Genomic DNA, 56,728 nt, shown 5'->3' with positions numbered 1-56,728 from the left:
GCACCGAACTCATGGTGACGCCCAGCGTCGCGAACCAGCCGAGCCGGTCGATGATCTCCGGTGCGGTCATACCCGGCCGGGCGCGCGGATCATCGACCACGGCATGCCCCTCGCCGACCCGGCTGGTGGCAAAGCCGTACATCACGTCGAACGGCCGGCCGTCATAGCCGGGCTGCGACTTGATGAAGTCGATCTTGGCCGGGATATCCTCGGGTTTCGTCAGATAGGGCCACCAGCCGCTGGCATGACGGGCGGCGCGCCTGAGCACGGCGTCGGCCTCCCCGCCCATCCAGATCGGCAGATGCGGTTGCTGCACCGGGCGCGGGGCAAAGGCGACATCGTGGAAAGAGACGAACTCGCCCTCGAATTGCGGATCATCGCTGGTCCACAGCTCGACGATCGCAGCCAGATATTCGTCGCGCATTCGCCCGCGCTGGTGGAAGGGGACGCCGAGCAAGTCGAACTCCTGCTCCAACCAGCCCGCGCCAAAGGTCACCATCGCCCGACCGCCCGACAGCCAATCGATCGTCGACAGCGCCTTGGCGGTGATCGCGGGATGCTGCAGCGGCAGGATCGCGATCGAGCTGTTGATGCGGATGCGGCTGGTCGCGCCAGCATAATAGCCCATCGCCGCATAGGCATGGAAATGATGCGGCCCCGACAGGTCGACATGGGCGCGCGGGATCAGGAAATGTTCCGGCACGCTGATCATGTCATAGCCGAGTTCATCGGCCAGCCTGGCCAGCCGCGTCTGGTCCGCCCCAGTGACCGACAATTCCCAGGGCTGCATCGTCGCCTTCAGCTCGATCAGCCGCGGCATGCCGAAGGCGAATTTCATGACCCCGCCTCCCGCCGGCTCAGAAGCCCAGGTCGAGCACCGGCCCGTCGAAATTGCCGGCCAGCTTCTGCGTCGCGGCGCTCAGCTTGTCCATGGGTTCATGCCGGATATAGCCGTCGATGATCCGCTGATAATTGCTGATCAGCCCCTCGATCACCTTGGACAGGCGCATGAAGTCGAAACCCTCGGCATGCAGCCCCTTCTGCTGCAGCGGGATGTTGGAATAATCCTGACGCGGGATCATCGGGAACTGATCGCTGTCATAGGGCAGCATTACCGGCTCCATCACCACCGGCGGCTCTTGCCCCTCGGCGAAATGGGTCAGCGACCATAGCTCGAACATGCAGCTTTCCGGGCCGAGCGGGCGGATGCGATAGGCCGCCATGCTGGAGAGGAAGGGCAGCAGGAAATAGTTGGGGAAGATGAACTCCACCGACTTGACCGGGGTTTCCACCGCCAGCTTGTTGAGATCGGGCGTGGGTTCGCCGCGTGCCTGCCCGGCCTGGGTCACGCAATGATTGACCATGCCGAACCAGTGCATGATCGCCTGTTGCGGGTCTTCGGGCAGTTCGACGTCGATCAGCGTGCGGGCGACCGCGACATCCTTGGCATGGCACATGCCGGCCATGCCCTCGCTCAGCAGCTGCATATGGTCGACCTGGTCGACGATATTTTCCTTCATCGACCGGTTGGGATTGATCGGCACGCCAATCCCGCCGGTGTCCATGCCGTACATCATGTTGTAGAGGATCGGCACCTTCTGCTGCAGCTGCGGATGGGTGCGCATGACATGATAGCCTTCCATGAAGGCTTCCATCGCGACCTTCCAATTGGCCGGCAGCACCGTGCCGAAACACCATTCGGCGCGCATCTTGTCGGCATTATAGGCGTCGAGCCCCACCGCGAGCGGGCCGAGCTGTTCGCGCAGCGAGGGCGCGTCATCGTCGAAATTGATGAAGACGCAGCCCATCTCGATCTCGGTGCGGCACGGGCGCAGGGCCAGATCCTGCTCGTCCAGCTGATGCTCGGAGAACATGTGCCGGCCATAGACGAAGGTATTCTTGCCCTCGATATTCCAGCGCCAGCCATGGAAGGGGCAGATGAAGCCCTTGCCCTTGCAATTGCCATGGCTGCCCTCGGTCAGCGGCACGCCGCGATGGCGGCAGGCATTATGAAAGGCGCTGATCCCGTCCTTGGTCCGCACGATGATGACGGACTTGCCCAGATTGCTATATTCGATCCAGTCGCCGACCTCGGGCACCTGCTCCACGCGGCAGGCCATCTGCCAGACATGGGGCCACAATTCCTCGCATTCGCGGCGATAGAAATCCGCGTCATAATAGCGTGCCGTGGGAATGCGCTCGGGATCGCTGATTTCCAGCGGGAAGCCCGCGCGCGTCATTTCAGCAGCCTCAACCATGCCATGCCTCACCCAGATTTCTTGCTTGGATAAAGTGGTATAGGGCGGGCCGGGGAGCGCCAAGGCAGCGCCCCAACCCATCGCCCTACCGATGGACGGCTGCGCCCAGTTCGTCCAGCACTTCGCGACTATGCGCGCCCAGTTCCGGCGCGCCGCCCGCGACCCGACCGGGAGTCTGCGAGAACCAGGTCGGCACGCCGGGGAAGCGCACCGGCCCTTGCGGCGTCTCCACCGTCTCGAAAAAGCCGATCGCGTTGAGATGCGCATTGTCGAACAGTTCGTCCGTGGTGCGCAGCGGCGCGGCGGGGATATGCAGCGCCTCCAACAACTCAAGCCATTCCTGCGTCGTCCGCTCGGCGAAGGTTTCGCCGAGCAGGCCATAGACCCGGTCGATCTGCTTTGCGCGCTTGGCCAGCGTGTCGAACTCCTCGGTCGCCCAGGGCGGGTTCACCGCCGCGACGAAGGCGTTCCAATGCTTGTCATTATAGACCAGCGCGGCGACATGGCCGTCCTTGGTCGCATAGGGCTTGCGGTTGCGGGCGACGACGCGGTGATAATGGGCCGGCCCTAGCGGCGGCTCGAACAGCATGCCGCTCGCATGTTCGGTGAGCATGAAGGACGCCATGGTCTCGAACATGGAGACTTCCACCTCCTGCCCCTCGCCGGTGCGTTCACGGTGGAACAGCGCCATCATCGTCGCATAAAGGCCAGTGAGGCCCGCCACCTTGTCGGCGATGATCGTTGCCATGAAATCGGGCTTGCCGGTCATCAGCTGTTGCAGATGCGGGATGCCGCATTCGGCCTGGATCGTGTCGTCATAGGCGGGCTTGTCGCCGTTCGGCCCGCGTCGGCTATAGCCATAGCAATTGGTGTAGACGATGTCGGGCTTGATCGCCTTCACCGCCTGATAGTCGAAGCCCAGCTTGGCGATCGCCTTGCCGCGCATCGAATGGATGAAGACATCGGCGGTGGCGATCAGCGCGCGCAGCGTCGCCTTGTCCGCCTCCTGCCGCAGGTCCAGCACCAGGCTGCGCTTGCCGCGATTGACGTTGGTGAAGACGCCGCCCAGCTCGGGCGTCGGCCCGGCATTGATGTAGCGCGTGGCATCGCCCGCCGGCGGTTCGATCTTGATCACGTCGGCGCCCATGTCGGCCATGATCTGGGTCGCATAGGGGCCGAATACCATCGCCGTCAGGTCCACCACGCGGATCCCGGCCAGCGGCCCTTTCGGCATGTGCGTCGCGTCCATCATCCTCTCCCCATAACTGCCTTGGGGCTAGGCCAAGGGCGCGGCGAAATCCACGCGCAACCCCTTCGCCCCACCGATATGTGGGGCCGCCCGATTGTGCGCGCGGGAGGCCGGATGATACCCGCAGGCGATCATCCAGACGCCAGCAGAAGGCCCCCAGAGACGTGGATTTTGCCCTGACCGAAGACCAGAGGAACATCCGCGACGCGGTGTTCCAGCTCTGTGCCCAGTTCCCCGACGATTATTGGCTGGAACGGGACAGGGATGCCGTCTTCCCGTTCGATTTCCACCGGGCGATGGCCGACGCCGGCTGGCTGGGCATCGCCATGCCCGAAGCCAGCGGCGGCGCGGGCCTGGGCATCACCGAGGCCGCGATCATGGTGCAGGCGGTGGCGGAAGCGGGCGGCGGCATGACGGCGGCGTCCAGCATCCACGGCCCGGTCTTCAGCCTGGAGCCGATCGCCCTGTTCGGCACGGCCGAGCAGCAGCAGCGGATGATCCCGCCGATCATCTCGGGCGCGGAGAAGATGTGCTTTGCCGTGACCGAGCCCAATACCGGGCTCGACACCACCAAGCTCAAGACCAGAGCCGAACGGGTCGAGCGCGGCTATCGCGTCAATGGCGAGAAGATCTGGATCACCAACGCCCATGTCGCCGACCGGATGATGCTGCTCGCCCGCACCACCCCGCTCGATGAAGTGAAGAACAAGACGCAGGGCCTGTCGCTCTTCTTCACCAAACTCGATCGTGACAGGATCGAGCATCAGCTGATCCCCAAGATGGGCCGCCACGCGGTCGGCTCCAACATGCTGTTCATCAACGACCTCTTCATCCCCGAGGAGGATCGGATCGGCGAGGAAGGTCAGGGCTTCAGGATCATCCTCAAGGGGCTGAACCCGGAGCGCATCCTGCTGGGCGCCGAAGCGATCGGCATCGGTCGCAACGCGATCCAGCGCGCCGCCCGCTATGCCCGCGAACGCATCGTCTTCGACCGGCCGATCGGAATGAATCAGGGGATCCAGCATCCGCTCGCCAAATGCTGGATGCAGCTGGAGGCGGCGAACCTGATGGTGATGAAGGCCGCCACCCTGTTCGACAAGGGCGAGGAATGCGGCGTGGAGGCGAACAGCGGCAAATATCTCGCCGCCGAATCCGCGTTCGAGGCCTGCCATACCGCGATGCTGACGCTGGGCGGCATGGGATATGCCCAGGAATATCATGTCGAACGGCTGCTGCGCGAAGTGCTGATCCCGCGCACGGCCCCGGTCAGCCCCCACATGATCCTCAATTTCATCGCCGAAAAGGTGCTGGAATTGCCCAAATCCTATTGAGGCGAAAACGATGACGCTGCCGATCAAGATGCGCTCCTGGCTGTTCGCGCCGGGCGACAGCGAGAAGAAGATGGCCAAGGCAGCGGACAGCGCCGCCGACATCGCGCTGTTCGACCTGGAGGATGCGGTCGCGACCGAGAACAAGCCGCTCGCCCGCCAGATGGTGCATGATTTCCTCGCCGCCAGGCCGGAAGGGCGCGAGCGGCTGTGGGTCCGGGTCAATCCGCTCGACGGCCCCTATACGCTCGACGATCTCGCCGCGATCATGCCGGCGCGGCCGGGCGGCATCATGCTGCCCAAAGTCTATGGCCGGCAGGATGTCGAATTGCTCGACCATTATCTGACCGCGTTCGAGGCGGCGCATGGCATCGAACGGGGATCGACCCCGCTGATCGTGCTGGTCACCGAAACGGCCGAAGCCATGTTCCATACCGGCGATTACAAGGGCGCGCCGCGCGTGGTGGCGCTGACCTGGGGCGCGGAGGATCTGGCCGACTCGATCGGTGCGAGTTCCAACCGCAATGCCGATGGCAGCTATGGCTTCACCTATGAACTGGCGCGCTCCATGTGCCTGCTGGGCGCCGCCACCGCCGGCGTCACCGCGATCGAGACGATCCAGGGCGATTTCCGCGACTTCGACGGGCTGAAGGCACGCGCCGAAAAGGTGCGGCGCGACGGCTATCGCGGCATGCTGGCGATCCACCCGGCGCAGGTCGATGTCATCAACGCGGCCTTCACCCCGACCGAAGAGGAGATCGCCGAAGCCCAGGCGATCGTCGACATCTTCGCCGCCAATCCCGGCGTCGGCGCGATCGGCTACAAGGGCGGGATGCTCGACCGGCCCTATCTCAGCCGCGCCGAGCAGTTGCTGCGCCAGGCGGGGGCGTCGTGATCGACCTCACCCCCTATCTGCGGCGCGGCGACCGCATCGTCTTTGGCCAGGCCTGTGGCGAGCCGGTCAGCCTGGTCAGCGCGCTGATCGAGCAGGGTGCGCGGATCGGCGACCTGTCCGCCTTCATCGCCACCAGCTTCTCGGGGCTCTTCACCCCCGAAAGCGCCGACAGTTTCCGCCTTTCCTCCATGGGCGCGATCGGCGCGCTGCGATCGATGACGAAAGCCGGCAAGCTGCAGGTCATCCCCGTCCATGTCAGCCAGGTCGCGCCGATGATCACGGCCGGCATCATCGGCTGCGACGTGGCGATGATCCAGCTCAGCCCGGCCGACGCCAACGGCCACCATAGCTGCGGCCTGATCGGCGACTATGTCCGCGCCGCCGTGGACAAGGCGCGGGTGGTGATCGCGGAGATCAACGAAGCCGTGCCCTATGTGCCGGGCGAGCTGATCCCGGCCTCGGCGATCGACGTCGCCATCCCCGTGTCGCGCCCGCCGGTCGAGGTGGCGCCCGCGACAATCAGCGAGACCGACGAGGCGATCGCCCGCCACTGCGCCGCCTATATCGGCGACGGATCGGTGATCCAGACCGGGGTCGGCGCGGTGCCCGACGCGATATTGCGACTGCTGGGCGACCGGCGCGACCTGGGCGTCCATTCGGGCATGCTGGGCGACGGGCTGGTGGACCTGGCGGAGGCCGGCGTGCTGACCAACGCCCGCAAGGAAATCGACACCGGCGTCTCGATCAACGGCGCGCTGATCGGCACCCGCCGCCTCTATGACTGGGCGCATAACAACCCGGCCATCCGCATGTGCGCGACCAGCTACACCCATGATGCCGCCGTGCTGGGGCGCTTATCCCGCCTCGTCACCATCAACAGCGCACTGGAGGTGGACCTGACCGGCCAAGTCAATGCCGAACAGTCGGGCGCGGCCTATCTGGGCGGCACCGGCGGCCAGGTCGATTTCGTCCGCGCCGGCGCCCGCTCGCCCGGCGGCTGCTCGATCATCGCTTTGTCCGCCTCGGCCAAGGGCGGCAGTTTGAGCAAGATCGTGCCAGCCTTGTCCGGCCCCGTCACCACCGCACGCAGCGATATCGACATCATCGTCACCGAATATGGCGCGGCGGAACTGAAAGGGCAGACGCTGGCCGAACGCACTCGCCGCCTGATCGCCATCGCCGACCCCATCTTCCGCGAGGAGCTGGAGCGGTCGGCCCATATCATCCAGCAGAGGGGGTATTGATGCCCGACGCTTCAACCGATCCTGTCCTGTTCGAGGCGCGGCCCGACGGCATCGCCATCCTCACCATCAACCGCCCCGACCAGCGCAATGCCCTGAGCCGCGACGTGCGCGAAGGGCTGCGCGCCGCCTGGGACCGGTTCGAACATGATCCGGCGCTGCGCGTCGCCATCCTGACCGGCGCGGGCGACAAGGCCTTCTGCGCGGGCGGCGACCTCAAGGAAATGGTCGACACCGGCATGACCGTGCCGCCGCGCGCCATGTTCCCGCTGCCCTATGACAGTATAGAACTCAGCAAGCCGACGATCGCGGCGGTGAATGGTGTGGCTTTTGCCGGCGGCTGGATGATCGCCCAGGCCTGCGACCTGTGCGTTGCCAGCACGGCCGCGCGCTTCGCCATTACCGAGGTGAAGGTCGGGCGCAGCTCGCCCTGGGCCGCGCCGCTCATCCACATGATCCCGCAGCGGATCATGATGGAGATCATCCTGACCGGCAAACCGATCACCGCGAGCCGAGCCTACGAGATCGGCCTGGTCAATCGCTTGGCCGAGCCGGAAGCGCTGATGCAGGCGGCGCTCGATCTGGCCGCGGAGATTTTGGAGGGTGCGCCCTTGTCGGTGAAGGCCGGGCGCGACACGGTGATGCTGGCGACCGAGATGGGCCGCGCCGCCGCGCTACAGGCTGCCCGCGCCGCCTCCGAATATACTTATCATAGCGAGGACGCGCAGGAAGGACCGCGCGCCTTTGCCGAAAAACGCACGCCGCAATGGACCGGGCGCTGAGTCCGACTGTCTGAAATCGTCAAGTCCGGGTGACGCGGGCATGGCAAAAGGGTGAAATGGAGAAGGAATAGGCCATGAACGAGATCAGCAGCATCGGCACGCCCGGCGAGGATCTGATCGAGCCGGTCGTCGTCCCGGTCGAAGCCTATGTGTCGAAGGACTATGCCCGCGCCGAGCAGGACCGGCTGTGGCGCAAGGTCTGGCTGCAGGCGGCCCGGCTGGAGGATATTCCCGAGGTTGGCGATTTCGTCACCTATGACATTCTCGAAGACTCGGTCATCATCATGCGCACCGGGCCGGATGAGCTGAGCGCCTATCATAATGTCTGCCCGCATCGCGGCCGCCGCCTGATCGACACGCCCGCAGGCCAGCGCAACGCGCGCGGCAACCGCAAGTCGATCATCTGCGGCTTTCATGGCTGGACCTTCGACCGCCAGGGCCAATGCACCTTCGCCAACCATGCCGATGACTGGCAGGGCAAGCTGACGGCGCAGCGCACCGCGCTTGGCAAGGTCAGCGTCGACACATGGGGCGGCTGGGCCTGGATCAATCTCGATCCCGATTGCGGCCCGCTCGCTGAATATCTGGGCGTGGTGCCCGACATGCTCGATCCCTTCGGCCTCCAGAATATGCGCTATCGCTGGCGCAAATGGATCATCTTCGACTGCAACTGGAAGGTCGCGATGGAGGCGTTCAGCGAGACCTATCATGTCCAGACAACCCATCCCGAATTCAACGCCTTCGGCGAATTTCGCGGCTGGGCGCGCAAACATGGGCTGCACACCAATATCGGCTATGAAGCGCCCAAGAATATGGACGAGAACCAGGCCAAGCTGCGCATCGGTTCAGGCGAAGACCCGCGCCTGTCGACCGCGGAAATGCAGCTTTTCACCTGGGAAAATGCCAATACCAACACCACCATGACTTTGGTCGCCGCCGCCCAACGCTTGAAGGACGAACTGCCCGAGGGCACCCCCGCGCCGCAGGTGCTACAGCACTGGCTCGCCACCGCCCGCGCCGACGATGAACGGCGCGGTGTCTTCTGGCCGGTGGTCGAACCCGCCCATACCGCCAAGAGCGGCACCGCCTGGCAGATCTTCCCCAATTTCCAGATCGGCCATGCCGTCAACAACATGCTCTGCTACTCCGCCCGCCCCTATGGCGCGGATCCGGACAAGTGCATTTTCGAGGCGGCGGTTTATGAACTCTTCCCGGACGCGGAAACCCCCGCGACCGAATGGGAATATACCAGCGCGGAGCAATGGCCGCCGGTGCTGCAACAGGATTTCACCAATATGCAGGCGGTGCAGCAGGGCATGAAGAATGTCGGCTTCCGCGGCACCCAGCCCAACCCCTATATGGAGCGGGCGGTAGCCAGCCTGCACTATAACCTGTCCCGCTACATGGGGACTGGCGCACCAAAGCCGCTGGACTGACCGACATTGCCGCGATCATGGCCCTTCGCCGCCGATCATCTGTCTGGCGGCGGAGCGCTTTCGCGTCTCCATTTTCACCAATGACTGTCTTCGACGACCGCCCTCCAATGGAAAGGGGCGCTCCCGGCAGGAGCGCCCCTTTCCGTTTTCATCCTGATTGCGCCCCTCAGAAGGGCAGCTTGTAGAGGTTCACCGCATTGTCCTGCAGCACCTTCTTCTTCACTGCGAAGTCGTAGCCGCCCAGCACATCGGTCAGATGCGCCTGCACGCCCGGATAGAGCGAGGTCGGGTGCGGGAAGTCGGTTTCGAACATGACCTTGTCGACGCCGATCGTTTCCAGCAGCAGCTTGGGCGCGACCTTCTCGAACCAGAAGGTGACCCAGAAATGGTCGCGGAAATATTCCCAAGGCCGCTTGTTGAGCAGGCCGACCTTGCTCGGCAGCATTTCGTCGAACTGATGCTCCAGCGCCTCGATCGCGAAGGGCACCCAGCCTGCGCCGCTCTCGATCAGGCCGATCTTCAGCTTGGGATGACGGTCGAGCCGGCCCGATACCATCCAGTTGCCCAGCGTCGCGGCATTGCCGATCGAGAACATGGTCGCGACCACCGACAGCGTCTGTTCAAAGCCGAAGCCGTCCCAGGTCAGCGTATTGGGGTCGATCGCCGCATTGAGGTGGAAATTGAGCGGCAGGCCTTCGGCCTCGCACATTTCCAGGAAGGGGGTCCAATAATCATGCAGGAAGCTGGGCACGCCGACGCGCTCGGGCGTATCGGGCAGCACGAAGCCGCGCAGGCCCATGTCGACGCAGCGCCGCGCTTCGGCCTCCATCGCCTTCTGGTCCCAGAAGGGCAGATGGGCCATGTTGAAGATGCGTTCGCCCGACACCTGCTGATATTCGGCCGATGCGTCATTATACATCTGGATGATCGCGACCGCGAGATCGGGATCGCCCAGCGACATCAGCGATCCGGCCTGGGTCACGCCCGAATTCTGGAAGCCGATCTGGGCATAGATGCCCATATCGTCCATCGCCTGCAGCCGTTCCTTGATCAGATGGCCACCCGGATGCGCCTGCGCCAGCTTGGGGAAGGCAAGACGGCCGAGCAGCTTGTTGTTGTCGGCGCGGATGACGTTGCCGCCCATCGATCCGAAATTGCGGTCGCCCACATACCAGCGTTCGACGCCGTCGGCGTCCTGCTTCACATAGGGCACCTTGGCCTTGTACTTGGCCGGCGCGCGCGAAGTGAAGAGGTCGGGCGCCTCGGTGATATGGGTGTCGGTATCGACGATCTTGATGCCGGCCAGCGACGGGTCGAGCCCGCCCGACTGGGTGCTATAGTCGACCTCGCGGATGACGCCGCCTTCGGTATAGCCTTCGGCCGACCAATATTTGCGCGCGGCCTGGGCGTCGGCGACGTCCTTGTCCTTCACATCAGCCATGCTTCACCTCCAGCGCGCCCTGCCAGCTGGCGGATTCGAAGATCGGCTGGACGGAGGCGGCCGGCGACTGTTCCTCGACCGAGCGGCGGACCGCTTCGCTGAGCGTGCGCTGCAGGCCGGCGGCGTCGATCTGGTCGGAGGGTTCATAGACGAAGCCGATCGCCAGCGGCTGGCCGTCGGGCATGTGGGGCAGCAGCATGGCGGTGACGTCGGCGATCGAGCCAAAGCCGGCAAAACCGCTGATATGCCCTTCGTCACGGCAGCGCTGCACCTGGCCGGCGACGTCGGCGAAGACAAACTTGCGCTCCTGCGGCGCTTCGGCATTGAGGCGACGGATCAGGCCGTCGCGGCGCGGCTGCTGCACGGTCGACAGCATCAGCAGACCGGCGGCGGAGTCGGTCAGCCGTTCCTGGCGGCCACCGGCCAGCCCGTTATTGGCCGAGGTGCGCAGCGCCTTCTTACCGGCGCGCCAGTGAACGATCTGGATGTTGAGGCCGACCATGCCGAACACGGCAATGCCAAGGCCGGTCTGGGCCGACAGGCGATCGATCAGGCCGTTGAGGACGCCATCGCGCACCATGCGCGGCTGGATCGCGGCACCCAGCATCGCGGCGCGCGGGGTCGGCGAATAGGCGCGCGAACCCGGATCCTTGTGGAGCAGGCCCAGGTCGACCAGGCTAGACAGCAATTCGGACGTGCTCGACTGCGGGCGGTCGAAGCGACGGACAATGTCCATCACCGTCGCCTGCGGATGATCCTCGTCGAAAAATTCCAGTACCTCGACCACGCGCTTGGCGATCTTCGCCTTGTTGGACTCGGTCTTGGCTACCCTCGGCTTATGGGACTCGATCAGAGCCATGGTTCCTCTCCTTCGTTATTGAACATGGTTGTTCACTAACGCCGGGAAGCTGTCAACAAAAAATGAGACGCCCTCGTTTATGTGATATTCTCTGTCTCATTCTGCGTTTCCGGCGACATATTCGCAAACAGCGCCTGCAGCGCGCGGCGATCGGTCTTGAGCGAGGCCGTGCGCGGCAAGTCCCTGACGAACAGCCATTTTACCGGAACATGGGTGGCAGGAAGATGCTGGCGCACATGCGTTTCCAATGCTGCGATCGCAGGTGCAGCAAAATCGGCGTGAAGCCGGATCGCGGCCGCCGGCACTTGCCCCAGCCGGTGATCCGCCATGCCTGTCACCGCCGCTTCGGCGACGGCGGGGTGCAGCATCAGCGTGCGTTCGATCGACTCGGGCAGCAATTTGAAGCCGCCGCGGATGATCGCCCCGTCCGCCCGGCCGCGCAGGAACAGGAAATCATCGGCATCGATCAGCGCGATGTCGGACGTGCGGATCCATTCCGGGCCGATTCGCGGCGCAATGACTTCCAGCAGACCTTCGGTGTCGGGTGGTAGCGGGACGCCACTGTCTGGATCGACGACGCGTAGCTCAACACCCGGCATGGCGCGGCCGACCGACCCGATCTTGCGAGATCTCCATTCGGCATGGAGCGCGGCGGTCATCGACGCTACCGGGCCGGCGAACTCGGTGGCGCCATAGGAGAGCAGGATGGGAATGCCGTAGCGCGCCTCGAACGCCTGCTGCACGCCGGGATCGAGCGGCGCCGCGCCGCAGCCGATCGCGCGCAGGGAAGCGAGGTCTTCGACCGGTAGGTCGGCGTCCAGCACCGCCTGCACGCTGGCCGGCGGCAGGCCGCCATGGCTGGGCCGCCAGCGCCGCACATGGGCATGCCAGGCAGCGAGCGAGAAGCGCTCCAGCAACTCGACCCGCTGTCCGCGCAGCAGCATCGGCAGCGTCGAATAGAGGCCGGTGATGTTGCCGAGCGGAAAATAGAGTAGGAAGGGCGGTGCGGCCTGGGGATCGTCCGTCTGTTGCCGGGTCAGCGGGGTCGAGAGGAAATGCCGTTCCAGCAGCGCATAAGGCACGGCAAAGCTTTTCGGCGGTCCGGTGGTGCCGCTGGTCAATATCTCGATCTGTGGCGCGGCGGGGCCGTGGCGTTGCTGAACTTCTGGCGAGGCATATTCATGACCCGGCAGGGCGGCGGCGGCCATGCCGTCGATCGCGACCGCGACCATGCCTTCGGCGGTCAGCACCGCGCGAATCTCCGGCCCGATATCCTCGGCAAAGGCGACCAGCGCGGCGGGCGCCATGCGCGTCAGGTCGCGGGCGATCGCGGCGTCCGACTGAAAGGCATAGATCATGCGGATCGTCCGCTCCTGCGCGATCAGGCCCAGCAGCGCGGCGAGCGCCGCCGGCCGATTGCGCGCGACGAAGGCGACCGGGGCATCCGCCGCAATGCCGCTGGCATCCATTGCCGCATCGATCTCTTCGGCTACTGCGCGCAGCGCTCCCCAAGCGATCCATTCGTCCTCATAAAGGATCGCTGCCTGATCGGCGGGCCGTTGCAGGGCGGCGGCGGCGAGCGCGCGCAGACTGGGGTGATCCGTCTCCATGGCGCGATATTGCGGCAGGGCGCGGCGCTGGTCAGCCATTGTCCGCAACGCCCTGGCGATCAGTGCTGCGTCCGCCTTTGCCGCGCTTCGGCCCGGTCCTACCCTGCCACCCATGTCCGGCCCTGCCGCCCTGATCGACCCCGATGGCCTGACCCTTCCTTGGACCGGGGATGCGCAGCCCTATGGGCTGGTCGATCTCGACCGCGCGCCGCGCAGCGATGCGCCGTTGCACCTGCCACCCTTTCCGCTGCTGGGGATCGGCGATCCGACGCACCCGCTCGCGCCCCGGCTTGATGCGCTGATCGAACTGCCGGTCTCGCTCGGTGCGATCACGCAGCAGATCATGGCCCAGCCCGAAGCGGCGCGGGTGCTGGTGCAATTGCTGCGGCTGATCGACGGGCTGGATCCGGCCCAGGCGCTGGTCGCGGAATCGCTCGCTTATGGCCTGCTTCAGGGCAGTGCCGGCCATGCCCGCTGGCTGGCCGCGCAAGTCCCCGCGCCGGTGCAGTCGCCCGGCGCAATCAAGGTCGATCGGGACGGCGACCGGCTGGCGATCCTGATCGATCGGCCCGATGCCCATAATGCCATCGACCGCGATCTGCGCGACGGGCTGCGCGCGGCGTTCGACATTGCCGCGTTCGATCCCGATATCAGCCATGTCAGCCTGCGCGGCGCGGGCCGCAGCTTCTGCACCGGCGCGGACCTCGGCGAATTTGGCACCACGCGTGATCCGGCGACCGCGCATGACATAAGGATGCAGACATTGCCGGCCCATGCGCTGCTGGGATGCGCCGATCGGCTGTCGGTCCATGTGCAGGGTGGCTGTGTCGGCTCTGGCCTGGAAATGGCGGCCTTTGCCGGGCACATCACAGCCAGCGCCGACGCCTGGTTCCATCTGCCCGAACTGGCGATGGGGATCATTCCTGGCGCAGGCGGCTGCGTCTCGCTCAGTCGCCGGATCGGGCGTCAGCGCACGGCGCTGATGATCCTGTCGGGCAAGCGGATCAACGCCCGCACGGCGCTAGGCTGGGGTCTGGTCGATGCCATCATGGACGACTGATCCGGCGATCCACGTCATCGCCACATCCTCCGCCCGCAGGCGGTCCCGTGCCTGCGCCCAGGGACGATCCAGCAGGCATAGGTCGGCCGGCGCGCCGACGACCATGCTGCGTTGCCGGCGCAGATCCAGCGGATCGGCGAGATAGAGGGCCAGCGCCGCTTCGGGCGTCAGCGCCTCGTCCTGCCCGATGACCGCGCCACTCTCCGTCCTGCGCGACACCGCCGCGCGCATCGCCGCCCAGGGATCGGCGACGCCATAGGGCGCGTCGCTGCCCGCTGCCAGCACCAGCCCGGCGCGGGCGAAGGCGTCCAACCGATAGAGCAAGGGCCGCTCGCGCGGTTCGACATCGCGCAGATAGTGATCGCCGCGCTCGGCGATGAAATGCGGCTGGCTCACCACCTGCACGCCAAGCTCGACCATCTGCTCCAGCAGCGCATCGGGGGTGATTCCGGCATGTTCGATCCGGTCGCCCGGCCGCGCGCCGGCCTGTGCCAGCGCGGCGAGGGTGAAGACCAGTTCGGTCTCGGTCGTGCAATGGCTGGCGATCGCTCGCCCCTGCTCATGCGCGGCGCGCAGGAAGGCGACGCACTGGTCGAAGTCGGGCAGGGCATTTTCATGCAGGTGCAGCTTGGCCGGGCCGACCGCGATGCCGGCCGGCGGCGGCGCATCCCCCAGCGCCAGCGTGCCGGCGGCAACCAGATGCTGCGGCAGGTGCCCGGTCGCGCGCTCGGCGGCGAACCAGGCAAGGCTCGCGCCGTCATTGCCCGGCGACATGTCGGTAACGCCGGTGACGCCATGGCGGGCCAGTTCGCGCCCCACCGTGTCGAGGGCCGGCGGCGTGCCGCCCAGCACCCGGCGCAGCCAGCCATCCTCGTCGAACAAGCGTCCGGTCCAGCGCCCGTCGATCCGCTCCAGCCCCGGCGGCGGGGCGTCCAGTGCCAGCAGCAGATCCAATGCCCGGCTGTTGAGCAGCCACATCCGCCCCGACCGATGCTGGATGCGCACCGGCCGGTCCGCCTGCCACCGGTCGATCGTCAGTGCATCGGGCAGGCCGGCGACGCTCTCATGATAGCCGATGCCGCGCAGCCAGCCCTCGCCCGGCTGCGCCAGCGCGGCGGCCAGATCGGCTTCGCTGGTCACGGCCGGCGGTCCGCAGGGCAGGGAGGCACGGGCGACGGCATGTGCGGCAAGATGGATATGATGGTCGTGCAGGCCGGGCAGAAGGGCGCCGCCGCACGCATCCATCACCGCTTCGCCGGGCAGAGGGGCCAGCGCGCCGATCGCCGCGATCTGCCCATCGGCGATACGCAGGTCGGCCCGGCCCACGCCCCATAGTTCGGCGTCGCGGATCAGCATAGCCAGGCCTCATTATCCTGCCCCAGCGCCGCAACCGGTCCCGTGGTTCGCGACGCAACGGCAGGAAAGGCAAGGCCCTCGGCGGCGGCCCAGCGTTGCAGCGTCGCGGTGAAGCCCGCGTCGTCGCGCGCCCGTTCCCAGCCGATCGCCTCGGCCACCACGGCGCTCATCGACAGCAGCAGATGCGCGCCCGTGCCTTCATGCCATTGCGCCAACGCCTGCCGCGCCGCATGGAGCCCGGTCAGCGGGTCGGCGCAGGCATCGCCGCCAAAACCGATCCGTCCGCTTGCCTGTCGCAGCGCGGCGCTGAGGCCGCCGGCGACGCTGCAATCATCGCCAAAGCCGATCCATTGGGCGGCGTCGCCCTCCGCGCCATGGCCGGTGATCGTCACCCAGACCAGCCCCGGCACGTCGCGCACCAGCGCATCGGCATCGATCCCCAGTTGCGCCAGCGCGCGGGGCCGGGCGGCGGCGATCACCATGTCGGCCCGGCGGATCAGCGCGATCAGCGCCGCCCGATCCTCCGCGTCGCGCAGGTCGATCGCGACATTGGCCTTATACTGGTTCAGCCGCGCGAACAGCAGCGGATCGCCAGCGCGCATCCGGTCGGGCCGGTTGCGGCTCTCCACCTTGACGACCTGCGCGACGGCCAGCCCCAGCAGATGCCCCGCCAGTGGCCCGGCCCACAGCGCCGACAGGTCGATCACCAGCGGCGGGCGGTCGCGCTTCGGCCGCGCACCCCCTGTCATCGTCAGCCGGCAGGCCGGGCTGGCCGGCACCTCATCGATCGCCGCGATCGCAAGGCCGAGCTGGCGCCCCTGGGCCACGATCTCCGCCATCCGCGCAGTAGCGAAAGCCGTGACAATATCGCTGTCACTTTCGATGCTAGCATCACCGAACAGGGCCGGCATCAGGTCCCGGTCGTCGGCCCGTGCTAGGGTCAGCGCAACCTGTCCGTCGATCGTGTCGTAGAGCCGGCATCCCCCACCGGCCGAACGCCGCCCCGGTATGGAAAAGCCATTCAGCGCCGCCCGTTCGCCCAGCAATTGCGCGCCGCTTAAACCATCCAGCGCCGGCGTTCCCGCCAGCGCCCGGATCGCCTCCAGTTGCATCTCGGCCCAGCCGGCAAGCGGCAGGGCGAGAGCCATGTCAGGCTGCGAACAGCTTCTTGATTTCCCGGCGGAGGAGCTTGCCCATTTCATTATAGGGCAGGCTCTTAGCAAAGAGCACGCGTTCGGGCACTCGCGAAGAACGCAACCGGGCGCGGATGACCTGCTTCAGTTCCTCGTCGGCCGGCGCCGCATGCCCGTCGCGCACGACCACGATCAGGCCGACCGCCTCGCCCCATTCGGCGGACGGGATGGCGACCGCCGCCGCCTCGGCGATGGCGGGCAGGGCCAGCATCACATCCTCGATCTCGCCGGGCGAGATATTCTCACCGCCGCGCACGATCACATCGTCGGCGCGGCCCGACAGGAAGAGATAGCCTTCGGCATCGATATAGCCGGCGTCGCGGGTGGGAAACCAGCCATCGGCGTCGAGCGCGCTGCGCTCGCGATATTCGCCCGACACCTGGTCGCCGCGAACATAGATTTCGCCCGGCTCGCCGGCGGGCAGGCAACGGCCATCCTCGTCGCGAATCTCGATCTCGACCGTCGGCAGCGGCCGGCCGACCGACGCCAGCCGAGCACGGGCGGCGGGATCGGTCGCGACATGGGCGGCGCGATGCTCGTCCGGCCCCAGCAGGGCGACCGTCGAACTGGTCTCGGTCAGGCCATAGGCATTGGTGAAGCCGGTATCGGGAAACAGGTCGAGCGCGCGCTGGATCAGCTCCAGCGGCATCTTGCCGCCGCCATAGGCGACCGCGCGCAGATTGCTGAGGTCGGGGCGGACACCCTTGTCGACCGTCTCGATGATGCGCGACAACATGGTCGGCACTACAAAGGCATTGCTCGCCCGCTCGCCCGCCGCCAGGTCCAGCCAGGCGGCCGGATCGAAGGCGGGGAGCAGCAGGATGCGGCGCAGCGCATAGATAGAGCTGAGCAGGGCGGCGATGCCGGCGATATGATAGGGCGGCACGCTGACCAGCGCGGCATCCTCTTCCGGCGCGGCGCCGAACTCGACCGTGCCCAATATATAGGAAACCAGATTGGCGTGGCGCAGGATCGCCGCCTTGGGCGCGGCGGTCGTGCCGCTGGTGAACAGCTGGATGGCGACGCCATCGCCCTCGTCCGCGTCGATCGGTGCATCGGCCGCAGCGTCCAGCGCAGCGGTCACGAAATCGGCGCGCGCCAGCACCTTGTTGTCGGCCGAGGAGCAGAGCCGCCCGACCCGTGCGACATCGCCGACGATCAGCGCCGGCGTGATCCGTGCCAGCAGCGCGCCCAGGTCCGCGTCGGCCAGCCGATAGTTGAGCGGCACATAGGGCACGCCGGCAATCGCCGCGCCGAACAGCGCCATCGCCGCCGCCTCGCTGCTCTCGTCCAGCAGCGCGACATGGCTGCAGCCACTGTCCCGGATCAGCGCGGCGGCGCCGCGCGCGCCGGCCAGCAGCCGGGCATAGCTCCAGCGCTGGCCGTCACAGACCAGGCCGATGCGGTCGGGCGCGGCATCGGCCGCCATTTCAAGGAACAGGGCGATGTTCATGGGATGGGCGTCAGTCCGAAGCGGGCAGGGGCTTGGCGTCCTTGGGGCTCAGCGCCACGCCGTCGACCGACAGCGAACCCTTGCCCGGCTTGACGCACAGCAATTCGAAATTGCCGGCCGGATCGACATAGCGCTTGCCCATCAGCGTGCCCGCGCTGAAATCGGTGGCGGGGGTGCCGACCGTCTCCGGCTTGGCCTCGCCCATGGCGCTGCCGCCGCATTCGATCGTGCCGGCACCGCTGCGGATCACCATCACTTCGGTGTCGCACACCGCGCTTTTCAGTTTCGTACCCGGTTTCATATCATTCCTGCCTTCCAGCCCCCCGACGTCGCCCCTTCAGGCGATAGCGCCGCTGGCCTTCCATTGTTCAATCTGGTCCCACTCGACGCCCAGTTCCATCAGCACCAGTTCGGTATGTTCCGATGCCTGGGGCGACCGGCTGGTCTGCACCGGCTGGCCGTCAAACTGCACCGGGCCGCGCACCAGCCGCAGCGGTGCGCCGCCATCGGCGCCTTCGACCTCGATGATCATGTCGTTGGCGATCGCCTGCTCGTCGGTCAGCAGATCCTTGAAGCTCTGGATCGGCGCCCATTGGCCCTTCATCGTCTTCAGATGCTCGCGCCAATAGGCGAAGGGCTTCGCCCCGAAAGCCTTGACCAATATGTCGCTTGCCGCGCCGGCATTCTCGATCAGCGCCAGCACATCCTTGAAACGCGGATCGTCCGCTGCCTCGGGCACGCCGACATGGGCGAAGGTGTCGGCGATCAGGCCGGTGGGGCTGACCATGCACAGGTTGATCGTGCCGCCGTCCGAGGTGCGGAAATTGCCCATGAAGGGGTTGCGCAGCGATCCGCCGGAACTCGGCATGCCGTTGCGGGTGAGGATGTCGGTCTCCATTACCTGCGCGATCAGCGCGCCCGACGCCCACCAGGCGCTCGACAGCAGCGAGACGTCCAGCTCGACCGCCTCGCCGGTCCTTTCGCGGTGGAACAGCGCGCCGGAAATGCCGCCGGCAATGAACATGCCGCCGATGGAATCGCCAAAGGCGGGAATGCCCTGGGTCAGCGGGCCGGGCAGTTCCTCGGGCGTCATCGCATGGGCGACGCCGCTGCGCGACCAGAAGCAGGTGCCGTCGAAGCCGCCGACCTCGCGCTCCGGCCCCTTGTTGCCCAGCGCGCTGCCACGGGCATAGATGATGTTCGGATTGACCGCGCGGATATGCTCGACGTCGAACTTGTTCTTCTGCCGCACCTGGGGAAGATAGTTGGTCAGGAATACGTCGGCGCTCTTGGCCAGCTCATAAAGCACGGCCTGGCCTTCCTCCGTCGACAGGTCGATGCCGACACTGCGCTTGCCGCGATTGGGATGCTCGAACAGGGTATGGCGCAGTGGATCGAGCTGCACCCCGCCCATGTTCAGGAACCCGCGCTGCGTGTCACCGCGCACCGGATGTTCAATCTTGATGACGTCCGCGCCCCAGTCGGCCAGGATCGCGCCGGCAGCCGGCACATAGGTGAACTGCGCCACTTCCAGAACGCGCACCCCCTTCATCACCTGCGTCATAAAATCAGCCATCCCCTCATTCGCCGCATGATGCGACCTGTTGGGGAAAGGGTAGAAGCTGCGCCGGTCGCCGCAAGTCCGCCGGGCCTGCTATCGCTATCGCGATGCGCCCCGGCCCCCTAGCGCCGCAGCGATATTGCCGGCGTCGGCCGGGCCATGGCTTGAGCCGCCTTGCCGCTGTGCCATAGCCGGTCCGAAAACAGATGTGGGAGACATGCCATGAAACTCGACTCTTCCCTGTCCGCAGTGGTGACCGGCGGCGCGTCGGGCCTGGGGCTGGCGACGGTGCGGGCGCTGCGCGAAGCCGGCGTGAAGGTCGCGATCTTCGATATCAACGAGGATAGCGGCCAGGCGATCGCGGCGGAGGTCGGCGCGACTTTCTGCAAGGTCGACATCATGTCGGAAGACAGCGTGCTCGCCGGTTTTGAGGCGGCGCGGGCGGCGCAGGGACAGGAACGCATCCTGGTCCATTGCGCGGTCGTGTCGAAGGGCGGCAAGACCGTGTCGAAGGACAAGGAGACCGGCGGCTTCAAGCGCATGTCAACGCAGGATTATGCGATCTCGGCCGAAGGCGTGCTGGTCGCCAGCTATCGCATTGCCTCGATCGCGGCGCTCGGCATGGCGGCGCTCGACCCGCTGGAGGATGGCGAGCGGGGCAGCATCCTGTTAACCTCCAGTGCTGCGGCGCAGGATGGGCAGGTCGGCCAGGTCGCCTATGGCTCGCTCAAGGCCGGGGTGAACGGCATGGTGCTGCCGATGGCGCGCGACCTGATGGAGCTGGGGATTCGCGTCAATGCGATCATGCCGGGTATCTTTGCGACGCCGCCGATGCTGCGCTTCAAGGATATGAACCCGGCCATGTACGAAAGCCTGAACAACAGCGTCCCCTTCCCCAAGCGTCTTGGAAAGCCCGAGGAATTTGCCGGGCTGGCGCTGGAGATCACGCGCAACAGCTACATCAATGCCCAGCTGTTCCGCATCGACGGCGCGATTCGCTTTCCGCCGCGCTGAATCTCCGGCGCTGCGTTCCTTGGGCGAAAAGGCCGCGTTCCATATGGACGCGGCCTTTTGTCTGCCTGTCCAAGCCGCTGTTCGCACATGCAAAAATAAATACTAAGCTAGGTTGACATTATCGCAGACAATAGCTAACCTAGCTTAGTGTTAAGGGGGTATATCTCCCCGACCAGTTTTAGTTGAAGAGGTTGTGCCATGACTCGTTTCGCCAAGATCGCCCTGTCGCTCTCCCTCGCCGCTGCCGCCCTGCCGCAGGTCGCTGCCGCTGGCGAAGCCGTCCAGATCAGCGCGGCCACTGCCGCCGCCGACTACAAGGGCAAGATGCTCTACACCGCCAGCGGCGATCGTCTGGCCGCCATCTATCGCGTCGCTGCGGATGGCAATGCGCAGATCATCCTCAACGGCAAGATGGTGAACGTGCCGGCGTCCAGCCTGACCGCCGCCGACGGCAAGCTGACCACCAGCTTGTCGAAGAAGGATCTGCTGACCGCGCACTAAGAGATCGCCGGGCGCGGCCTCCCCTGCGCCGGCCGATAGCGAATGGGCCGCCCCATCACAGGGCGGCCCTTTTTTATGTCCGGGAAGGGTGGGGCGCCGGGACGGCGGCGGCCTTCAGGGCTTGACGATATTTTCCGAAATCGTGTCGAGCAGGCTGTTGAGGCGCTTCAAATCCTCGGCCGAGAAGCCGGCAAAGGCGACCTCCTCATTCTCCTGCGCGATGCCCGACAGCTGCATGGTGATCGCCTGGCCGCGCTCGGTCAGGAATACGGCATGGGCGCGCCGATCATCATCCTTCTGCCGCCGCTCCAGCAGGCCGTCAGCGCAGAGCCGGTCGATCAGCCGTCCGGCCGATGCCTCGGCCATTTCCAGCAGATTGGCGATATGGCGCTGGGTCGTGCCGGGATAGCGCGCGACCGCCGCGATCACCGTCCATTGCGAGCGGGTGACGCCCAGTCGCACCACGCTCTGGTCGAAATGTGCGCGCAGCTGACGCGCGATGATCGTCAGCTTCATCGTCGCGTTGCGCATCAGCGCCGGCGGGTTGTCGGCGAGTGTCTTGTCCTGCAGGCTTTCCATTGTGCGCGCAGCATAGCGCCATCGCGGCGAAACGAAAGCAGCCTCCTCCTGTTCGGCGCAGCGCGGCGGCCGGACGATCCGATCAGACACGTTCGATGATGATCGCGGGCGCCATGCCCCCAGCCGCGCACATGGTGATCAGGGCATAGCGACCGCCGCTGCGCTCCAGCTCGTCGAGCGCGGTGCCGATCAGCACCGCCCCGGTCGCGCCGATCGGGTGGCCGAGCGCGATCGCGCCGCCATTGGGATTGAGCTTGGCGCGGTCGACGCCCAGATCGCGGATGAATTTCTCCGTCACCACGGCGAAGGCTTCATTGACCTCGAACACGTCGATGTCGGCCACGGTCAGGCCGGCCTTGGCCAGCACCTTGCGCGCGGCCGGGACCGGCGCGTTCAGCATCAGCGTCGGATCGTCACCGACATTGGCGGTCGCGACGATGCGGGCGCGGGGCTTCAGCCCATGGACGTCGGCATAGGCTTTAGAGGCCAGCAGGATCGCGGCCGCGCCATCGACCACGCCGGACGAGGTGCCGGCATGATGCAGCGGCTCGATCGCCAGATCGGGATATTTCTGGTTGATGAGCTGGCGGAAGGTCGGCCCATCCTGGCGCGAGGGCATGTCCATGAACGCGGCGAAGGCGGGTTTCAGCCCGGCAAGCTGCTCGGCGGTGGTGTCGGGGCGGGGATATTCCTCATGGTCCAGCACCACGCTGCCATCCTCGTCATGCACCGGCACGGTCGACCGGGCGAAGCGACCTTCCCTGAGCGCGATGCCGGCGCGGCGCTGGCTTTCGGCGCCAAAGGCATCCAGCTCTTCACGCGTGATCCCTTCCATCGCGGCGATCGCATCGGCGGCGACGCCCTGGTTCGACTGGGGATGCTTGTCCTGCAACCGCATATTGCCGGTGCCAAGGCCGCCAGCGGCCTTCACGCCCGCTTCGCGCAGCGACTGGCCATACCAGGTGACATAGGACATCATCTCGGTCCCGCCGGCGATCACCAGATCCTCCATCCCCGACATGATCTGCGCTGCGGCCAGGTTGGTGGCGGTGAGGCCGCTGCCGCAGAAGCGATCCAGCGTCACCCCCGACGCCTTGACGTCATAGCCCGCATCGAGCGCCGCCATCCGGCCAAGGTCGCCGCCCTGCAGCCCCATCTGCGCGCTGGTGCCCCAGATGATGTCGTCGACATCGGCGGTGTTCAGATTGTTGCGATCCTTCAGCGCCTTCAGCACCGCCACCGCAATATGCTGCGGGTGCATGTGCGACAGCGCGCCCTTGCCCATCTTGCCGATGCTGCGCGGGGTGCGGACGGCATCAATGATATAGGCGTCGGTCAAGCATCTTCTCCCGGTCTCTTTTGCCGCAGGCGCGGCTCTCGCATCCTATCGCATGGAAGCGGGACGGCCCCCAATCGCACAGGCGATTGATCGCGCGCGGATTGGCCTGCGTCGCCCGGCTGGTGCAGGCTGGGCATGCAGATGATGAGGAGAGAGACGAATGGCGCAAGGCGAAGTCGCGCAGGCGACGGGCGGCAGCTTCGCGCCGCTGCGCGAACCGGTGTTCCGCCGCATCTGGACCGCCAGCCTTCTCTCCAATTTCGGCCAACTGATCCTGGGTGTCGGCGCGGCATGGGAAATGACGCGGATGAGCGCATCGCCCAGCATGGTCGCGCTGGTCCAGACTGCGCTGATGCTGCCGCTGATGCTGGTGACATTGCCCGCCGGCGCCTTTGCCGACATGTTCGACCGCCGGCGGATCGCGATGAGCGGTCTGGCCTTTTCCATGGCCTGTGCCGCGCTGCTGACCTTCCTGGCCTGGACCGGGCACAGTTCGCCCTGGATGCTGCTCGCCTTCTGTTCGCTGATCGGGGCAGGCGTCGCGCTCTATTCGCCGGCCTGGCAGGCGTCGATCAGCGAACAGGTCGGGCCGCGCCTGCTGCCGGCCGCCGTCGCGCTCGGCACGATCAGCTATAATGTCGCGCGCAGCTTCGGCCCGGCGCTGGGCGGCATCATCGTGCTGGCGGCCGGCGCCCATGCCGCCTTCGCGATCAACGCCATCTGCTATCTGCCGCTCTTCCTCGCCTTCTTCGTCTGGCAGCGGCGTCATGTTCCTGCGCGCCTGCCGCCCGAGCAATTCCACCGGGCGATGGTGTCGGGCATGCGCTATGCGCTGCACGCTGGGGCGATCCGCACGGTGCTGCTGCGCGCTTTCCTGTTCGGACTGGCCGGCGCGTCGGCGTCCGCGCTCGCGCCATTGGTGGCGAAGGATCTGCTGGGCGGCGATGCCAGCATCTATGGTCTGTTGCTGGGCGCCAGCGGGGTGGGGGCCGTGCTGGGGGCACTGTTGGTCGGGCGATGCCGCGATCGCTTCGGAACGCAGCGGACCACCGCCGTGCTGGCGCTGGTCAGCGGCCTCGCGCTTGCGCTGGTCGGGGTCAGCCGCCATGTGCCGCTCACCTGCCTGGCGTTGCTGGTCGCGGGGGGCGCCAATATCCTGACCATCGCCCTGTTCAATGTTGCGGTGCAGCTGTCGGCGCCGCGCTGGGTGACGGCGCGGGCCTTGTCGCTCTTCTCCTCGGCGCTGACCGGCGGCATCGCGATTGGTGCGCTGCTCTGGGGGCTGGTGGCGCAAAGCTGGTCGGTCGACATCGCCCTCTATGGATCGGGGCTGGCACTGGCCATTCTGCCGCTCGTGGGCTGGCTGCTACCACTGCCCGAAACCAGCGAGGCGGATGTCGAGCCCTTCATCATCGCGGGCGAACCGGAAGTCGGCATGGCGCTCACCCGTCGCTCCGGCCCGGTCATCATCGAGATCGACTATGATGTCGATCCGGACCAGGCGCGCGATTTCTATGCGGCGATGGTGGAGGTGCAGCGCACGCGGATGCGCAATGGCGGCTTCAACTGGTCGATCGCGCGCGACATCGCCAATCCCGCACTGTGGACCGAGCGCTATCAGTGTCCGACCTGGGGCGATTATCTCCATATGCGCGATCGTTTCACCCAGGCCGACAAGCTGGCGCAGCAGGTGGCGCGCGCCTTCGACCGCAAGGCTGGCGAGGTGCGGGTGCGGCGGCGGCTGGAGCGGCCATTCGGATCGGTCCGCTGGCGCGCGGACTCGCCCGATCCGCGACAGGATACGATTGGATATCTTGGCCCCTGAACGCGGCGCGGCAACGCCGAGGCGATGAGTCAGCCGCCAGCCGCTTATCTGCGCGCGAGACCGCGGTTCTCGGCCTTATCATGCCGCCCATAGGGAAGGCCGGACCACCGGCACCGATCATGGGAGGCAAGGGATGATCCATCGGAAGACGCTTATTCGTTCGTCGGGCATTGGCGCGGCCATGCTGCTGGCCACCGTGTCGCACCTGGCCGTCGCGCAGGAGGCGGCGCCGCCGCCGGCCCAGAATGACCAGGATCTGATCATCGTCACCGCCCAGCGCCGTGCCGAATTGTCGCGCGACGTGCCGATCAGCATTACCACCGTCACCCAGGATCAGCTGACCAGCGCCGGCGCCAGCCAACTCACCGACATCGCCACCGTCACCCCGGCGCTGCGCTTCGACAGCGCGGCCGCCTTCGTCCAACCGACCATTCGCGGTGTCGGCACGGCGGTCGCCAGCTCGGGCGGCGGCGCCAATGTCGGTATCTATGTCGACGGCTTCTATTCGCCCAACCCGCTGGCCGCCGATTTCCAGCTGATGAGCCTGAAAAGCGTGCAGGTGCTGAAAGGGCCGCAGGGCACGCTGTTCGGCCGCAACACCACCGGCGGCGCGATCCTGCTGACCACGGCCGATCCCAGCAGCGACGGCGCGGGCGAGTTCAAGGTCAGCTATGGCCGCTTCAACAGTCTGGCGGTGCAGGGCTATGCCACCTTCGGCGTGGTCCAGGATGTGGCGATGGATGTCGAGGCACTGTTCCGGCGCGGCAACGGTTTCGTCCACAATATCACCACCGGCAGCGACCGGGACGGGCGCTACAGCAACTGGTCGGTGCGCACCGGGATCAAGGCGGACCTCAGCGATTCCGTGTCGCTGCTGCTGCGCTATACCCATAGCGACACCGATGATCCGACCCTGCTCAACACCAATATCTATGTCGGCGACGATATTGGCGGCGCGGGCACCAACCTGCCGCCCAGCCTCTACGCCGCCAAACATGATGAAGTGGCGACCGGCGGCCCGACCGAGTTCCTGTCGAACAATGACGTGATCCAGGGCACGCTGAAGGCGGATCTGGGCTTTGCCGACCTTACCTCCTACACCCAGTATCGCGATGAAAATTCGCTGATCGTCGAGGATCTGGACAGCACGGCGGCGAACATCTTCCTGCTGCATATTCCGGTGCGCAGCCAGACCGTATCGCAGGAATTGCTGCTGACCTCGAAGCCGGGTGGGCCGCTGCAATGGACCGCGGGCCTCTTCTACTTCAACAACAAGGACCGATGGGGCACGCGGGTCGGCACGCCGACCGCCGGCGATCCGCTTGCCAGCATTGCGCTGGGCGGTTCGGGCACCAACAGCAAATCCTATGCCGCCTTTGCCGACCTCACATATGCCTTCACGCCCGACCTGTTCCTGACGGTGGGCGGGCGCTACAGCCACGACAGGATCGGCGACGCCTATTACATCATCCCCTTCTCCGGCGTGCGCACCTATGTGCCGGACCTCAAGGGCAACAAGTTCACGCCGCGCGCGGTGCTGCGCTACAAGCCCAGCGAGGAGTCGAGCGTCTACGCATCCTATAGCAAGGGCTATAAGTCGGGCATTCTCGACGTCGGCGGCAATACCGGCAACAAGGTCGCGCCGGAGGATATCGACGCCTTTGAAGCGGGCTTCAAATATGATGACCGGCGCCTGTCGGTCGATCTGTCGGCCTATTATTATGATTACAAGAATCTGCAGGTGTCGCTCTATCGCGGCAACCCGCCCTCGGCCCAGATCATCAACGCCGCCTCGTCGGAAATCTATGGTCTGGAAGGCCAGCTCTCCTACCGGCTGACCGACCGGTTCCAGTTCAATGTCGGCGCCGCCTATACCCATGCGCGCTACACCAATTTCGAGGATGCGCCGATCTATACGCGCTGCACGCTCGCCAGTTGCGCGGCGCAGGGCATCAGCTTCGTCGTCGTGCCGACCCAGCTCAACGACGTGCATATGCAGCGCACGCCCGACTTCACCGGCAATGTCGGGGCGCGCTACACGCTCGATCTGGCGGGCGGGTCGCTCGCCCTGTCGGGCAATCTCTATTACACCTCGAAATTCTATTTCGGCCCGTCCGGCACCCAGTTCGCGCAGAAGGGTTATGAGGTGCTGGCGCTGCGCGCGGAATGGACCGACGCCAGCGACCGCTTCTCGCTGGCCGTCTTCGGCGACAATGTCACCGACAGCCGTTACCGCACCCAGGTGCTCAGCAATAATTTCGGCATCGGCAATGTCTGGAGCGCGCCCGCGACCTGGGGCGTCCAGGCCGGCGTCAAATTCTGATCGGCACGGCAAGGGAGAGGATGGCGATGGGCAAGCACTATCGGGTGATCCAGTGGGCCACCGGCAATATCGGCGGCCGCGCCCTGCGCGCGGTGATCGAGCATCCGGGGCTGGAGCTGGCCGGTCTGTGGGTCAGTTCGGCGGCCAAGGCGGGGCAGGATGCCGGTATGCTCGCCGGCACCGCGCCGCAGGGCATCACTGCCACCAGCGATGTCGACGCGCTGGTCGCCAACCCGGCCGACTGCGTCCTCTATATGCGGCAGGGAACCGACATCGACGAACTGTGCCGGCTGCTGGCATCGGGCAAGAATGTCGTCACCACGCGCGGCGATTTCCATCATCCTGCCTCCATGGACCCGGATGTCTGCGCCCGGATCGAGGCGGCCTGCCAGGCCGGCAACAGCTCGATCTACAGCACCGGCTCCAGCCCCGGCTTCGTGACCGAGGCGCTGACCATTCCCTTGCTCTCGCTCTCGCGCCGGCATGACTGCCTGACGATCGACGAGTTCGCCGACATGGAAAGTCGGGATTCGCCCGATCTGCTGTTCAACATCATGGGCTATGGCGTCGCGCCGACCGCGTTCGACCAGCGCAAGGTCGATTATGTGAAGCATGATTTTGCGGGGTCGCTCGCCCAGTTGGCCGACGCCGCGGGCATTGCGGTCGACCGGTGGGAAGCGTTCGGCGAAATGGCGGCGGCGACCCGCGATGTGACGATTGCGGCCGGCACGATCGCCGCCGGCACCGTCGGCGCCCAGCGCATCACCATATCGGGGATGCAGGGCGACAAGGCCGTGCTGCGCTTCCGCGCCAACTGGTATTGCACCCGCGACATCGACCGCCCCGACTGGGAATTGCGCGAGTCCGGCTGGCGTATCCAGGTGCAGGGCGACACGCCGCTCGACGTCCACATCAGCTTCCCGGTCGCGCCGGAAGATTATGCCGCCTTCACGCCGGGCCTGACCGCCCATCGCGCGGTGAATGCCATTGCGGCCGTGTGCGATGCGCCGCCGGGTATCCGCACCACCGCCGACCTGCCGCAGATCATCGCGCAACTGGGATGAGCATGGACAGGATCGACTTTACCGGCCGCACCATCCTCATCACCGGGGCGGGCGGGGGCCTGGGCCGCGCCTATGCGCTGGACATTGCCGCGCGCGGCGGCGCGGTCATCGTCAATGATCTGGGCGGATCGGTAACGGGGGAGGGGGCATCCTCGACCATGGCCGACGCCGTCGTGGCGGAAATCGTTGCGGCGGGCGGCGTCGCGATCGCCAATGGCGATGATGTGTCGTCGCCCGACGGCGCGCAGGCGATGATCGATCTCGCCATCGCCCGCTTCGGCCGGATTGACGCGGTGATCGCCAATGCCGGCAATATGCGCTTTGCACCGGTCGAGGATCTGATGGCGGCCGATCTCGACGCGCTGCTCGCCGTCCATGTGCGCGGTTCCTTCAATGTCGCGCGTGCCGCCTGGCCGCATATGCGGGCGCAGGGCGGTGGCCGGCTGGTGCTCACCACATCGGGCGGCGGGATGCTGGGCATGGGCCAACTGTCCGCCTATGGCGCGGCCAAGGGCGGCGTCATGGGGCTGATGCACAATCTGGCGGAGGAAGGGCGGCCGCACGGCATCCTCTGCAATGCGGTGATGCCCAATGCCGCCAGCCGCATGTCGGCCGGGATGAGCGAGGGGATGCTGGGCCATAATCCCTGGGGCCGGGCGCTTGGCCCCAGCTTCGATCCACGCTTCACCGCCGGCCTCGTCGCCTGGTTGGCGCATGAGCGCTGCACGTCGACCCACAGCATCTATTCCGCGCTCGGCGGCCGGATCGCGCGGGTGTTCGTCGGCGCGACCAGGGGATGGGACCATGGGCTGGACGCGCCGCCGACCGCCGAGGACGTCGCCGCCCATATCGACATGATCCGCGACGATGGCGCCGGCTATGCCATCCCGGTCGATATTTTCGACGAGTTCCGCATCGTGGCCGAGGGGCGGGGCTAGAGCATTCTGAAGTCGGCTGGAACAGCCGACGACTCGCAGAATGGGGCAAACCAAAGGAAATTAGAGCATCCTCCGATCCAACCTAATCGGAGGATGCTCTAGTAACCCGCCACCATCGCTTCGCTGAACTGCCACAGCTTCAGCGCCTGCGTATCATCCTGCGCGGCCGCCGATGGCGTCAGTTCCGCGCGCTGATGGAAATAGCGGCCGTTGCTGCGCCCCGGCTCCTCGGCACTGGCGAGCCAGACCAATGTGTCGGCGGCCTGCGCCGGCGTGACCGATCGGTCGAGGATCGATTCCATATAGGCCTGCATCGGCGCGTCGCAGTGGCTGGCGAAATTGCTGGCGACGACGCCGGGATGCATGGCGTGAGCGACGATGCCGTCATCGGCGACGCGGCGGGCCAGTTCGCGGGTGAACAGGATATTGGCGAGCTTCGCATGGCAATAGGCCGCGCCGCCGACGAAATTGTCGGCGAAGCTGAGGTCATCCCACTGGATGCCCTGGCTCTGTTCATGCCCAGTCGAGGACACGGCGATCACGCGCACCGCGCCCGGCCCCCGCCTGGTGGCGGTGGCGCGCAGATTGGGCAGCAATTTCTGCGTCAGCAGGAAGGGGGCGAGATGGTTGGAGGCAAAGGTTGCCTCGAACCCTTCGGGCGTGATCGTCCGTTCCGCCACCACGCCGCCGGCATTGTTGAGCAGCGCGTCGATTTCCGGGGCGCTTGCCGCAATCTCCTGCGCGACCCGCGCGGTATCGGCCATGGAGGACAGATCGGCGCGCAGCATCGTGAAATCGCCGTCGGCATCGGCCCTGAGATCGGCCTCCGCCGCGGCACAGCGTGCGGCATCACGCCCCACGCCGATCACCCGCCAGTCCTGTTGCAGCAGGGCGCGGGCGGCTTCCTTGCCGACGCCGGCGCTGGCGCCGGTGACGATCGCGGTGCGTTGGGTGTCGCTCATGCGTAGACGGGCTCCATGGTGGGGGGACGGCGTCCCAGGGTCAGGAACAGGGCGGCACCAGCCAAAGTGATGCAGGCGCTGAGCGCGAGGAACGGCGCATAGCTGCCCCAGATGCTCAGGGTGAGGCTGAGCGTCAGCGAACCCAGCGCCGCCCCGCCCGCGATCGCCGCGCCGACGAAGCCCATGACCAGGCTGAACACGCCCAGGCCAAAACGGCGCGAGACGAGATAGGCGGCAATGTCGCCCTCCGCCCCCTGCGCCAGCCCCATCATCGCGACGGAGAGGGCGAGGACGATGGTCGCATCCAGCGGCGAGGCCATCAGCGCCATGCCGATCGCCGGCATCGCCAGCGCCAGCGCGGCGACATGGTGCGGCGGCATCCGGTCGAGCGACAGGCCGCAGGCGAAGCGGCCGAGCAGCACGCCGATCGCATAGATGGAAATCAGCCAGGTCGCGGTCTGCGACGCGGCGCCGCTGTCCATCAGCACCAGCTTCATCTGGGCCGAGGCGAGGCCCTGCGGGAAATTGACCAGCACCATGCCGACGATCAGCACCCAGAAGGCGGGATTGCGGAAGATGACGCGGCTGCCGACGGGCGCTGGCCCAGCCTGTTCGTCGGCCTCCTCATGGGGATGCACGCCGATATGGGCGGGCGTCAGCAGCACGGCGATCAGCCCGAAGACCAGGGTTACGCCGCCCATCAGCAGATAGCCGTTGCGCCAGCCCTGGCTTTCGATGAAGCCGCCGAGCAGCGGGGCGATCACCGCCCCGACCAGCGGCGGGCCGGTCATCACGATCGAGAAGGCCAGGCCACGTGCCCGCTCGAACCGTTCGGCGACGATGCGGGTATAGACCGGCGATGTGGTCAGCGTGCCCAGGATGATCTGCAGCACGGCCACGGCAAAGAAGGCGCGGATGCTGCCGGGCTGGAAGGCAAAGCCCAGATAAGCGAGTGGCCCGGCCAGCACGCCGACGGCGGATACAGCGCGGACGCCGAAGCGGTCGGTCAGCCGCCCGGTGATCGGCTGCATGATCAGCATCAGCAGGCCGAAACTGCCGAGCAGCGCGAATTGGGATTTCTCCCAGCCAAACTCGCCGATCATCTTCGGCGCGAACAAGCTCATCGTATAGGCGGACAGGCCGATGCCGAAGCCCAGTCCCATCGTCGCGGCGAGCAGGGGCCGCCAATGCGTCCGCAATTCGCCCCAATAGGCCGATCCCATATCCCTCTCCTCATCTGGTGCCGGCCCCCTCTTGCGGGTGGTCCGGGTTACTAGTCCGATCTGGTCCTTATGCCGTTCAGGAACAGGCGCACGGCGGCCCGCACCCAGTCGTCCACCTCGGCGGCGCTCATCGGCTGGGGCGATCCCACCAGCCGGATCGGCCCGCCCAGCACCATCGTCATGAACAGGCTGGCTGCCATGTCCGGCCGGTCCACGCAAATCGCCCCGGCGCTATCATGGCGGCGCAGCAGGTCGGCCAGATGGTCGTGAACCGGCTGGGCGCCCTGGCTGTAGGACAGCATCAGCAGGTCGGGGAAGCGATAGGATTCGGTGGTGATGATCCGCCGCAGCCGGACGCCCTCGGGCGTCGACAGGTCCGCGATGCGCAGCCGGGCGATCGCGACCAATATGGTTTCCAGATCGTCGCCGGCGATCGCCTCCAGCGCGGCGCGCGGCGTGGCGGTGCGGGTGATCGCGCGACCGACCGCCGCCATGAACAGGGCCGCCTTGTCGGGATAGCGGGCATAGATGGTGCGCTTGGTCATGCCGACGGCGGCGGCCACCGCCTCCATCGTCGTCAGCTCGAACCCCTTGTCGAGGAACATGTCGAGCGCCGCGTCGAGCATTTCGGCCTGGCGCGCCTGTGCCTGCTCGCGGGTCGGGCGCCCGGCGGCGGGGCGGGGGTCTGAAATCGGTGTGTCCATGACCAGCATCATTATGGCCCTTGCCGCCTTTTGCGAATCATGCATAATGAAACGCATCAGGTGTTATTAATGCACTGGAGCCACAAGGGCAAGGAGCAGGATATGGGCGCGCAGGCCGATCGCCTCACCGGACTGGTCAGTTCGGACTATCGATTCAACATTCCCCACGCCGAATTGCGCGACGCGCAGATCGCGGCGCTGAATGAACGGTTTCAGGAGAAGAAGGACGGCATCCGCCTGCTCGGCCACCGCGCGCGGGAAGCGGGGATCGGCGAAGTGACCTCGCTTGACGATGCGGTGAAGCTGCTGTTCCCGCACACGGCGTACAAGAGCTATCCTGAAAACTGGCTGATGCAGCAGCGCTGGGACAAGCTGACCCAGTGGCTCAATACCATTTCCGCCCATCCCGTGATCGACATCGATTTGGACGGCATCACCGATGTCGACGACTGGATCGCCCGGTTGCAGGCGGCGGGCCACTATGTCTCCTGCTCCAGCGGCACCACCGGCAAGTCGGCGATGCTGATCGCGTCGCTGGCGGACATGGACTGGTCGAAGGTCGATACCGTCAATGTCTTTGCCTGGGGATCGGGCGTGCAGCCGGCGCAGGACCGCCGCATCATGGGCCTGGCCCCGGTCGCCAAGGTGCCCAAGAACGAGATTATCGGGGAGGCGCAGCGCGAGGCCTTTGGCGATCCCGCCAAGGAAATGTTCCAATATCCGGTGCCGCCGATCACCGTCGGCTCGCTGACCCGCATGGTCGTGCTGCGCAAGGCGATGGCGGACGGCAGCGCGCTGCCTGGCGACATTGCCGAGTTCGAGGAAACGTCGCGTTTCCGGCAGGAGGCGATGGACGCCGCCGTCCATATCGCCGCCGATGCGATGATCGAGCATCGCGCCGACAAACTCTATATCGCGGGCATGTGGAACGCACTCTACCATGTCGCCAAGGCGGTGCGGGAGCGCGGCTATAGCGCCAAGGATTTCAACCCCGACAACTGCATCTATATCGGCGGCGGCCTGAAGCGCGCGCAACTGCCGGACGATTATCAGCAGTTCGTGCATGAAACCTTCAACATTCCCGAAGGCCGGCACTTCCAGAATTATTCGATGCAGGAACTCAACAGCGGCATGCCCAAATGCCGTGAGGGCGGGCGTTATCATGTGCCGCCCTGGATCGTGCCGATGATCCTGGACAAGGATGGCGATGCGCTGATCGAGCATGATCATGATGGCGAGGTCGAGGGTCGGGCCGCCTTCTTCGACCTGTCGCTCGACGGCCGCTGGGGCGGGGTCATCACCGGCGACCGGATATCGGTCGACTACAGCCCCTGTGCCTGCGGCAATAGCGGGCCATCCATTCGCGACACTATCGCCCGCTATGCCGATCTGGACGGCGACGACAAGATCGGCTGCGCGGGCACCGTCGATGCCTATGTGCGAGGTGTGGCATGAGCGTGCTGGAACAGACGGCCCCGGTCGGAACGGCGGCCGAACCGATCCGCGTCGATCATTTCGTGCGCGGCAAACTGGTCGAGGGCGGGGCGGTGCGCCATCGCTCGCGCGACCTGGGCGTCGATTTCGCGACGCCGCAGATCGACCTCAATGCGCTGGTCGCGCCGCGATCCGAACTGCCGCCGCTGCTCGACGTGCCGGTCAGCGAGATCATCGATTTCCTGGTTGAGGCCGGGCAGCGGATGGATTTCGAGACCAATCCCTATTTGCAGGCGGCGCTGGAACATACGGTCAAGGTCAATCCGCTGCCGCGCCGGGTGGTGGAAAATCTGTTCCGCCGGGCCAAGCATTTCCTGACGCCCGAGGGGCTGCGCTGCAGCATCGAATCAAGCTTCCTTGATCCCGCCGCGCTCGACCGCTGGGTGGAACGCACCGACATGCACGGCAATCGGGGCGCACTGCGCGCCTTTCCGCCGCGCATGGTGCATATGCTGGCCGGCAATTCGCCCACCGGCTGCATCTCCTCAATCGCGCAGGGCGCGCTGGTGAAGGCGGTCAACGTCTTCAAGATGCCGTCGAGCGACCCCTTCACCTGCGTCGCGATGCTGCGCACCATGGCCGATGTCGATCCTAATCATCCGGTCGTCCGCTCCATGTCGGCGGTCTATTGGCGCGGCGGCGACGAGCGGATCGAAGGGACGCTCTATCGCCCGCAATATTTCGACAAGATCGTCGCCTGGGGCGGCGGCGACGCGATCAAGAATGTCATCAAATATCTCGGCCCCGGCATCCAGATGGTGTCGTTCGATCCCAAGACATCAATCTCGATGATCGGACCGGAAGGGTTCGATCCCGCCGTCATCGAGGATGTCGCCGATGCCGCCGCCACCGACGTCGCGACGATGAATCAGGAAGCCTGCCTCGCCAGCCGCTTCATCTTCGTCGAGGGCGACCGGGCCGGGGTGGAGGCCTTCTGCGCCAAGTTGCAGGAAAAGCTCGGCCTGGATCGCGAAACCGCCTCGGCGGTAGCGCATCCGCTGCCGGTCGAGGTGCGCGACGAGATCGAGATGCTGACCCTGATGGGCGACGACACCAAAGTCTGGGGCAAGCCGGACGGCCGGGGCCTCGTCATCCTGACCGACGAGCCGGTCGATTTCCATCCGAGCAACAAGACCGCCAATGTCGTCCATGTCGCCTCGCTCGATGCGGCGGTCCGCCATGTGAATGTCGCGACCCAGACGATCGGCATCTATCCGCCCGCGGCAAAGCTGGCACTGCGCGATCGCCTCGCCAGCGCCGGGGCGCAGCGCGTGGTCCGGCTCGGCGGCGCGGCCAAGCATGTGATGGGCGGCGCTCATGACGGCATGTTGCCGCTGCAGCGCTTCGTCCACTGGATGAGCGACGAGGACGCCTGATCCTCTCTGGCCGGGCGGGGAACGGCCATCGCGCAAGCGATCCTTTCCCGCCCGCATTGCCTCCCGCGTCGAACCGGTTTCAAATCCTGTCCGGACAAGACGGCTCCAGCCGCATGATCGTCGCGCGCCACGACCGCGCCGCAACAGGTGAGGACAAGCGCATGGCAGACAGCGACCCGCATTTCGACACGGCTTCCGCCGTCACGCCGCCCGAAGCGCTGCCCTCCATGGCCTATCGCGCCTATTTCCTGCTGCTGATGGTGCTGGTGTCGGCTTCGGTTCAGGGCGAACGCTATCTGATGGTGGTGATGGTGGAGCCGATCCGCCACGAACTGGGCCTGTCCGACGCCGCGATCGGCATGGCCAAGGACATGATCATCGCGATCGTCTATATCCTCGCCATCATCCCGCTGGCGCGGCTGGCCGATGGCTGGTCGAAACGCAAGATCGTCGCCATCGCCGCCACGGTGTGGAGCGCCGCCGTCATCGTCTGCGGTCTGGCGAAGAGCTTCTGGATATTGCTGATCGGCCGCGCCGGCATCGGCCTTGGCGAAGGCGGCTTCACCCCGCCGTCCCAGGCCTGGATTGCCGATCTTTTCCCGATCCGCCAGCGCGCGACCGCGCTGTCCATCTTCCTGCTCGGCGCCTCGCTCGGAACCTTCCTCGGCCCGGCCGTCGGCGGCTGGGCGGTGCAGGCCTATGGCTGGCGCGAGACGCTGATCTTCGCCTCCATCCCCGGCTTCATCCTGGCGCCGATCGTCTGGTTCACCCTGCGCGACAGCCGATCGGGCCTGGCCGACGGTGCCTCGGCCGAGCAGGCGCGGCCCGTGCCCTTCCTCCAGACTGCGCGCGAATTGCTGGCCATCCGCACCCTGCCGCCGCTGATTGCCGCCGCGTCGCTCAATGCGCTGCTGACCATGGGCTTCATCAGCTGGGCGCCGGCCTTCATGGAACGGACCCATGGCATGCCGGCCAGCCAGGCCGGGTTGCAGATGGGCGGCGCGCTCTTTTTCGGCTCAGCCATCGGTCATACGCTGGGCGGACCGCTGGCCGACTATCTCGGCCGCCGGGATATGCGCTGGTATGTCTGGATCCTGATGTTGTCGGGCGCCTGCGCCACCGCGATAGGCTGGATGATCCTCACCGGTCCGGGCGAGCGGGTCTTCCCGCTCTATGGCCTCAACATGCTGCTGGGCGGCCTCTCCGCCGCGCCGCTGATGGCGGTGGTGGCGGGGCTGGTGCCCTCGCGCTCGCGCGCCACTGCGATCGCGGTGCTGATGGTGTCGATCCAGGTCGTCGGCCTGGGTGGCGGACCGGTGCTGGTGGGCGCGCTCAGCGATGCGCTGCGCCCGGTCTATGGCGAGGATTCGCTCGGCATGGCGATGCGCTGGGCGCTGCTGGTCGGCATTCCCAGCACCATCCTCGCCTGGTTCGCCAGCCGCAGTTGCCGCAAGGATTTCGCCGCGGCCGGCGGCTGGGACCGCAGCGTTATGCCCGCCGCCATCCACTGACGCGAGGAACGCTGCCGATGCCCGCCTATATGATCGTCACCCGCGAAGGCCCGATCGCCGATCAGGAAGCGATGGATACCTATAGCGCGATGAACCGCGCCAATGCCGCGACCTTCGTCGCCCATTACGGCATCCGTCCGCTCGCCGTTTATGGCGCGCAGCAATTGCTGGAAGGCGACGGCGCGGACGGCGCGATCATCCTGGAATTTCCCGACGCCGCCAAGGCCCGCGCCTGGTATGACAGCGCCGAATATCAGGCGGCCTTGCCCTATCGGATGAAGGCAGCGCCCTATCGCGTGCTGCTGGTCGAGGGACTTTGAGATTCTCCATCAAGGACGCATCATGACCGACATCACCCCCCGTATTTCCCATCTGCCGCGCGACCAGTGGACCGACGACGCGCGCGAGGTTTTCGCCTTCTGGGGCGAACCCAATGCCTGGGAGGAAGGGTCCAAGACCAATGTCATGATGGTGATGGCCAACCATCCGCCGCTGGGGAAGGTCTATAATATCTGGGGCAAGCATCTGCTGATGGCGAACAGCCTGTCGACGCGTGCGCTCGAACTGCTGATCCTGCGCGTCGCCTGGCGGGTGAACTCGGCCTATGAGTGGCATAATCATGTCGGCTATGCGCTCAACGCCGGCATCACGCTGGAGGAAATCGGCGCGATCCGCGATTTTCCCGAAGGCGGCGACTGGGCGGAGCAAGATGCGCTGGTGCTGCGCTCGGTCGACGAACTGATCGAGGATGGCAAGATCAGCGATGCCACCTGGGACGGGCTGGGCGCTCATTTCGACACGCGGCAGAAGATGGATCTGGTCTTTTCGATCGGCCATTATGTCATGACCAGTTGGGCGCTCTCCTCCTTCGGCGTCGGCATCGAGGGTGGGGCCGACCCGATCGGCTTCGACCTCAAGACCGGATCGGGCAGGACGCCGGGCAAGACCTTCAAGCCGGGCGAAAGTGACAATTGGACCGACACGCGCGGTTACTGATCCCCGCCCTTCTATCGCGCCGGTGATATGGCGGCGGCGGGCCGCTTTTGCGCATTGTCCGCCGGCAAAGGCGCGATAGCAGGGGAACAGATATTCGCTGTTTCAAAGGGGACACACCATGGCCACCGACATCCTGCTGCCCAAGATCGGCTTTTCCATGACCGAGGCGCAGATTGCCGAATGGCTGGCCGAAGACGGCGCGACCGTTACCGAGGGCCAGCCGCTCTATCTGCTGGAAGCCGACAAGTCGGCGAACGAGGTCGAGGCCCCGGCCAGCGGCACGCTGCGCATCATCGCCCAGCCGGGCGAAACCTATGAGGTCGGCACCGTTCTGGGCACGATCGAATAAGATGGTGCTGCGCGTCGGCATCGTCAGCGGCGCCTGGGGCGCCTTCGCGCATCTGCCTGCCTGGCGCGCCATTCCCGGCGTCGAGGTAACGGCGATCTGCACCTCGCGCGAGGAGACGGCTCGCGCCGCGCAGCAGCGGCTCGGCCTGCCGCGCGCCTTCTGGAATGCGCAGGAGATGTGCGCCGATCCCGACATCGACATTGTCGACCTCGGCACCCGGCCCAGCGTCCGCCTGCCGATGGTGCTGGCCGCGCTCGCCCATGGCAAACATGTCTATAATGCCAGCCCCCACGCCCCCGACTGGGCCGGGGGCAAGGCGATCAACACGGCCTGGCAAGGCGGCACCAGCATCGGCGTGGTCGACGCCTTCTCGCAATATCTGCCCGCCCTGCGGCAGATGAAGGCGATGCTGGACGATGGCCATATCGGCCCGCCGCTCGGCGGCACCTGTCATTTCAACATCTCGCTGTTCAACCAGCCCAACAAGCTGTTCCCCTATAACTGGTTCGCGCAGGCCGGGCAGGGTGTGTCGGCGGTGCGCAACAATGGCAGCCATGCGCTCTATCTGCTGCTCCACCTGCTCGGTCCGATCGCCGAACTGGTCGCCGACGACAGCCAGATACTCAAGCGCTGGACCTTCCCGGACGGCGACACCATCACGCCCGAAACCACCGATCTCGCCAATGTCATCCTGCGCTTCGAAAGCGGGCTGGTGCTGCAGATGCAGATCAGCTGGAGCATGGCGCTGCACGACGGTTTCCTGCTCGACCTGTTCGGCGACAAGGGCCGGATGGTCTCCACTTCGCCCACTTTCCCGACCGCGCGCGACTGCACGCTGCGCGCGGGGCAACTGGGCGGCACGCTGGAGGATGTGGCGCTGGCTGACGCGTTCAAGACGACGCCCGGCATCGCCCTCGACTGGCAGAGCGAGCCCCAGCCCAGCTACCCGATGGCGCTGTCGATGCAGGCCATGGTGGATGCGATCCAAGGTGGCGGCGCCGCAGCCCCGGACTTCGCCCGCGCGCTCGAGGTCGAACGCATCCAGGAAGCGATCCGCATCTCCAGCGCCGAACGCCGCTGGGTGCGCGTGGCGGATATTATCTGACGCGCCACCACCGTTCGTCATGCCAGCGAAGGCTGGCATCTCTCTTCTTTTTGCGATGGGCTTGAAAGAAAAGAGAGATCCCAGCCTTCGCTGGGATGACGGTATGAAGAAGGCTGTCGCCTACGCATCGATCAGTGGCCTTCTATCGCCCTGTAAATTTCGGTGTCCGCTTCTCTTTCAGCGCGGCGATGCCCTCGCGATGATCGGCGGTGCGGACGCTGAGCGATTCATAGGCGATGCCGGCTTCCATCACGGCGCCGGCGATCCGCTTCAATTCCATGTTGGTCAATATCTTGGTCCAGCGGATCGCATTGGGCGCCCCGGCCAGCAGTTTGGCGCAGAAGGCATCGACCGCCCCGTCCAGCTGATCGGCCGGCAGGCAATGGTTGATGAGGCCGATCTCCGCCGCCTTGGCCGCGCTCAGCAATTCGCCGGTCAGCAGATATTCCTTCGCCTTGGCAAGGCCGATCCGCTGCGCCCAGATGACCGCGCCGCCATCGCCGGCGACCAGGCCGATGCCGACATGCGGGTCGCCGATCTTCGCCCCCTCGGCGGCAAAGATGATGTCGCACAGCAAGGCGATCGACGCGCCCAGCCCCACGGCATGGCCGTTCATCCGGCACACCACCGGCTTTTCGATGTCGAGCAGGGCGGAGACGATCCGCTTCGCCTGCCGCGCCTCATGATCGAACAGATGCGGATTGGCGGCATTATGCTCCATATGGGCGATGTCGCCACCAGCGGAGAAGGCGCGGCCCGCGCCGGTCAGCACCACCACGTCCGACCCATTGTCGCGCCCGGCAAAGGCCAGTGCCTCGGGCAGTTCGTCATGCAGGTCGAGATTGACCGCGTTCAGTGCTTCCGGCCGGTTGAGCGTCATCACCAATAGGCGCCCCCGCCGCTCCAGCAGGATGGTGCGATAATCGGGCAGGTCATGGCTCATGCGTCTCTCCTTGCGGCCTGCTCTAGCATGGCGCCGCGCAGCGCGAACGTCGCCGTGGCGATGAGCGTGGCTGCGCCCTCCCCATCATCGCCCCGGCACGATAGCCCGGACGCACAGAAAAGGGAGAGCGGCGCATGGACGGGTTCGACGAGATATTCGACTGGGTGGTCGTGGGCAGCGGCGCCGGGTCGATGAGTTCGGCGCTGGTCATGTGCCAGGCCGGCAAGTCGGTCGTCATCCTGGAAAAGACCGACAAGATCGGCGGCACCACCGCCAAGTCGGGCGGCGTCATGTGGATTCCCGCCAACCGTTTCATGGCAGCCGATGGCGAGGCGGACAGTGCCGAGGCAGCGATGACCTATCTCGACGCGCTGCAGGCGCTCGATGGCCATCCGGCGCCGGGCACTTCACGCGAGAAAAGGCTGGCCTATGTGACGCAGGCGCCGCGCGCGGTCGATTTTCTGGTGGATCAGGGGATCGCGCTGCAACGCGGTTCGACCTTCTGGCCGGATTATTATGATGAGCAGCCCGGTGGCTGCAAGACGTCGCGCACCGTGGTGGCCAGGCCCTTCAACCGCAAGGAACTGGGCGACTGGGCCGACCGGCTGCGCCAGGGCTTTGCCGAATTCAACGTCACGCTGGTCGAGGGGATGGAGGCGCAGGGCCATCGCCGGACCAACAAGGCATCGGGCAAGCTGATGGCGAAGATCGCGTTGCGCACCATTCGCGACAAGCTGTTGGGCCGCAAATATACCACCGCCGGGGCCGCGCTGCAGGGGCGGATGCTGAAAGCCGTGCTGGCCGCCGGCGCCGATGTCCGCACCGATACGCCGGTAAGCGAGATCGTCGTGCAGGAGGGGATCGCCACCGGCGTCGTCACGGTGAAGGACGGCAAGCCCTGGCGGATCGGCGCGCGGCTGGGCGTGCTGGTCAATGCCGGCGGCTTTGCCCGCAATCAGGCGATGCGCGACCGCTACATGCCCGGCACCCGCGCCGAATGGTCGCAGACGCCTGAGGGCGACACCGGCGAGATGCAGCAGGAACTGGAGCGGATCGGCGGCCGGCTGGCGCAGATGGATCAGATGGTCGGCTATCAGCTGACCCCCGCGCCCGGCTGGGACAAGGGCTATGTCGCGCCCGGCGCCCAGTCGATGACTGGCAAGCCGCACGCCATATTGGTCGATCAGGGCGGCACCCGCTTCATGAACGAAGGGGGCAGTTACGAGCTTTATTGCGAGACGATGGTCCGGCGGAACGCGGTGGTGCCGGCGGTGCCCAGCTGGGCGATCCTGGACCGTCAATATGTCGAACTCTATGCCGTTGCCGGCCGCTTCATCGACAAGGCGATTCCCGAAGGCTGGGTCGAAAGCGGCTATCTGCACAGCGCCGACACGATCGAGGGGCTGGCGACCAGCATCGGCGCCGATCCCGCCACCCTGGCCGCGACGGTGGCACGCTGGAACGGCTTCGTCGCTGCCGGCAAGGATGGGGACTATGATCGCGGCGCGCGCGCCTATGACAATTGCGGCTTCGTGGGCGATCCCTTTTCCGCGGAGCGCTCCATGGGCTCGATCGAGAAGGGGCCTTTTTACGCCGTGCCGGTCGTGCCGGGCGATGTCAGCACCTATGGCGGCGTCGTCACCGATGAACGCGGGCGGGTGGTCGATGGCGCAGGCGCGCCGATCCCCGGCCTCTATGCCACCGGCGTCACCACCGCATCGGTGATGGGCAATGTCTATGTCGCGGCGGGCGCCAGCATCGGACCGTCGATGGTGTTCGGCTATATCGCCGCGCGCCATGCGGCGGGGCTGGACACTCAGTAACGCAGGAAGGGAATAGCCCCGGAAAACCATTGCCCCCGACGCGGGGGGAGTGCGCCGGGGGCCTGGTAAGATGTCTCGGCCTGAGGGGGCTGGCCGGGACCATTCACAGATAGGAAGCCGTCCGCTGCTTTCAACCCGCGTCGGGCGGAGAATTTTCATCCTGCGCATCGAACCGGGCCGGACGCGAGAGCAGGAAGGGCAGGCTGGGCGAAGCAATCTTGGTCTGGCCGCCATCGGCGTGGATCAGCGTCACGCGGCCGACCCCCGGCGAGGCCACGACCGCGACCACCGTATCGACCCATTGGTGCAGCACCGCGCGCGAATGGGCGAGTTCGTCGCCGCCGGTCCGGGCGTCGCCCTCCGCCTCCAGCTCTGCCTCCAGTTGCAGCACGCGCTCGGCCGCCTCGCGCGCCTTTTCATTCTTGTCCATGCGTCCGTTCCAGAATTTAGAGTAGGTTTATCCCGATCTTGCCGAAAAATTGGCCGCTTTCCAGATGGCGGCAGGCATCGGCCAGACGGGTGAGATCATAGACCGCATCGACCACCGGCCGGATGCGATGTTGCGCGCAAAAGGCCATCATGGCCTCATGCTCGGCGCGGTTGCCGACCGAGATGCGGGCGACCGGATGGCCGCCGACATCGGCGAGGTGCCAGCTGAAATCGGACCCCAGCATGCCGATCGCGGCGATCACCCCGCCGGGGTTGAGCAGCGATGCGGCGGTTTCCACCTGGCTGGCGCCGACCACATCGACGACGATGTCGACACCGCGTCCGCCCAGCGCCTGGCGGATCGCCGCCGGCCAGTCGGGATCGGTCCGATAATTGATGCTGATGTCGGCGCCCAGCGCGCGGGCGCGCGCCAGCTTGGCATCGGAGGAGGAGGTGATGGCGACATGGGCGCCGGCCGCCTTGGCGAATTGCAGCGCCGCGATCGATACGCCGCCGGTGCCTTGGCACAATATCCATTCGCCCCGCTGGATCGGGCGGGGCAGGAACAGCGCGTTCCAGGCGGTGAGGCCGGCGCAGGTCAAAGTCGCCGCCTCCAGATCGCCGAGCGCATCCGGCACGATGCACAGGCTCTCGGCCGGAAAGGCCGCATATTGACGGGCGACGCCGTCAGCGCTGCCGCCCAGCATCGCCATGCTCGGCTGTCGTCCCTCCAGCCAGCCCAGGGCGAAGATCGGGTTGACCCGGTCGCCCGGCTTCACATGCGATACGCCCTCGCCGACCGCGACCACCTCGCCGGTGGCGCAGGACAGGGGGACATAGTCGGGTTCCTTGGCAAGCCCCGCCATCATGCCGCGGGCGATGATCAGGTCGCGGAAATTGAGCGTCGCTGCCTTGAGCCGCACCAGCGCCTCGCCGGGGCCCGCAACCGGGATCGGCACGCTGTGGATCGCGATCCCCTCAATCCCTTCGCCGCCCCTGGCGACGGCGGTCAGCATGTTCGTCATCGCGCGCTCTCCCTGCTGCCAGCTTGAGCCGATCGGACCGCATTGCAAGCATCGCCGGCCGCATATCGGTGGAGCGAAATCGCGCGGAAAAGCGACGCATTTTCGCGCCTTTTGGGCCATGGGGGCACATATCGCCGGGGCGAGTTGACCCCCGATGCCCGACAGCCAATGCAGGGGGCACATTCCATAGCCATCGAGGAACCCATGGCAGAGTTGAGCAACGCCCCGGCGCCGAGCCAGGAAGCGCTGGTGGACATCTACCGCCGCATGATCCGGATCGAGCGCAATGACGACGCGATCCGCAAGACCATCCGCCTGGGGCGGCTGGTCATGCCCTATTATTCGGCGCGTGGGCAGGAAGTGATCCCCGCGACCATCTCGTCGCTGCTGACCGACGACGACAAGATCTGCACCATCTATCGCGGCATCCACGACATGGTGGCGAAGGACATGCCGCTGCGTCCGCTCTGGGCGGAGATCGCCGGGCGTGTCGATGGCACCTGCAAGGGCAAGGGCGGGCCGATGCACCTTACCCATCCCGAAACCGGGGTGATGGTGACGACCGGCATCGTCGGCTCCTCCATGCCGATCGCCAATGGCCTTGCCTGGGCGGCGAAGCTGGATGGATCGAAGCGGGTGACGATTGCCTATTTCGGCGACGGCGCATCCAACATCGGCGCCTTCCACGAGGCGCTGAACCTGGCATCGGTGTGGAAGCTGCCGGTGATCTTCGTGTGCCAGAATAACGGCTTTGCCGAACATACGCGCTACGAGAACGGCACTTCGGTCGACTTCATCGCCAAGCGCGCGATCGGCTACGGCATGCCCGGCCATACCGTCGACGGCAATGATCCGCTCGCCATGTATGCCGCCGCGCATGAAGCGATCACCCGCGCCCGCGAGGGCGAAGGGCCGACCCTGCTGGAATGCAAGACCTTCCGCTTCCTGGGCCACGTCCTGGGCGACGACGACAAATATATGACCAAGGAGGAGAAGGCCGCGGCGATCGCCAAGGATCCGCTGCCCGCCTTCAAGGCATGGCTGGTGGCACAGGGCCACGCGACCGAGGATCAGCTGGCCGAGATGCAGGCGAAGATCGAGGCCGAGGTCGAGGACGCCCAGGAATTCGGGCTGGCGAGCCCGCTGCCGTCGGTCGACGAACTGCGCCGCGATGTGTTTGCCCAGGAGATGCCCGCATGACGGCCAAGAAGATGAACTCGCTCCAGGCCGTCAATTCGGCGCTCGCCCAGGCGATGGCGGAGGATGACAAGGTGCTGGTGCTGGGCGAGGATGTCGCCGACCGCGAGGGCGGCGGCGTCACCGGCGCGACCGCTGGCCTCTCGACCCGCTTCGGCGACGATCGCGTCAAATCGACGCCGATTTCCGAACAGGCGATCATCGGCGCGGCGATCGGCGCGGCGCTGGCCGGCTACAAGCCGGTGGCGGAGATCATGCTGATGAACTTCACCACTGTCGCCATGGACATGATCTTCAACCATGCCGCCAAGCTGCGCTTCATGTCGGGCGGGCAGAGCACGGTGCCGATCACCATCCGCACCCTGACCGGCGCGGGCTGGCAGACCGCCGGCCAGCATGCCGACCATCTGGAAGGCTGGTTCGCCCACACCGCCGGCATCAAGGTGGTCGCGCCCTCGACCCCGGCCGATTACAAGGGGCTGCTCTTGTCCTGCATCCAGGACCCCGATCCCTGCATCTTCATCGAATCCGCCGGCAGCCTGTTCATTCCGGGCGAGGTAGATGAGGTCGCGACGCCGATCCCGCTCGGCAAGGCGCGAATCGTGCAGGAAGGCAGCGACATCACCATCGTCTCCTGGTCGTCGCAGCTGCTGCGCTGCCAGGCCGCATTGTCGGCACTGGCGGAGGCGGGCATTTCGGTCGAGCTGGTCGATCTGCGCACCGTATCGCCCTGGGACCGGGAAGCGGTGCTGGCCTCGGTCGCCAAGACCGGCCGGGCGCTGGTGGTGCATGAAGCCGTGCGCGACTTCGGTCCGGGCGGCGAGATCGCCTCGACCATTGCCGAGGAACTGTTCGGCCAGTTGAAGGCCCCGGTCCGCCGGCTGGGCGCGCCCAAGTCGCCGGTGCCCTTCGCCAAGGTGCTGGAGGACGCCTATATCGTCTCGCCCGAGCGCGTGGCCGACGCGGTAAAGGCGCTGATGGCCTGAAGATCGGAAGGCGGCCGGGGCAGTAATCCGGCCGCTTTCTTCCTACCGTCCAGCTTCCCCCACCGGCAGCACCGTGGTGAATTTCGTCACCGACAGGGCGAAGTGGGAGGAGGCGCCGCCGACCGAGGGGTGTTTGAGCAGGTTGCGCATCAGGAAATGCTCATAATCGGCGACGTCGGAGGCCACGACCCGCATCAGATAGTCCCATTCGCCTGACATGAGGTAGCATTCCATGATCTGCGGATGCGCCTCGACAAAGGCGTGGAAGGCATCGACGCTTTCGCTGGTGTGGCTCTTCATCCGCACGCTGCACAAAATGTTGACGGCATGACCCAGCTTCTCCGCATCGGCGAGGCGCACTGCGCCCTTGAGCACGCCCATCTCCTCCAGCGCCCGGATCCGCCGCCAGCAGGACGGGGCGGTGCTGCCGACCCGTTCGGCGAGGTCCGCATTGCTGAGCGAGGCGTCGCGCTGAAGCTCTGCGACGATGCGGCGGTCGAGTGCATCGAGATTGACGGATTTGTTCATGATATCGCCGATCTGTGAATTGATTTCCCAAAATCCTTCATAAATCCTGCCCGATTGAAAGGCAATTACGCCGACTCTGTGAGAGATTGGCGTGATGGTAGAGGAGCTTGATCCGCCCACAGGCGCTGCGGCCGACTGGACGATCCCGCAGGCGTGGGACCTCTACAGCGCGGCTGAACATGCGATGTGGGACAGGCTGTTCGCGCGCCAGTCCGCCATGCTGCCCGACCGGGTGGTGCCCGAGTTCATGGCCGGGCTCGACATATTGCGCATCAACCGCCCCGGCATCCCCAATTTCGAGGAGCTGTCCGATCGGCTGATGCGGGCGACCGGCTGGCAGGTGGTCGCCGTGCCGGGGCTGGTGCCGGATCGGATCTTCTTCGAGCATCTGGCCAATCGCCGCTTCGTCGCCGGCCGCTTCATCCGCACCCCCGACCAGATCGATTATCTGCAGGAGCCGGACATTTTCCACGATGTCTTCGGCCATGTGCCGCTGCTTGCGAACCCGGTCTTCGCCGACTATATGCAGGCCTATGGCCAGGGTGGCCTGCGCGCCGCCGACCTGGGTGCGATCGAGCGGCTGGCCCGGCTCTACTGGTACACGGTCGAGTTCGGCCTCATTCGCCGGCCCGAGGGGCTGCGCCTCTATGGCGCGGGCATCGTCTCCTCCTATGGCGAATCCGTCTTCGCGCTCGACGATCCCTCGCCCAATCGGCTCGGCTTCGATCTCAGGCGGCTGATGCGCACCCGCTATCGGATCGACGATTACCAGCAGAGCTATTTCGTCATCGACAGTTTCGAGGAACTGCTGCGCCAGACGGTCGAGACCGACTTCGCCCCGCTTTATGCGCAACTGGCGGGGCAGCCCGATTTCGCCACCGACGCGATCACCGACACCGACATCATCTACACCCGTGGCACCCAGGCCTATGCCCGTGCCCGCGCTTCTGAGGTTCTATGACAGACACGACCCTTCTTGCCCCGGCGCCCGGCCGGTCCCTGTTCGGTGCGCTCGATCGCCAGGCGCCCGACGCGCTGCTGGGGCTGATCGCGCAATATCGCGCCGATCCGCGCACCGACAAGATCGACCTGGGCGTCGGCGTCTATCGCGACGAGGCGGGCGCGACCCCGGTGATGCGCGCGGTGAAGGCCGCCGAAGCGCTGCTGCTGGCTGAGCAGGGCAGCAAATCCTATCTGGGGCCGGAGGGCGACACGGGCTTTGTCGATCTGCTCGCCGCCATCGTCTTTGGCCCGCTTGCCGGGTCCGACCGAATCGCCGGGGTGCAGACGCCGGGCGGCACCGGCGCGCTGCGGCTGGGCGCCGACCTCATCGCCCGCGCCCGCGCCGGTGCCACCGTGTGGATCGGCGATCCGACCTGGCCCAATCATGCGCCGATCTTCCGCGAGGCCGGGCTGACGCTGGCTTCGCACCGTTTCCTGGATGGTGCCGGCGCGGTCGATTTCGACGCGATGCTTGCCGATCTGGCCGCTGCGCAGGCCGGCGACGTGCTGCTGCTCCATGGCTGCTGCCATAATCCGACCGGCGTCGATTTCAGCGCCGATCAATGGGCGGCGATCGCCGATCTGTGCGCGGCGCGGGGCCTGATCCCGTTCATCGACCTCGCCTATCAGGGTCTGGGCGACGGGCTGGAGGCGGACGCCGCTGCCACGCGGCAGATGCTGGCCGCCGTGCCCGATGCGCTGGTCGCCTATAGCTGCGACAAGAATTTCGGCCTCTATCGCGAGCGGGTGGGCGTGCTGTGGGTGCAGGGGGCGAATGCCGCGCTGACCGCGCTGGCCTTCTCCAACATCGTCGCGCTGGCGCGCGGCATCTGGTCGATGCCGCCCGATCATGGCGCGGCGATCGTGCGCACCATCCTGGAACGGCCGGCGATGCGCGCCGAATGGATGAGCGAGCTGGACCAGATGCGCACCCGCATCAATGCGCTGCGCGCTGCGCTGGCCGCGGCCCATCCGCAGCTGGCCGCCATTGCCGGCCAGCGCGGCATGTTCGCGATGCTACCGGTCAGCGCCGCCGCCGTCGCCGCGATGCGCGCCGACCATGGCATCTACATGGCCGGCAATGGCCGCATCAACATCGCCGGGCTGCGGCTCGACACCATCCCCGCCTTCGTTGCCGGCCTTTCGCCGCATCTGCCTTCTGCCTGAGGACCCCGTCATGACCATCGATCCCGCCAACCCGCTGGGCCTCAACGGCTTCGAGTTCGTCGAATTCACCTCGCCCGAGCCCGAGAAGATGGCCGCGCAGTTCGAGCAGCTGGGCTTCACCGCGACCCACCGCCACCCGTCCAAGAATATCACCCGCTACAAGCAGGGGCGGATCAACCTGATGCTCAATCGCGACGATGCCGGGCGGGTCGCTGCGTTCCGTGGCGAACATGGCCCCTCGGCCAGCGCCATGGCCTTTCGCGTTGCCGATCCCGATGCGGCGCTGCGCTGGGCGCTCGACCATGGTGGCAAGCCGACGGACGAGAATGACACCGTGATCCAGGGGATTGGCGGATCCTATCTCTATTTCATGCCCGATGGCGGCGATCCCTATGCCGACTGGGCCGAGTTCCCCGGCTGGCGGGAAGCCGAAGCGCGCAACAATGTCGGCCTCGACCTGCTCGACCATCTGACCCACAATGTGAAGCGCGGCCAGATGCGGGTGTGGAGCGAATTTTACCGCACCCTCTTCGGCTTCGAGGAGCAGAAATATTTCGATATCAAGGGCAAGGCGACCGGCCTGTTCAGCCAGGCGATGATCGCCCCGGACAAGGCGATCCGCATTCCCCTGAACGAGAGCCAGGACGACAAGAGCCAGATCGAGGAGTTCATCCGCGACTATAATGGCGAGGGCATCCAGCATATCGCTCTCACCACCGCCAATATCTATGACACGGTCGAGCGGCTGCGCGCGCGTGGGGTGCGGCTGCAGGACACGATCGAGACCTATTATGAGCTGGTCGACCAGCGCGTGCCGGGCCATGGCGAGGATCTGGAACGTCTGAAGCGCAACCGCATTCTGATCGACGGCAATGTCGGCGAGGAGGGCATCTTGCTGCAGATATTCACCGAGACGATGTTCGGCCCGATCTTCTTCGAGATCATCCAGCGCAAGGGCAATGAAGGCTTTGGCAATGGCAATTTCCAAGCCCTCTATGAATCGATCGAGCTGGACCAGATCCGTCGCGGCGTGATCACCGTCAATGAATGATGCGCCGCCCCGGATGATGAGCGGCTTCGGCAATCATTTTTCGACCGAGGCGGTGGAAGGCGCGCTGCCGATGGGGCGCAATTCGCCCCAGCGCGTGCCCTATGGCCTCTATGCCGAGCAATTGTCCGGCACCGCCTTCACCGCGCCACGATCGGAGAACCGGCGCAGCTGGCTCTATCGCATGCGGCCGGCGGCATCGCATCCATCCTTCGCGCCTTATGATGCTGCAGCCTTGCTGCGCAGCGCGCCGTTCGACGAAGTGCCGCCCTCACCCAACCGGCTGCGCTGGAACCCGCTGCCGCTGCCTGCGGATGACGTCGATTTCATCGACAGCCTCACCAGCTATGCCGGCAATGGCGATGTCGCGGCCGGGCAAGGCTGCGCCGTGCATCTCTACGCCGTGACCGCCTCGATGGTCGATCGCGCCTTCGTCTGCGCAGATGGCGAGATGCTGATCGTGCCGCAGCAGGGCGCGCTGCGCATCGTCACCGAGTTGGGCGTGATCGACGTCGCGCCGTTGCAGATTGCGCTGATCCCGCGCGGTGTCCGCTTCCGGGTCGAGCTGATCGAAGGCGCGGCGCGGGGCTATGTCTGCGAAAATTACGGCGCGCCCTTCCGATTGCCCGATCTGGGGCCGATCGGCGCCAATGGCCTCGCCAATCCCCGCGATTTCGAGGCGCCGGTCGCGGCCTATGAGGATGTCGAGCGGCCATTCGCCCTGATACAGAAGTTCATGGGCCGCCTGTGGATAACCATGCTGGACCATAGCCCGTTCGATGTCGTCGCCTGGCACGGCAATCTGACGCCGCTGCACTATGACCTCACCCGTTTCAACACGATCAACACGGTCAGTTTCGACCATCCCGATCCCTCGATTTTCACGGTGCTGACCTCGCCCAGCGAGACGCCGGGCACCGCCAATATCGATTTCGTCATCTTCCCGCCGCGCTGGATGGTGGCGGAGGACACGTTCCGGCCGCCCTGGTTCCACCGCAATGTGATGAGCGAGCTGATGGGGCTGATCCATGGCGAATATGATGCCAAGGCGGGCGGTTTCGCGCCCGGCGGCGCGTCGCTGCACAATGGCATGGCCGGCCATGGCCCCGACCGCGCGAGCTATGACAAGGCGATCGCTGCCGACCTGGCACCTCAGCGCATCGCCGACACCATGGCCTTCATGTTCGAAAGCCGGATGGTGCTGCGTCCCACGCGCTGGGCGATGGAAAGCCCGCTGCTGCAGCCCGATTATGATGAGTGCTGGTCCGGCTTCCGCAAGGCCCAGCTTCCCCCGATGAACGAGACCCCATGAGCTATTGGCACATAGACGAGACCCATGATCCCGCCCGCACCAGCTGGGTCGACAGCGCGCAGGATCATGGCGACTTCCCGATCCAGAATCTGCCTTATGGCCTGTTTTCGCCCGCAGGAGCTTCGCCGCGCGCCGGTGTCGCGATCGGCGACGCGATATTGGACCTGGCCGCCTGCGTCAGTGCCGGGCTGATCGACTGCGCGCCGCTGCTGGAAGATCAGCTCAATGCGCTGATGGCGCTGCCGGTGGCGGAGCGGGTCGCCCTGCGCCGCCGGATCAGCATATTGCTGTCGGACCCGGCCCATCGCCCGGCGGTCGAGCCGCTGCTGCACCGGGCCGCAGACTGCACGCTGCACCTGCCGGCGCGGATCGGCGACTATAGCGACTTCTATGTCGGCATCCATCACGCCAACAATATCGGCCGCCAGTTCCGGCCCGACAATCCGTTGCTGCCCAATTATAAATATGTGCCGATCGGCTATCATGGCCGGGCGTCCTCGATTCGCCCGTCGGGCGATCCGTTGGTCCGTCCGCGCGGCCAGCGCAAGCCGCCCGAGGCCGAAGTGCCTGTGGTCGGCCCGACTGCCCGGCTCGACTATGAGCTGGAACTGGGCGTGTGGATCGGCGCCGGCAATGATCTGGGCAGCCCGATCCCCATCAGCGAGGCGGCCGATCATGTCGCCGGCTTCTGCCTGCTCAACGACTGGTCGGCGCGCGATTTCCAGGCGTGGGAATATCAGCCGCTCGGGCCCTTCCTGGCCAAGAATTTCCATTCGACCATCTCGCCCTGGGTGGTGACGCCCGAGGCGCTGGCGCCGTTCCGCATCGCCCAGCCGCCCCGGCCGGAAGGCGATCCCGCGCCGCTGCCTTACCTCAGCGATGCCGACGATCAGGCCCATGGCGCGCTGGCGCTGACCTTGGAAGTGTATCTCTCCACCCAGGCGATGCGCGACGCGGGCCAGCCGTCGATGCGGCTCAGCCAGGGGCCGGCGAGCAACATGTACTGGACCGTCAGCCAGATCGTCACCCATCATGCCTCCAATGGCTGCAACCTGATGCCGGGCGACCTGCTGGGCAGCGGCACCATCTCCGCCCCGACGCGCGATGGCTATGGCAGCCTGATGGAAATCAGCAGCGGCGGCCGCGAGCCGATCAGCCTGCCATCGGGCGAGACGCGCAGCTTCCTGGAGGATGGCGACGAGGTGACATTGCGCGCCACCGCGTCGGCCCCCGGCCATGTGTCGATCGGCTTTGGCGAATGCCGCGCGATGATCGTGCCGGCGCGATGAGCGACCTCACCCTTCATGGCTATTGGCGGTCAAGCGCGAGCTATCGCGTGCGGATCGCGCTGGCCCTGAAGGGTGTCGACTATGCGCAGGTCGCCCATGACCTGCGCAGCGGTGCGCAGCGGGCACCCGACTATCAGGCGCTGGCGCCGCAGGGGCTGGTGCCCGCACTGGTGGATGGCGACAGCGTGCTGACGCAGAGCGGCGCGATCCTGGAATGGATCGAAGCGCGCTGGCCGCAGCCGTCCTTGCTGCCCGCCGACCCCGGCGATGCCGCGATCGTCCGTGCCATGGCCGGCATCATCGCCTGCGATATCCATCCGCTCGGCAATCTGCGCGTGTTGCAGGCGCTGCGGCAGGATTTTGGTGCCAGCGAGAATCAGGTCCGCGCCTGGATCGGCCGCTGGACCGGCGAGGGCTTCGCCGCGCTCGAAACGCTGATCGCCCGTCACGGCGGCACCTATGCGTTCGGGGACCGCCCCAGCTTCGCCGACTGCCATATCGTGCCCCAGCTCTACAATGCCCGGCGCTTCGGCGTCGACCTGACGCCCTTTCCGCGGCTGTGCGCCGTGGACGCGGCGGCATGCGCGCTCCCCGCCTTTGCCGCCGCGCACCCCGATCGCCAGCCCGACTCTGACATATGAGCGTCAGTGACACGCGCCTGTTCGCGACGCCGGCGGGTGTGCGCCTCTGCCCGATCGCGCAGATCGCCGATGGCAAGGCGCGCAATTTCGTGCTGCAGATGCGCGCCGGCCGCTTCCATGGCTTTGCCGTGCGGGATGGCGATCATGTCGCCGGCTTTGTCGATCAATGCCCCCATGCCGGCCTGCCGCTCGCGCAGCAGCTCGATGATTATCTGACCCCGGATGGCAGCCATATAAGATGTAGCTGGCACGGCGCCCTGTTCCGCCGCGACGATGGCGCCTGCGTCGGCGGCCCTTGTGTCGGCCAGCGCCTTACGCCCTGGCCGCTCGCCATGGCCGATGGCTGGATTGTCACCGCTGCCCAAAGCGACTAGGAACCGGCCCAGGGACGGCGCTTCGCATCGTCCCGACATGATCGCGCCGGTGCCCCCACGGGGGCTTAAAATGGGAAGGCGGTGCGGATGCCATGGCATCCAAGTCCGCAGCTGTCCCTGCAACTGTGAGCGGCGAGCGTGATGAACAAGGCTGTCCCCGATGCGGGATTAGCAGCCACTGGGCCGGACGCTAAATCATGCGAGGCCTGGGAAGGCCGTTCCTCCCGCTATGACCCGCAAGCCAGGAGACCTGCCAGCGTTTAGGTCGCTCTTGCTTTGGTCCAGGGGATGGCCGGGGCACGGTGTTCCGTCTGAGCGACAGGTTGGCGGCTGGAGCCGCGCGGTCACGCATCTGCGGGCGAACAAGCGCCCGTCCGCGATGCCGGCCGGCCGTGCGTGCGCGCCCGGTTCGCTCCCGCCCCGGTTGCTCCGGCGCGCGAGTATTTGTCATGGCCAACACTGCATCTGCCAAGATTCCGACCACCGTCATCACCGGCTTCCTGGGCGCGGGCAAGACCACGCTGATCCGCCACCTGCTGGAAAATGCGAAGGGGCGCCGCCTGGCCCTCATCATCAACGAATTTGGCGATGTCGGCGTCGACGGCGAACTGGTGAAGGGCTGCAACGACGCCGCCTGCCCGGAAGAGGATATTGTCGAGCTGGCCAATGGCTGCATCTGCTGCACCGTGGCCGACGATTTCCTGCCGACCATGACCGCGCTGCTCGACCGGCCGAGCCCGCCCGACCATATCATCATCGAGACGTCGGGGCTGGCCCTGCCCAAGCCGCTGGTCAAGGCCTTCCAGTGGCCCGACATCCGCACCCGCGCCACGGTGGACGGGGTGGTCGCGCTGATCGACGCCGATGCGGTCGCTGCCGGTCGCTTTGCCACCGACGAGGCGGCGCTGGCCGCCGCGCGTGCCGCCGATCCCAATCTGGACCATGACAGCCCGCTGGAGGAATTGTTCGAGGATCAGCTCGCCTGTGCCGATATGGTGGTGCTGAACAAGAGCGACCTGGTCGATGCCGACACGCTGGCCGCGGTCGAGGCGCAGGTCGATGCCGAGACGCGGCCCGGCGTAAAGATCGTCCGCGCCGCCCATGGTGCGGTCGATATCGGCGCGCTGCTGGGCATCGTCGCGGCGGCGGAGGATGATCTCGACGCCCGGCCCTCGCACCATGAGGCGGAGGGCGAGGATCATGACCATGATGATTTCGACAGCTTCGTCGTCGGCGGCGATGCGGTTGTCGATCCCGACACGCTGGTGGAGGCGCTGTCCGCGCTGATCGCCACCCATGACGTGCTGCGCGTCAAGGGCATGGTCGCGGTCGCGGGCAAGCCGATGCGGCTCGTCGTGCAGGCGGTCGGCCCGCGCATCCAGCATTTCTTCGACCGTCCCTGGCAGCCGCAGGAAGCGCGCCGCACCCAGCTGGTGGTGATCGGCCAGAAGGGGCTGGACCGCGCCGCGATCGAGGCCGACATCCAGGCCGTGCTCGGCTGATGCATCTTCTGTCCGCCACGCCGGGAACGATCAGCGACGGCGAGGAGGCGATCGACCTCGACCAGCCGCCCGGCGACATCGTCATCCTGACCGTGGCGGACAGCGACCTGGCCTGTTTCGCCGCCGCCGCCGCGCGCCTGCCCGATGACGCGCCGACCGTGCGGCTGGCCAATCTGCTGCAGCTCAAACATCCCTATTCGGTCGATCTCTATGTCGAGAAGGTGATCGCCAAGGCGCGCTTCGTCTGCGTCATCCTGCTCGGCGGCAAAAGCTATTGGCCCTATGGCGTGGACGAGATTGCGCAGGTCGCGCGCGAACGCGGCATCGCCTTCGCCGCGATCGCCGACGGGCGCGAGGGCGATCCCGCGCTGGACCTCGCCTCCACCGTGCCGGCGGCGATGCGCGAGCAGTTGCGGGACTATCTGCGCCAGGGCGGCACCGCCAATGCTTTGTCCTTCCTGCGCTGCGCCGCCCGGCTGACCGGCGCGGATGCGGGCGACCCCAATCATCCGCTGCCGATCGCCGACGCGGGCCTCTATTTGCCCGGCCATGACCGGCCCGGCGTGGCGGAACTGCGCGCGACCTGGGTCGAGGGGCGGCCGGTGGCGCTGCTGATCTTCTACCGCGCTTTGGTGGTCGCCGGCACGCTGAGCGCGGTCGATGCGATGGTCGCGGCCCTTGGCGCGCGCGACTTCAACGTTGCCGCCGTGCATGTCCGCGCGCTGCGCGAGCCGTTCGTGCGCGACTGGCTCGGCGGGCTGCTGGCCGACATCGCGCCCGACATCATCGTCAATGCGACCAGCTTCGCCGCCTCGTCGTCGTCCGAGCCGCGCGTGCCGGGCATCTTGGAACAGGCCGACTGCTCGATCCTGCAGACCGCCTTTGCCGGGGTCGAGGAAGGCAGCTGGCGCGGGTCCGCCCGTGGCCTTGGCCCGCGCGACCTGGCGATGAATGTCGCCCTGCCGGAAGTGGACGGGCGCCTCTTCACCCGCGCCGTCGCCTTCAAGGCGGCCGAGCGGTTCGATGAACGCACCCAGTGTGGCATCGTCGTACCGCGCGTGGCACCCGACCGGGTCGCCTTCGTCGCCGATCTGGCGCGCAACTGGGCGGCACTGCGCCGCACTGCGCCGGCCGAGCGCCGGGTCGCGCTGGTGCTGGCCAATTATCCCAATCGCGATGGGCGGATCGGCAATGGCGTGGGTCTCGACACGCCGGCCAGCGCCGCCGCGATCCTGTGCCGGCTGGGTGAGGCCGGCTATGCGATCGGCGACGCCCCGCGCGACGGCGCCGCGCTGATGCGGCTGATGACCGGCGGCGTCACCAATGATCGGGCGTCGCTGGATCGGCCGGGCGAGGTCCGCCTGTCGCTCGATATCTATCGCGCGGCCCTTGCCGCTCTGCCCGACAGCGCGCGTGACGCCATGGTCGATCGCTGGGGACCGCCGGAAGCCGATCCCTTCGTGCGCGACGGAGCGTTTCGCCTTGCCGTCCATCGCTTTGGCCATGTCGCGATCGCGGTGCAGCCGGCGCGCGGCTATAATATCGATCCCAAGAGCAGCTATCATGACCCCGCGCTGCCGCCGCCCCACGCCTATCTCGCCTTTCATGTCTGGCTGGCGCAGGACTTCGGCGCGCAGGCGCTGGTCCATGTCGGCAAGCATGGCAATCTGGAATGGCTGCCGGGCAAGGCGGTGTCGCTTTCGGCCGACTGCTTCCCCGAAATCTGCGCCGGGCCGGTGCCGCAACTCTATCCCTTCATCGTCAATGATCCGGGCGAGGGGACACAGGCCAAGCGCCGCATCGGCGCCGTCATCCTCGACCATCTGACCCCGCCGCTGACGCGGGCGGAAAGCTATGGGCCGCTCAAGCAGCTGGAAGCGCTGGTGGACGAATATTATCTTGCCGCTGGCATGGACCCGCGCCGGCTCGACCGGCTGCGCCGCGATATCATCGACCTCGCCCGCAGCCAGGGGCTGGACAAGGATGCCGGCGCCGCCGGCGACGATGACGACGCGCTCGCCGCGATCGACAATTATCTGTGTGAGCTGAAGGAATTGCAGATCCGCGACGGGCTGCATGTCTTCACCGCTTCGCCGCAAGGGCGGCTGCGACGCGACCTGCTGATCGCGCTGGCGCGCACCCCGCGTGGCCTGGAGCATCCGGGGCAGGCGTCGCTGCTGCGGGCGCTGGCCGATGATCTGGGGCTGGGTTTCGATCCGCTCGATTGCGTGCTGGGGGCGCCATGGCATGGGCCGCGTCCGGCGGCGCTGGCCGACTTATCCACAGATGCCTGGCGCACATATGGGGACATGGTCGAGCGGCTGGAACTGCTGGCGGCGGCGCTGGTCGACGGCGCGGCGCCGGTCGGCCCGGCTAGCGCCGCCGTGCTGGCGGCGATCGCCGATGATCTGGCGCCGCGCGTCGATGCCTGTGGCCC

Annotated in this window: 51 protein-coding genes and 1 riboswitch (1 of these 52 cut by a window edge); of the genes, 31 read left to right on the top strand and 20 right to left on the bottom strand. The window is 66.4% G+C overall.

From position 1 onward, the window contains the following. The 3 genes from A0U87_RS23040 to A0U87_RS23030 form a co-directional block, all read right to left on the bottom strand. Window positions 1-838 carry the 5' portion of a TIGR03619 family F420-dependent LLM class oxidoreductase gene (locus A0U87_RS23040; RefSeq protein WP_137406042.1) on the bottom strand. Its footprint begins 83 nt before the window's first position, so the window shows 838 of its 921 coding nt (coding positions 1-838); the start codon lies at window positions 836-838; its stop codon lies beyond the left edge, outside the window. Window positions 839-857: 19 nt separating this feature from the next. Next, complete coding sequence (locus A0U87_RS23035) at window positions 858-2,240, bottom strand: aromatic ring-hydroxylating dioxygenase subunit alpha (RefSeq protein ID WP_048936758.1); 1,383 nt, start codon at window positions 2,238-2,240, stop codon at window positions 858-860. 103 nt (window positions 2,241-2,343) lie between these two features. Next, window positions 2,344-3,507 (bottom strand): CoA transferase, encoded by a 1,164-nt coding sequence (locus A0U87_RS23030; protein ID WP_048936860.1) that lies wholly within the window; start codon window positions 3,505-3,507, stop codon window positions 2,344-2,346. A 164-nt stretch (window positions 3,508-3,671) separates the two neighbouring features. Here A0U87_RS23030 and A0U87_RS23025 point away from each other — a divergent pair, with 164 nt between their 5' ends. From A0U87_RS23025 to A0U87_RS23005, 5 genes are all read left to right on the top strand, one after another. Further along, window positions 3,672-4,838: an acyl-CoA dehydrogenase family protein gene (locus A0U87_RS23025; protein ID WP_048936757.1), complete on the top strand. Its 1,167-nt coding sequence runs from the start codon at window positions 3,672-3,674 to the stop codon at window positions 4,836-4,838. A 10-nt stretch (window positions 4,839-4,848) separates the two neighbouring features. Beyond that, the gene (locus tag A0U87_RS23020) at window positions 4,849-5,730 is read left to right on the top strand and encodes a CoA ester lyase (RefSeq protein WP_048936756.1); all 882 of its coding nucleotides are present in this window, start codon (window positions 4,849-4,851) and stop codon (window positions 5,728-5,730) included. Then, window positions 5,727-6,974, top strand: coding sequence for an acetyl-CoA hydrolase/transferase C-terminal domain-containing protein (locus tag A0U87_RS23015; RefSeq protein WP_048936755.1), 1,248 nt, complete (start codon window positions 5,727-5,729; stop codon window positions 6,972-6,974). The genes A0U87_RS23020 and A0U87_RS23015 overlap by 4 nt, the downstream gene beginning before the upstream one ends. Next, window positions 6,974-7,753, top strand: coding sequence for an enoyl-CoA hydratase-related protein (locus tag A0U87_RS23010; RefSeq protein ID WP_048936754.1), 780 nt, complete (start codon window positions 6,974-6,976; stop codon window positions 7,751-7,753). Before A0U87_RS23015 ends, A0U87_RS23010 begins: the two co-directional genes overlap by 1 nt. Window positions 7,754-7,827: 74 nt before the next feature. After that, window positions 7,828-9,189 carry an aromatic ring-hydroxylating dioxygenase subunit alpha gene (locus A0U87_RS23005; RefSeq protein ID WP_048936753.1) on the top strand — a complete coding sequence of 454 codons (1,362 nt, stop codon included), beginning with the start codon at window positions 7,828-7,830 and terminating at the stop codon, window positions 9,187-9,189. A 166-nt stretch (window positions 9,190-9,355) separates the two neighbouring features. Here the strand turns inward: A0U87_RS23005 and A0U87_RS23000 are convergent, their stop codons facing one another. From A0U87_RS23000 to A0U87_RS22990, 3 genes are all read right to left on the bottom strand, one after another. Continuing rightward, window positions 9,356-10,630, bottom strand: coding sequence for an amidohydrolase family protein (locus A0U87_RS23000; RefSeq protein WP_037508167.1), 1,275 nt, complete (start codon window positions 10,628-10,630; stop codon window positions 9,356-9,358). Then, window positions 10,623-11,489, bottom strand: coding sequence for a helix-turn-helix domain-containing protein (locus A0U87_RS22995; RefSeq protein ID WP_004209457.1), 867 nt, complete (start codon window positions 11,487-11,489; stop codon window positions 10,623-10,625). The genes A0U87_RS23000 and A0U87_RS22995 overlap by 8 nt, the downstream gene beginning before the upstream one ends. Before the next feature lie 77 nt (window positions 11,490-11,566). Next, window positions 11,567-13,138 (bottom strand): fatty acid--CoA ligase family protein, encoded by a 1,572-nt coding sequence (locus A0U87_RS22990; RefSeq protein WP_048936752.1) that lies wholly within the window; start codon window positions 13,136-13,138, stop codon window positions 11,567-11,569. Between the two features lie 73 nt (window positions 13,139-13,211). On the opposite strand from A0U87_RS22990, the gene A0U87_RS22985 reads away from it, so the two are divergent. Then, the gene (locus A0U87_RS22985) at window positions 13,212-14,159 is read left to right on the top strand and encodes an enoyl-CoA hydratase/isomerase family protein (RefSeq protein WP_048936751.1); all 948 of its coding nucleotides are present in this window, start codon (window positions 13,212-13,214) and stop codon (window positions 14,157-14,159) included. On the opposite strand, the gene A0U87_RS22980 is transcribed toward A0U87_RS22985, so the two are convergent. Genes A0U87_RS22980 through A0U87_RS22960 form a run of 5 tightly spaced genes read right to left on the bottom strand, consistent with a single transcriptional unit; the run spans window position 14,121 to window position 19,725 of the window. Beyond that, window positions 14,121-15,515: an amidohydrolase family protein gene (locus tag A0U87_RS22980; protein ID WP_048936750.1), complete on the bottom strand. Its 1,395-nt coding sequence runs from the start codon at window positions 15,513-15,515 to the stop codon at window positions 14,121-14,123. The genes A0U87_RS22985 and A0U87_RS22980 overlap by 39 nt on opposite strands. Then, window positions 15,509-16,663 carry a CoA transferase gene (locus A0U87_RS22975; protein ID WP_137406041.1) on the bottom strand — a complete coding sequence of 385 codons (1,155 nt, stop codon included), beginning with the start codon at window positions 16,661-16,663 and terminating at the stop codon, window positions 15,509-15,511. Before A0U87_RS22975 ends, A0U87_RS22980 begins: the two co-directional genes overlap by 7 nt. Window position 16,664: 1 nt before the next feature. Beyond that, the gene (locus A0U87_RS22970; protein WP_048936748.1) at window positions 16,665-18,161 is read right to left on the bottom strand and encodes an AMP-binding protein; all 1,497 of its coding nucleotides are present in this window, start codon (window positions 18,159-18,161) and stop codon (window positions 16,665-16,667) included. 10 nt (window positions 18,162-18,171) lie between these two features. After that, window positions 18,172-18,462, bottom strand: a complete 291-nt coding sequence (locus A0U87_RS22965) for a hypothetical protein (RefSeq protein ID WP_048936747.1) — start codon at window positions 18,460-18,462, stop codon at window positions 18,172-18,174. A 36-nt stretch (window positions 18,463-18,498) separates the two neighbouring features. Next, complete coding sequence (locus A0U87_RS22960) at window positions 18,499-19,725, bottom strand: CoA transferase (protein ID WP_048936859.1); 1,227 nt, start codon at window positions 19,723-19,725, stop codon at window positions 18,499-18,501. A 219-nt stretch (window positions 19,726-19,944) separates the two neighbouring features. Between A0U87_RS22960 and A0U87_RS22955 the strand changes: the two genes are divergently transcribed. Together A0U87_RS22955 and A0U87_RS22950 are read left to right on the top strand one after the other, a co-directional pair. Next, the gene (locus tag A0U87_RS22955; protein WP_048936746.1) at window positions 19,945-20,736 is read left to right on the top strand and encodes an SDR family oxidoreductase; all 792 of its coding nucleotides are present in this window, start codon (window positions 19,945-19,947) and stop codon (window positions 20,734-20,736) included. Between the two features lie 198 nt (window positions 20,737-20,934). After that, window positions 20,935-21,237: a hypothetical protein gene (locus A0U87_RS22950; protein ID WP_004209466.1), complete on the top strand. Its 303-nt coding sequence runs from the start codon at window positions 20,935-20,937 to the stop codon at window positions 21,235-21,237. A 114-nt stretch (window positions 21,238-21,351) separates the two neighbouring features. On the opposite strand, the gene A0U87_RS22945 is transcribed toward A0U87_RS22950, so the two are convergent. Beyond that, window positions 21,352-21,816 (bottom strand): MarR family transcriptional regulator, encoded by a 465-nt coding sequence (locus tag A0U87_RS22945; RefSeq protein ID WP_004209468.1) that lies wholly within the window; start codon window positions 21,814-21,816, stop codon window positions 21,352-21,354. A gap of 82 nt (window positions 21,817-21,898) precedes the next feature. Further along, window positions 21,899-23,155: an acetyl-CoA C-acetyltransferase gene (locus A0U87_RS22940; RefSeq protein ID WP_048936745.1), complete on the bottom strand. Its 1,257-nt coding sequence runs from the start codon at window positions 23,153-23,155 to the stop codon at window positions 21,899-21,901. A gap of 160 nt (window positions 23,156-23,315) precedes the next feature. Between A0U87_RS22940 and A0U87_RS22935 the strand changes: the two genes are divergently transcribed. The 4 genes from A0U87_RS22935 (at window position 23,316) to A0U87_RS22920 (ending at window position 29,305) form a co-directional block, all read left to right on the top strand. After that, window positions 23,316-24,980 carry an MFS transporter gene (locus A0U87_RS22935; RefSeq protein ID WP_048936744.1) on the top strand — a complete coding sequence of 555 codons (1,665 nt, stop codon included), beginning with the start codon at window positions 23,316-23,318 and terminating at the stop codon, window positions 24,978-24,980. A 133-nt stretch (window positions 24,981-25,113) separates the two neighbouring features. Further along, complete coding sequence (locus A0U87_RS22930; RefSeq protein ID WP_048936743.1) at window positions 25,114-27,303, top strand: TonB-dependent receptor; 2,190 nt, start codon at window positions 25,114-25,116, stop codon at window positions 27,301-27,303. Between the two features lie 26 nt (window positions 27,304-27,329). Beyond that, on the top strand, window positions 27,330-28,367 hold the full coding sequence (locus tag A0U87_RS22925; protein WP_048936858.1) for a dihydrodipicolinate reductase: 1,038 nt from the start codon (window positions 27,330-27,332) through the stop codon (window positions 28,365-28,367). 2 nt (window positions 28,368-28,369) lie between these two features. After that, window positions 28,370-29,305 (top strand): SDR family NAD(P)-dependent oxidoreductase, encoded by a 936-nt coding sequence (locus A0U87_RS22920; protein WP_107917525.1) that lies wholly within the window; start codon window positions 28,370-28,372, stop codon window positions 29,303-29,305. 98 nt (window positions 29,306-29,403) lie between these two features. Here A0U87_RS22920 and A0U87_RS22915 read toward each other — a convergent pair whose 3' ends face one another. From A0U87_RS22915 to A0U87_RS22905, 3 genes are read right to left on the bottom strand one after another with little or no spacing between them, the layout of a single operon-like run. Beyond that, entirely contained in the window at window positions 29,404-30,267 is an 864-nt protein-coding gene (locus tag A0U87_RS22915; protein ID WP_048936741.1) for an SDR family NAD(P)-dependent oxidoreductase, read from the bottom strand. Next, a complete protein-coding gene (locus A0U87_RS22910) occupies window positions 30,264-31,490 on the bottom strand; it encodes an MFS transporter (protein WP_048936740.1) in 1,227 nt (408 codons plus the stop codon). Before A0U87_RS22910 ends, A0U87_RS22915 begins: the two co-directional genes overlap by 4 nt. A gap of 50 nt (window positions 31,491-31,540) precedes the next feature. Next, on the bottom strand, window positions 31,541-32,194 hold the full coding sequence (locus A0U87_RS22905; protein ID WP_234415684.1) for a TetR/AcrR family transcriptional regulator: 654 nt from the start codon (window positions 32,192-32,194) through the stop codon (window positions 31,541-31,543). A 69-nt stretch (window positions 32,195-32,263) separates the two neighbouring features. On the opposite strand from A0U87_RS22905, the gene A0U87_RS22900 reads away from it, so the two are divergent. The 7 genes from A0U87_RS22900 to A0U87_RS22870 all read left to right on the top strand — a co-directional run bounded on the left by A0U87_RS22900 (window position 32,264) and on the right by A0U87_RS22870 (window position 39,025). After that, entirely contained in the window at window positions 32,264-33,649 is a 1,386-nt protein-coding gene (locus A0U87_RS22900; RefSeq protein ID WP_234415683.1) for a hypothetical protein, read from the top strand. After that, complete coding sequence (locus tag A0U87_RS22895) at window positions 33,646-35,064, top strand: acyl-CoA reductase (protein WP_048936738.1); 1,419 nt, start codon at window positions 33,646-33,648, stop codon at window positions 35,062-35,064. Before A0U87_RS22900 ends, A0U87_RS22895 begins: the two co-directional genes overlap by 4 nt. 161 nt (window positions 35,065-35,225) lie before the next feature. After that, window positions 35,226-36,575 carry an MFS transporter gene (locus tag A0U87_RS22890; RefSeq protein WP_235654623.1) on the top strand — a complete coding sequence of 450 codons (1,350 nt, stop codon included), beginning with the start codon at window positions 35,226-35,228 and terminating at the stop codon, window positions 36,573-36,575. A gap of 17 nt (window positions 36,576-36,592) precedes the next feature. Then, on the top strand, window positions 36,593-36,895 hold the full coding sequence (locus A0U87_RS22885) for a DUF1330 domain-containing protein (protein WP_037508193.1): 303 nt from the start codon (window positions 36,593-36,595) through the stop codon (window positions 36,893-36,895). A gap of 22 nt (window positions 36,896-36,917) precedes the next feature. Continuing rightward, a complete protein-coding gene (locus A0U87_RS22880; protein WP_004209481.1) occupies window positions 36,918-37,571 on the top strand; it encodes a carboxymuconolactone decarboxylase family protein in 654 nt (217 codons plus the stop codon). Window positions 37,572-37,689: 118 nt separating this feature from the next. Continuing rightward, window positions 37,690-37,920: a biotin/lipoyl-containing protein gene (locus tag A0U87_RS22875; RefSeq protein WP_004209482.1), complete on the top strand. Its 231-nt coding sequence runs from the start codon at window positions 37,690-37,692 to the stop codon at window positions 37,918-37,920. Window position 37,921: 1 nt separating this feature from the next. Beyond that, window positions 37,922-39,025 (top strand): Gfo/Idh/MocA family oxidoreductase, encoded by a 1,104-nt coding sequence (locus A0U87_RS22870; protein ID WP_137406040.1) that lies wholly within the window; start codon window positions 37,922-37,924, stop codon window positions 39,023-39,025. A 142-nt stretch (window positions 39,026-39,167) separates the two neighbouring features. On the opposite strand, the gene A0U87_RS22865 is transcribed toward A0U87_RS22870, so the two are convergent. Next, on the bottom strand, window positions 39,168-39,968 hold the full coding sequence (locus A0U87_RS22865; RefSeq protein WP_048936734.1) for an enoyl-CoA hydratase/isomerase family protein: 801 nt from the start codon (window positions 39,966-39,968) through the stop codon (window positions 39,168-39,170). 134 nt (window positions 39,969-40,102) lie between these two features. Between A0U87_RS22865 and A0U87_RS22860 the strand changes: the two genes are divergently transcribed. After that, the gene (locus A0U87_RS22860; protein ID WP_048936733.1) at window positions 40,103-41,791 is read left to right on the top strand and encodes an FAD-dependent oxidoreductase; all 1,689 of its coding nucleotides are present in this window, start codon (window positions 40,103-40,105) and stop codon (window positions 41,789-41,791) included. Window positions 41,792-41,921: 130 nt separating this feature from the next. Here A0U87_RS22860 and A0U87_RS22855 read toward each other — a convergent pair whose 3' ends face one another. Next, window positions 41,922-42,221, bottom strand: coding sequence for a hypothetical protein (locus tag A0U87_RS22855; RefSeq protein ID WP_004209488.1), 300 nt, complete (start codon window positions 42,219-42,221; stop codon window positions 41,922-41,924). Window positions 42,222-42,237: 16 nt separating this feature from the next. Next, entirely contained in the window at window positions 42,238-43,245 is a 1,008-nt protein-coding gene (locus A0U87_RS22850; RefSeq protein WP_048936732.1) for an NAD(P)-dependent alcohol dehydrogenase, read from the bottom strand. 204 nt (window positions 43,246-43,449) lie between these two features. On the opposite strand from A0U87_RS22850, the gene A0U87_RS22845 reads away from it, so the two are divergent. Together A0U87_RS22845 and A0U87_RS22840 are read left to right on the top strand one after the other, a co-directional pair. Further along, window positions 43,450-44,445 (top strand): thiamine pyrophosphate-dependent dehydrogenase E1 component subunit alpha, encoded by a 996-nt coding sequence (locus A0U87_RS22845; protein ID WP_026108932.1) that lies wholly within the window; start codon window positions 43,450-43,452, stop codon window positions 44,443-44,445. After that, entirely contained in the window at window positions 44,442-45,428 is a 987-nt protein-coding gene (locus A0U87_RS22840) for a transketolase C-terminal domain-containing protein (protein WP_048936731.1), read from the top strand. Before A0U87_RS22845 ends, A0U87_RS22840 begins: the two co-directional genes overlap by 4 nt. A gap of 42 nt (window positions 45,429-45,470) precedes the next feature. Here A0U87_RS22840 and A0U87_RS22835 read toward each other — a convergent pair whose 3' ends face one another. Then, complete coding sequence (locus tag A0U87_RS22835; protein WP_004209492.1) at window positions 45,471-45,956, bottom strand: Lrp/AsnC family transcriptional regulator; 486 nt, start codon at window positions 45,954-45,956, stop codon at window positions 45,471-45,473. 94 nt (window positions 45,957-46,050) lie between these two features. Here A0U87_RS22835 and phhA point away from each other — a divergent pair, with 94 nt between their 5' ends. The 9 genes from phhA to cobN all read left to right on the top strand — a co-directional run. Continuing rightward, window positions 46,051-46,917, top strand: coding sequence for a phenylalanine 4-monooxygenase (gene phhA / locus A0U87_RS22830; RefSeq protein ID WP_137406053.1), 867 nt, complete (start codon window positions 46,051-46,053; stop codon window positions 46,915-46,917). After that, the gene (locus tag A0U87_RS22825) at window positions 46,914-48,125 is read left to right on the top strand and encodes an amino acid aminotransferase (protein WP_048936729.1); all 1,212 of its coding nucleotides are present in this window, start codon (window positions 46,914-46,916) and stop codon (window positions 48,123-48,125) included. Before phhA ends, A0U87_RS22825 begins: the two co-directional genes overlap by 4 nt. A 10-nt stretch (window positions 48,126-48,135) precedes the next feature. Then, window positions 48,136-49,176 carry a 4-hydroxyphenylpyruvate dioxygenase gene (gene hppD, locus A0U87_RS22820; RefSeq protein WP_048936728.1) on the top strand — a complete coding sequence of 347 codons (1,041 nt, stop codon included), beginning with the start codon at window positions 48,136-48,138 and terminating at the stop codon, window positions 49,174-49,176. Further along, complete coding sequence (gene hmgA / locus A0U87_RS22815; RefSeq protein WP_048936727.1) at window positions 49,169-50,485, top strand: homogentisate 1,2-dioxygenase; 1,317 nt, start codon at window positions 49,169-49,171, stop codon at window positions 50,483-50,485. The genes hppD and hmgA overlap by 8 nt, the downstream gene beginning before the upstream one ends. After that, a complete protein-coding gene (gene fahA, locus A0U87_RS22810; RefSeq protein ID WP_048936726.1) occupies window positions 50,482-51,774 on the top strand; it encodes a fumarylacetoacetase in 1,293 nt (430 codons plus the stop codon). Before hmgA ends, fahA begins: the two co-directional genes overlap by 4 nt. After that, the gene (gene maiA, locus A0U87_RS22805; RefSeq protein WP_048936856.1) at window positions 51,771-52,415 is read left to right on the top strand and encodes a maleylacetoacetate isomerase; all 645 of its coding nucleotides are present in this window, start codon (window positions 51,771-51,773) and stop codon (window positions 52,413-52,415) included. The genes fahA and maiA overlap by 4 nt, the downstream gene beginning before the upstream one ends. Further along, on the top strand, window positions 52,412-52,789 hold the full coding sequence (locus tag A0U87_RS22800) for a Rieske (2Fe-2S) protein (RefSeq protein WP_048936725.1): 378 nt from the start codon (window positions 52,412-52,414) through the stop codon (window positions 52,787-52,789). Before maiA ends, A0U87_RS22800 begins: the two co-directional genes overlap by 4 nt. Before the next feature lie 30 nt (window positions 52,790-52,819). Further along, window positions 52,820-53,062: riboswitch (cobalamin riboswitch) on the top strand. Window positions 53,063-53,238: 176 nt separating this feature from the next. Further along, window positions 53,239-54,291 (top strand): cobalamin biosynthesis protein CobW, encoded by a 1,053-nt coding sequence (gene cobW / locus A0U87_RS22795; RefSeq protein WP_037519491.1) that lies wholly within the window; start codon window positions 53,239-53,241, stop codon window positions 54,289-54,291. Then, on the top strand, window positions 54,291-56,728 hold a 2,438-nt coding region (gene cobN, locus A0U87_RS22790), incomplete at its 3' end, for a cobaltochelatase subunit CobN (protein ID WP_137406039.1). The genes cobW and cobN, both read left to right, overlap by 1 nt.

It is taken from the genome of Sphingobium sp. MP9-4, from assembly GCF_005281675.1.
In the GTDB taxonomy this organism is placed as follows: Bacteria; Pseudomonadota; Alphaproteobacteria; order Sphingomonadales; family Sphingomonadaceae; genus Sphingobium; species Sphingobium yanoikuyae.
The sequence above is the reverse complement of the archived record's forward strand: the minus strand, read 5'-3'. Positions and strand labels throughout refer to the sequence as shown.

Excerpts from the sequence above, each read along its gene's own strand:
- A0U87_RS23035 (WP_048936758.1), bottom strand. The coding sequence starts at position 2,240 with ATGACGCGCGCGGGCTTCCCGCTGGAAATCAGCGATCCCGAGCGCATT.
- A0U87_RS23030 (WP_048936860.1), bottom strand. The coding sequence starts at position 3,507 with ATGGACGCGACGCACATGCCGAAAGGGCCGCTGGCCGGGATCCGCGTG.
- A0U87_RS23020 (WP_048936756.1), top strand. The coding sequence starts at position 4,849 with ATGACGCTGCCGATCAAGATGCGCTCCTGGCTGTTCGCGCCGGGCGAC.
- A0U87_RS23010 (WP_048936754.1), top strand. The coding sequence starts at position 6,974 with ATGCCCGACGCTTCAACCGATCCTGTCCTGTTCGAGGCGCGGCCCGAC.
- A0U87_RS23005 (WP_048936753.1), top strand. The coding sequence starts at position 7,828 with ATGAACGAGATCAGCAGCATCGGCACGCCCGGCGAGGATCTGATCGAG.
- A0U87_RS23000 (WP_037508167.1), bottom strand. The coding sequence starts at position 10,630 with ATGGCTGATGTGAAGGACAAGGACGTCGCCGACGCCCAGGCCGCGCGC.
- A0U87_RS22995 (WP_004209457.1), bottom strand. The coding sequence starts at position 11,489 with ATGGCTCTGATCGAGTCCCATAAGCCGAGGGTAGCCAAGACCGAGTCC.
- A0U87_RS22990 (WP_048936752.1), bottom strand. The coding sequence starts at position 13,138 with ATGGCTGACCAGCGCCGCGCCCTGCCGCAATATCGCGCCATGGAGACG.
- A0U87_RS22985 (WP_048936751.1), top strand. The coding sequence starts at position 13,212 with ATGTCCGGCCCTGCCGCCCTGATCGACCCCGATGGCCTGACCCTTCCT.
- A0U87_RS22980 (WP_048936750.1), bottom strand. The coding sequence starts at position 15,515 with ATGCTGATCCGCGACGCCGAACTATGGGGCGTGGGCCGGGCCGACCTG.
- A0U87_RS22975 (WP_137406041.1), bottom strand. The coding sequence starts at position 16,663 with ATGGCTCTCGCCCTGCCGCTTGCCGGCTGGGCCGAGATGCAACTGGAG.
- A0U87_RS22970 (WP_048936748.1), bottom strand. The coding sequence starts at position 18,161 with ATGAACATCGCCCTGTTCCTTGAAATGGCGGCCGATGCCGCGCCCGAC.
- A0U87_RS22965 (WP_048936747.1), bottom strand. The coding sequence starts at position 18,462 with ATGAAACCGGGTACGAAACTGAAAAGCGCGGTGTGCGACACCGAAGTG.
- A0U87_RS22960 (WP_048936859.1), bottom strand. The coding sequence starts at position 19,725 with ATGACGCAGGTGATGAAGGGGGTGCGCGTTCTGGAAGTGGCGCAGTTC.
- A0U87_RS22955 (WP_048936746.1), top strand. The coding sequence starts at position 19,945 with ATGAAACTCGACTCTTCCCTGTCCGCAGTGGTGACCGGCGGCGCGTCG.
- A0U87_RS22950 (WP_004209466.1), top strand. The coding sequence starts at position 20,935 with ATGACTCGTTTCGCCAAGATCGCCCTGTCGCTCTCCCTCGCCGCTGCC.
- A0U87_RS22945 (WP_004209468.1), bottom strand. The coding sequence starts at position 21,816 with ATGGAAAGCCTGCAGGACAAGACACTCGCCGACAACCCGCCGGCGCTG.
- A0U87_RS22935 (WP_048936744.1), top strand. The coding sequence starts at position 23,316 with ATGGCGCAAGGCGAAGTCGCGCAGGCGACGGGCGGCAGCTTCGCGCCG.
- A0U87_RS22930 (WP_048936743.1), top strand. The coding sequence starts at position 25,114 with ATGATCCATCGGAAGACGCTTATTCGTTCGTCGGGCATTGGCGCGGCC.
- A0U87_RS22925 (WP_048936858.1), top strand. The coding sequence starts at position 27,330 with ATGGGCAAGCACTATCGGGTGATCCAGTGGGCCACCGGCAATATCGGC.
- A0U87_RS22920 (WP_107917525.1), top strand. The coding sequence starts at position 28,370 with ATGGACAGGATCGACTTTACCGGCCGCACCATCCTCATCACCGGGGCG.
- A0U87_RS22915 (WP_048936741.1), bottom strand. The coding sequence starts at position 30,267 with ATGAGCGACACCCAACGCACCGCGATCGTCACCGGCGCCAGCGCCGGC.
- A0U87_RS22910 (WP_048936740.1), bottom strand. The coding sequence starts at position 31,490 with ATGGGATCGGCCTATTGGGGCGAATTGCGGACGCATTGGCGGCCCCTG.
- A0U87_RS22905 (WP_234415684.1), bottom strand. The coding sequence starts at position 32,194 with ATGGACACACCGATTTCAGACCCCCGCCCCGCCGCCGGGCGCCCGACC.
- A0U87_RS22900 (WP_234415683.1), top strand. The coding sequence starts at position 32,264 with ATGCACTGGAGCCACAAGGGCAAGGAGCAGGATATGGGCGCGCAGGCC.
- A0U87_RS22895 (WP_048936738.1), top strand. The coding sequence starts at position 33,646 with ATGAGCGTGCTGGAACAGACGGCCCCGGTCGGAACGGCGGCCGAACCG.
- A0U87_RS22890 (WP_235654623.1), top strand. The coding sequence starts at position 35,226 with ATGGCAGACAGCGACCCGCATTTCGACACGGCTTCCGCCGTCACGCCG.
- A0U87_RS22885 (WP_037508193.1), top strand. The coding sequence starts at position 36,593 with ATGCCCGCCTATATGATCGTCACCCGCGAAGGCCCGATCGCCGATCAG.
- A0U87_RS22880 (WP_004209481.1), top strand. The coding sequence starts at position 36,918 with ATGACCGACATCACCCCCCGTATTTCCCATCTGCCGCGCGACCAGTGG.
- A0U87_RS22875 (WP_004209482.1), top strand. The coding sequence starts at position 37,690 with ATGGCCACCGACATCCTGCTGCCCAAGATCGGCTTTTCCATGACCGAG.
- A0U87_RS22870 (WP_137406040.1), top strand. The coding sequence starts at position 37,922 with ATGGTGCTGCGCGTCGGCATCGTCAGCGGCGCCTGGGGCGCCTTCGCG.
- A0U87_RS22865 (WP_048936734.1), bottom strand. The coding sequence starts at position 39,968 with ATGAGCCATGACCTGCCCGATTATCGCACCATCCTGCTGGAGCGGCGG.
- A0U87_RS22860 (WP_048936733.1), top strand. The coding sequence starts at position 40,103 with ATGGACGGGTTCGACGAGATATTCGACTGGGTGGTCGTGGGCAGCGGC.
- A0U87_RS22855 (WP_004209488.1), bottom strand. The coding sequence starts at position 42,221 with ATGGACAAGAATGAAAAGGCGCGCGAGGCGGCCGAGCGCGTGCTGCAA.
- A0U87_RS22850 (WP_048936732.1), bottom strand. The coding sequence starts at position 43,245 with ATGACGAACATGCTGACCGCCGTCGCCAGGGGCGGCGAAGGGATTGAG.
- A0U87_RS22845 (WP_026108932.1), top strand. The coding sequence starts at position 43,450 with ATGGCAGAGTTGAGCAACGCCCCGGCGCCGAGCCAGGAAGCGCTGGTG.
- A0U87_RS22840 (WP_048936731.1), top strand. The coding sequence starts at position 44,442 with ATGACGGCCAAGAAGATGAACTCGCTCCAGGCCGTCAATTCGGCGCTC.
- A0U87_RS22835 (WP_004209492.1), bottom strand. The coding sequence starts at position 45,956 with ATGAACAAATCCGTCAATCTCGATGCACTCGACCGCCGCATCGTCGCA.
- phhA (WP_137406053.1), top strand. The coding sequence starts at position 46,051 with ATGGTAGAGGAGCTTGATCCGCCCACAGGCGCTGCGGCCGACTGGACG.
- A0U87_RS22825 (WP_048936729.1), top strand. The coding sequence starts at position 46,914 with ATGACAGACACGACCCTTCTTGCCCCGGCGCCCGGCCGGTCCCTGTTC.
- hppD (WP_048936728.1), top strand. The coding sequence starts at position 48,136 with ATGACCATCGATCCCGCCAACCCGCTGGGCCTCAACGGCTTCGAGTTC.
- hmgA (WP_048936727.1), top strand. The coding sequence starts at position 49,169 with ATGAATGATGCGCCGCCCCGGATGATGAGCGGCTTCGGCAATCATTTT.
- fahA (WP_048936726.1), top strand. The coding sequence starts at position 50,482 with ATGAGCTATTGGCACATAGACGAGACCCATGATCCCGCCCGCACCAGC.
- maiA (WP_048936856.1), top strand. The coding sequence starts at position 51,771 with ATGAGCGACCTCACCCTTCATGGCTATTGGCGGTCAAGCGCGAGCTAT.
- A0U87_RS22800 (WP_048936725.1), top strand. The coding sequence starts at position 52,412 with ATGAGCGTCAGTGACACGCGCCTGTTCGCGACGCCGGCGGGTGTGCGC.
- cobW (WP_037519491.1), top strand. The coding sequence starts at position 53,239 with ATGGCCAACACTGCATCTGCCAAGATTCCGACCACCGTCATCACCGGC.